General features: G+C 67.3%; 41 protein-coding genes (1 of these 41 running past the window's edge). 17 read left to right on the top strand and 24 right to left on the bottom strand.

Going from position 1 to position 41,215, the window contains the following annotated elements; translation table 11 throughout:
• Positions 1–553, bottom strand: partial view of an enoyl-CoA hydratase-related protein gene (locus A5759_RS09280; RefSeq protein ID WP_068196588.1) — the 5' portion only. 104 nt of this gene lie to the left of the window's left edge; the window shows 553 of its 657 coding nt (coding positions 1–553); its start codon is at positions 551–553; its stop codon lies off the left edge, out of view.
• Positions 554–635: 82 nt separating this feature from the next.
• The gene (locus A5759_RS09285) at positions 636–2,183 is read right to left on the bottom strand and encodes an HNH endonuclease signature motif containing protein (protein ID WP_068196655.1); all 1,548 of its coding nucleotides are present in this window, start codon (positions 2,181–2,183) and stop codon (positions 636–638) included.
• A gap of 70 nt (positions 2,184–2,253) precedes the next feature.
• Between A5759_RS09285 and A5759_RS09290 the strand changes: the two genes are divergently transcribed.
• The 3 genes from A5759_RS09290 to A5759_RS09300 all read left to right on the top strand — a co-directional run bounded on the left by A5759_RS09290 (position 2,254) and on the right by A5759_RS09300 (position 4,218).
• Positions 2,254–2,634: a DUF427 domain-containing protein gene (locus A5759_RS09290; RefSeq protein ID WP_064418168.1), complete on the top strand. Its 381-nt coding sequence runs from the start codon at positions 2,254–2,256 to the stop codon at positions 2,632–2,634.
• Positions 2,635–2,661: 27 nt separating this feature from the next.
• Positions 2,662–3,573, top strand: a complete 912-nt coding sequence (locus A5759_RS09295) for a DNA-3-methyladenine glycosylase (protein ID WP_064395048.1) — start codon at positions 2,662–2,664, stop codon at positions 3,571–3,573.
• A gap of 81 nt (positions 3,574–3,654) precedes the next feature.
• Entirely contained in the window at positions 3,655–4,218 is a 564-nt protein-coding gene (locus A5759_RS09300) for a Dps family protein (protein ID WP_064418170.1), read from the top strand.
• Here the strand turns inward: A5759_RS09300 and A5759_RS09305 are convergent.
• Together A5759_RS09305 and A5759_RS09310 are read right to left on the bottom strand one after the other, a co-directional pair.
• Complete coding sequence (locus A5759_RS09305) at positions 4,211–5,635, bottom strand: chloride channel protein (RefSeq protein WP_066841893.1); 1,425 nt, start codon at positions 5,633–5,635, stop codon at positions 4,211–4,213. The genes A5759_RS09300 and A5759_RS09305 overlap by 8 nt on opposite strands.
• 24 nt (positions 5,636–5,659) lie before the next feature.
• Entirely contained in the window at positions 5,660–6,463 is an 804-nt protein-coding gene (locus A5759_RS09310) for a PaaI family thioesterase (RefSeq protein ID WP_066841892.1), read from the bottom strand.
• Positions 6,464–6,526: 63 nt separating this feature from the next.
• On the opposite strand from A5759_RS09310, the gene A5759_RS09315 reads away from it, so the two are divergent.
• The 4 genes from A5759_RS09315 to A5759_RS09330 all read left to right on the top strand — a co-directional run bounded on the left by A5759_RS09315 (position 6,527) and on the right by A5759_RS09330 (position 15,965).
• Positions 6,527–8,605, top strand: a complete 2,079-nt coding sequence (locus tag A5759_RS09315; protein WP_068196597.1) for a heavy metal translocating P-type ATPase — start codon at positions 6,527–6,529, stop codon at positions 8,603–8,605.
• A gap of 413 nt (positions 8,606–9,018) precedes the next feature.
• Entirely contained in the window at positions 9,019–13,602 is a 4,584-nt protein-coding gene (gene gltB, locus A5759_RS09320; RefSeq protein WP_068196600.1) for a glutamate synthase large subunit, read from the top strand.
• The gene (locus A5759_RS09325; protein ID WP_064395053.1) at positions 13,595–15,061 is read left to right on the top strand and encodes a glutamate synthase subunit beta; all 1,467 of its coding nucleotides are present in this window, start codon (positions 13,595–13,597) and stop codon (positions 15,059–15,061) included. The genes gltB and A5759_RS09325 overlap by 8 nt, the downstream gene beginning before the upstream one ends.
• Positions 15,062–15,134: 73 nt before the next feature.
• Positions 15,135–15,965: a polysaccharide deacetylase family protein gene (locus tag A5759_RS09330; protein ID WP_082693605.1), complete on the top strand. Its 831-nt coding sequence runs from the start codon at positions 15,135–15,137 to the stop codon at positions 15,963–15,965.
• Positions 15,966–16,390: 425 nt separating this feature from the next.
• Here the strand turns inward: A5759_RS09330 and A5759_RS09335 are convergent, their stop codons facing one another.
• Complete coding sequence (locus A5759_RS09335; protein ID WP_064395054.1) at positions 16,391–17,239, bottom strand: LLM class F420-dependent oxidoreductase; 849 nt, start codon at positions 17,237–17,239, stop codon at positions 16,391–16,393.
• A gap of 59 nt (positions 17,240–17,298) precedes the next feature.
• On the bottom strand, positions 17,299–18,795 hold the full coding sequence (locus tag A5759_RS09340; RefSeq protein ID WP_064395055.1) for a potassium/proton antiporter: 1,497 nt from the start codon (positions 18,793–18,795) through the stop codon (positions 17,299–17,301).
• Positions 18,796–18,979: 184 nt separating this feature from the next.
• Here A5759_RS09340 and A5759_RS09345 point away from each other — a divergent pair, with 184 nt between their 5' ends.
• Entirely contained in the window at positions 18,980–19,672 is a 693-nt protein-coding gene (locus A5759_RS09345) for a TrkA family potassium uptake protein (protein WP_064395086.1), read from the top strand.
• On the opposite strand, the gene A5759_RS09350 is transcribed toward A5759_RS09345, so the two are convergent.
• Together A5759_RS09350 and A5759_RS09355 are read right to left on the bottom strand one after the other, a co-directional pair.
• Positions 19,653–21,281: a SulP family inorganic anion transporter gene (locus A5759_RS09350; RefSeq protein ID WP_120275474.1), complete on the bottom strand. Its 1,629-nt coding sequence runs from the start codon at positions 21,279–21,281 to the stop codon at positions 19,653–19,655. The two genes, A5759_RS09345 and A5759_RS09350, sit on opposite strands and share 20 nt — an antisense overlap.
• Positions 21,278–21,655, bottom strand: a complete 378-nt coding sequence (locus tag A5759_RS09355; protein ID WP_064395057.1) for a helix-turn-helix transcriptional regulator — start codon at positions 21,653–21,655, stop codon at positions 21,278–21,280. The genes A5759_RS09350 and A5759_RS09355 overlap by 4 nt, the downstream gene beginning before the upstream one ends.
• Before the next feature lie 87 nt (positions 21,656–21,742).
• Here A5759_RS09355 and A5759_RS09360 point away from each other — a divergent pair, with 87 nt between their 5' ends.
• Together A5759_RS09360 and A5759_RS26100 are read left to right on the top strand one after the other, a co-directional pair.
• Positions 21,743–22,747, top strand: a complete 1,005-nt coding sequence (locus A5759_RS09360) for a PHP domain-containing protein (protein WP_064395087.1) — start codon at positions 21,743–21,745, stop codon at positions 22,745–22,747.
• 44 nt (positions 22,748–22,791) lie between these two features.
• Complete coding sequence (locus A5759_RS26100) at positions 22,792–23,295, top strand: hypothetical protein (RefSeq protein WP_197506006.1); 504 nt, start codon at positions 22,792–22,794, stop codon at positions 23,293–23,295.
• Here the strand turns inward: A5759_RS26100 and dinB are convergent.
• Positions 23,284–24,504, bottom strand: a complete 1,221-nt coding sequence (gene dinB, locus A5759_RS09370) for a DNA polymerase IV (RefSeq protein WP_068196605.1) — start codon at positions 24,502–24,504, stop codon at positions 23,284–23,286. The genes A5759_RS26100 and dinB overlap by 12 nt on opposite strands.
• Before the next feature lie 20 nt (positions 24,505–24,524).
• Positions 24,525–25,172: a TetR/AcrR family transcriptional regulator gene (locus tag A5759_RS09375; RefSeq protein WP_064395060.1), complete on the bottom strand. Its 648-nt coding sequence runs from the start codon at positions 25,170–25,172 to the stop codon at positions 24,525–24,527.
• A 79-nt stretch (positions 25,173–25,251) separates the two neighbouring features.
• Between A5759_RS09375 and A5759_RS09380 the strand changes: the two genes are divergently transcribed.
• Positions 25,252–26,727 (top strand): NAD(P)/FAD-dependent oxidoreductase, encoded by a 1,476-nt coding sequence (locus tag A5759_RS09380; protein ID WP_068196606.1) that lies wholly within the window; start codon positions 25,252–25,254, stop codon positions 26,725–26,727.
• A gap of 69 nt (positions 26,728–26,796) precedes the next feature.
• Here the strand turns inward: A5759_RS09380 and rraA are convergent, their stop codons facing one another.
• The 7 genes from rraA to A5759_RS09415 all read right to left on the bottom strand — a co-directional run bounded on the left by rraA (position 26,797) and on the right by A5759_RS09415 (position 31,361).
• A complete protein-coding gene (gene rraA, locus A5759_RS09385; RefSeq protein ID WP_068196607.1) occupies positions 26,797–27,279 on the bottom strand; it encodes a ribonuclease E activity regulator RraA in 483 nt (160 codons plus the stop codon).
• Complete coding sequence (locus tag A5759_RS09390; RefSeq protein WP_068196608.1) at positions 27,276–28,025, bottom strand: MerR family transcriptional regulator; 750 nt, start codon at positions 28,023–28,025, stop codon at positions 27,276–27,278. The genes rraA and A5759_RS09390 overlap by 4 nt, the downstream gene beginning before the upstream one ends.
• Before the next feature lie 47 nt (positions 28,026–28,072).
• Positions 28,073–28,591: a hypothetical protein gene (locus A5759_RS09395; protein ID WP_068196610.1), complete on the bottom strand. Its 519-nt coding sequence runs from the start codon at positions 28,589–28,591 to the stop codon at positions 28,073–28,075.
• Between the two features lie 90 nt (positions 28,592–28,681).
• Positions 28,682–29,605, bottom strand: a complete 924-nt coding sequence (locus A5759_RS09400) for a CopD family protein (protein ID WP_231984600.1) — start codon at positions 29,603–29,605, stop codon at positions 28,682–28,684.
• Positions 29,602–30,063 carry a copper resistance CopC family protein gene (locus tag A5759_RS09405; RefSeq protein ID WP_231984602.1) on the bottom strand — a complete coding sequence of 154 codons (462 nt, stop codon included), beginning with the start codon at positions 30,061–30,063 and terminating at the stop codon, positions 29,602–29,604. Before A5759_RS09405 ends, A5759_RS09400 begins: the two co-directional genes overlap by 4 nt.
• A 118-nt stretch (positions 30,064–30,181) precedes the next feature.
• Complete coding sequence (locus A5759_RS09410; protein WP_082962060.1) at positions 30,182–30,697, bottom strand: hypothetical protein; 516 nt, start codon at positions 30,695–30,697, stop codon at positions 30,182–30,184.
• Between the two features lie 7 nt (positions 30,698–30,704).
• Positions 30,705–31,361: a DUF6474 family protein gene (locus A5759_RS09415; RefSeq protein ID WP_068196621.1), complete on the bottom strand. Its 657-nt coding sequence runs from the start codon at positions 31,359–31,361 to the stop codon at positions 30,705–30,707.
• A gap of 253 nt (positions 31,362–31,614) precedes the next feature.
• Between A5759_RS09415 and A5759_RS09420 the strand changes: the two genes are divergently transcribed.
• Together A5759_RS09420 and A5759_RS09425 are read left to right on the top strand one after the other, a co-directional pair.
• Positions 31,615–32,106, top strand: coding sequence for an ImmA/IrrE family metallo-endopeptidase (locus A5759_RS09420; protein ID WP_064418186.1), 492 nt, complete (start codon positions 31,615–31,617; stop codon positions 32,104–32,106).
• Positions 32,103–33,272, top strand: coding sequence for a hypothetical protein (locus tag A5759_RS09425; RefSeq protein WP_068196624.1), 1,170 nt, complete (start codon positions 32,103–32,105; stop codon positions 33,270–33,272). The genes A5759_RS09420 and A5759_RS09425 overlap by 4 nt, the downstream gene beginning before the upstream one ends.
• Before the next feature lie 44 nt (positions 33,273–33,316).
• Here A5759_RS09425 and A5759_RS09430 read toward each other — a convergent pair whose 3' ends face one another.
• The 4 genes from A5759_RS09430 to A5759_RS09445 all read right to left on the bottom strand — a co-directional run bounded on the left by A5759_RS09430 (position 33,317) and on the right by A5759_RS09445 (position 35,977).
• Positions 33,317–33,715 carry a helix-turn-helix transcriptional regulator gene (locus A5759_RS09430; protein WP_064418199.1) on the bottom strand — a complete coding sequence of 133 codons (399 nt, stop codon included), beginning with the start codon at positions 33,713–33,715 and terminating at the stop codon, positions 33,317–33,319.
• 377 nt (positions 33,716–34,092) lie between these two features.
• A complete protein-coding gene (locus A5759_RS09435) occupies positions 34,093–34,779 on the bottom strand; it encodes a TMEM165/GDT1 family protein (protein WP_068196628.1) in 687 nt (228 codons plus the stop codon).
• 263 nt (positions 34,780–35,042) lie between these two features.
• On the bottom strand, positions 35,043–35,576 hold the full coding sequence (locus A5759_RS09440; RefSeq protein ID WP_068196631.1) for a peptidase: 534 nt from the start codon (positions 35,574–35,576) through the stop codon (positions 35,043–35,045).
• Positions 35,577–35,698: 122 nt separating this feature from the next.
• Entirely contained in the window at positions 35,699–35,977 is a 279-nt protein-coding gene (locus tag A5759_RS09445; RefSeq protein ID WP_231984603.1) for a S26 family signal peptidase, read from the bottom strand.
• Positions 35,978–36,062: 85 nt separating this feature from the next.
• Between A5759_RS09445 and sodN the strand changes: the two genes are divergently transcribed.
• Entirely contained in the window at positions 36,063–36,485 is a 423-nt protein-coding gene (sodN, locus tag A5759_RS09450; protein WP_064395071.1) for a superoxide dismutase, Ni, read from the top strand.
• Between the two features lie 102 nt (positions 36,486–36,587).
• Here the strand turns inward: sodN and A5759_RS09455 are convergent, their stop codons facing one another.
• The gene (locus A5759_RS09455) at positions 36,588–36,746 is read right to left on the bottom strand and encodes a hypothetical protein (protein WP_156616872.1); all 159 of its coding nucleotides are present in this window, start codon (positions 36,744–36,746) and stop codon (positions 36,588–36,590) included.
• 368 nt (positions 36,747–37,114) lie between these two features.
• Between A5759_RS09455 and A5759_RS09460 the strand changes: the two genes are divergently transcribed.
• The 3 genes from A5759_RS09460 to A5759_RS09470 all read left to right on the top strand — a co-directional run bounded on the left by A5759_RS09460 (position 37,115) and on the right by A5759_RS09470 (position 39,414).
• A complete protein-coding gene (locus tag A5759_RS09460; RefSeq protein ID WP_068196633.1) occupies positions 37,115–37,456 on the top strand; it encodes a rhodanese-like domain-containing protein in 342 nt (113 codons plus the stop codon).
• A 69-nt stretch (positions 37,457–37,525) separates the two neighbouring features.
• Positions 37,526–38,554: a DUF4328 domain-containing protein gene (locus A5759_RS09465; RefSeq protein ID WP_064395074.1), complete on the top strand. Its 1,029-nt coding sequence runs from the start codon at positions 37,526–37,528 to the stop codon at positions 38,552–38,554.
• Between the two features lie 5 nt (positions 38,555–38,559).
• Entirely contained in the window at positions 38,560–39,414 is an 855-nt protein-coding gene (locus A5759_RS09470; RefSeq protein ID WP_064418189.1) for a glycerophosphodiester phosphodiesterase, read from the top strand.
• 23 nt (positions 39,415–39,437) lie between these two features.
• On the opposite strand, the gene A5759_RS09475 is transcribed toward A5759_RS09470, so the two are convergent.
• Together A5759_RS09475 and A5759_RS09480 are read right to left on the bottom strand one after the other, a co-directional pair.
• Positions 39,438–39,983: a ferritin gene (locus tag A5759_RS09475; RefSeq protein WP_064395091.1), complete on the bottom strand. Its 546-nt coding sequence runs from the start codon at positions 39,981–39,983 to the stop codon at positions 39,438–39,440.
• 131 nt (positions 39,984–40,114) lie between these two features.
• Positions 40,115–40,993 (bottom strand): LCP family protein, encoded by an 879-nt coding sequence (locus A5759_RS09480; RefSeq protein ID WP_082693870.1) that lies wholly within the window; start codon positions 40,991–40,993, stop codon positions 40,115–40,117.
• Positions 40,994–41,215 lie beyond the last annotated feature (222 nt).

Below are 41,215 nucleotides of genomic sequence, written 5' to 3' on the forward strand. Positions count from 1 at the left end.
CTGCGTTGAGGACGTCACCCTCCCCAGCGGTGGCCGCGGCGATTCCTGCCGCGAGGGCGTCCTCGCCGCCGTACCGTCGCGCGGTGGTCATCGCCTCGTGTGCGGTCGCGATCGGCAGGCGGGACCGGATGAGGGCGTTCATCCCGGCCGTGAACGGGATGCCGAGGTCGACCTCAGGCAGGCAGAAGAAGCCGCGATCGGCGCGCATCACGATCTGGTCGTGGGCCAGCGCCAGCATCGCGCCCGCGGCGAACGCGTGCCCTTGCACTGCGGCGATGATCGGTGCCGGGAACGCCAGCACGCGTGCCAACAGCGCGTGGACGTCGCCCAGATTGGCCTCAGCCACATCGGGATTGGCGGCCATGTAGTCGAGGTCCAGGCCGTTGGAGTAGAACTTGCCGCTGCCGGTCGTGACGACGGCCCTCGGCCCGTCGGCGGCCTCCACCTCGTCGAGTGCCGAGTTCATCGCGGTCAGCCGGTCGGGGTGGAAGCGGTTCTCGTCCTCGCCGAGGGTCAACACATACACCGCGCCGTGCCGTTCAAGTTCTGCCATCAGCCGATTACACCACCTGCTTAAGTCCGGACGGCGTACGACTTGAGTAAGACCGACCGACCGCACTAGCCGGTTTCCGCTCTCAGAACGGTGCGGGGTCGACATTGCGTGCCCGCTCGGCTCTGATCCGTGCGGCGAATTCGGCCGCGCGACTGCGTCTTCGCTTCGGCATCTTCGCGGCGCGATCGGTCACGGGCGGTGGAGTATCCGGTGGCGGTGGCAGGTTGGCCGTGGTCGTATCCCATTCGAAGAACAGCTTGCTACCGGGGTGGGTGGTATAGGTGAGGCCGCTCGGTGCGGTCCAGATGACAGTCCCATCCGGAAGCTGTATGTCGCGCCAGCCGTCAGGGCCGCCGCAGAATGTCTTCATCAGGTGGTTCTTGCGGCACAGGCATTTGAGGTTCGACGGATGCGTGGGTCCCAGGGGCCACGGGGTCGTGTGATCGATGTCGCAGAGGTCGGCGGGCACGTCGCATCCCGGTGCGCGACAGTACATATCCCGCATGCGCACGAATTCGGCCAGCGCCGCTGACGGCTGATACCGCGACTCGGCTTCCGACCCCGGCATCTTGATCGGGCGCACCTTCGCCCCGCGGCTGATCAGCCAGGGCAGTAGGAACGTGGGCAACGCCCCGTGGCCCAGCAGCACTGCGGTGCCTCGTTTCTGGGGCTTTTTTCCTTCCGCAGGGGGTGAGGCGTCGCCGCCTCTGTCGCCTATGGTGGTGCGGTCCGCGTTGCCTTCGGCAGCGTGAGCGGCGGGCCCGTCGGCAGCAGGAGCGGCATTGTGTTCGGCAGCGGCCGCATTTTCGCGGGCAGCGGCAGCGGCACTGTCGATCGCGGCTTGGTCGGCGATCACGTGTATTTGGACGTTCGACGCCTGCACACCGGCAGCGGTGCATGTCGGCGATCCGCACGCACAAGCCAATTGGGTTTGGCCGGCGCCCAAGGCGCCGATCGCGTCGGAGCGCCGCTCGCCCATACTGCGCGGATCGTTGTCGCACAGGCCCTTCATCATCTCGGCGAGGCGCCGTTTGAGGGCGGCAGCGTCGGTGGCCAACAATCGTCCCCACACCGAGGTCGTGCCGGCCGGGTCGTCTTCGTCACCGAAGTGGAAGTCTCGGCTGCGCGCCGCTGTCTTCGACTTCCGCACCGCGAGCGGGTCGAACCGGTGGACGAGCGCGTCGACTGCGTCGTCGAGTCGCCGCTCCGATAGCGGACTCAACCGAGACGCCCGTTGTGCGAGTGCGGTGTCGATGAGTGCCAACGCCTCAGGATCTTCGATCAGCGTGGTGCGCCAGGTGATCGTCGAGACGATCCGCGCACTGATACCGCCCTGCTCGAACAAGGCGGCCACCTGTGGCAGCCGCTCGCGCAGCGCCTGCGCGATGCGCATCTGCCCCGAAGCGCGCCGATGACCGACCGTCATCGCCGCAGCCACCTCGGCGGCGACGCTGTCCCACGGATCGAACGCGGACCGCTGCCGCTCGTCGTCATCGCACACCTTGCGCCGGACCAACTCTGCAATGGCCGCGAGCCGGCGTGCGGCAGCTTGCGCCTCCGCACGTGCACCCTCGGCGATAGCGGCGACCACAGCGGCGTCGTCCGCTTCTGCGAAGTCCGATCCGAACATGTGTTCGACTATGCCACCACCCACCGACACGTCCGGAATTCCGACCGGCACCTCGTGCGTTGGCCATGACATGAGCGATCGACCCGTACTCGAGCCCACCGCGGAGCACCCGATCACCGTCGAGCCGACCGGCAGACACGTCACAGTCCGGGTGAACGGCGAGATCGTCGCCGACACAGATCGGGCGTTGACGCTGCGGGAGTCGACCTATCCGGCGGTGCAGTACATCCCGCACAACGACGTCATCCAAGACAAACTCAGGCCCAGCGACACCCAGACGTACTGCCCGTTCAAGGGCGACGCCAGCTACTACGACCTGGTGACCGGCAGCGGCGCGGTCGTCGAGGACGCCATCTGGACCTACGAGAAGCCCTACCCCGCCGTCGCCCCCATCGCCGGTCACGTCGCGTTCTACCCGGACAAGGCTGAGGTCACCGTCGTTCACGCATAACGCGTAGGCCCGGCATAACCTTGGCCGGTGCACACCTCGGTCAGGGTCGTCTTCGACGGCCCGGTCAGCCCCGCGTTGACCTTGGCGCCGCTGCGGCGTGGCCGAAAGGACCCCTGCTACTTCGACGCCCCCGACGGCGCGATCTGGCGCACCAGCCTGATGCGTAGCGGCCCGGTCACCGCGCGCCTCACCAAATCGGCACCCGACACCGTCGACTGCGAAGCGTGGGGTGACGGCGCGACCGAATTCGCCGAGACCCTGCCCGCCCAACTCGGCGCGTACGACGACAGCGTCGGCTTCGCGCCCACGGAACCGACCATCGCCGCCGCACATCGACGCGTGCGGCATCTTCGGCTGGGCCGCACCGACCGGGTGCTCGAAGCCCTGATTCCCGCGGTGCTCGAACAGCGGGTCTACGGCAAGGACGCGCGCCGCGCGTGGCGGCTGCTGGTCACCAAGTACGGCGCCCCCGCACCCGGACCGGCGCCCGCGCACATGCGGGTGCCACCGCCCGGTGACGTCTGGCGCCGCATCCCGTCGTGGGAGTTCCACCGCGCCAACGTCGATCCGCGCCGCGCGCGCACCGTCGTCGTGTGCGCTCAGCGCGCCGACTCGCTGGAACGACTGGGCGCCCGGTCACCGGCCAGGGCGCGTGCCGCCATGGCGTCGCTTCCGGGGGTCGGTGAGTGGACCGCCGCCGAGACGAGTCAGCGCGCGTTCGGTGACGCGGATGCGCTCTCGGTCGGCGACTACCACCTGGCGAAGATGGTCGGGTGGAGCCTGCTGGGCCATCCGATCGACGATCCCGCGATGGTCGAGTTGCTCGAACCGCTTCGCCCGCACCGTCACCGCGCTGTGCGCTTGTTGGAAGTGAGCGGTCTCGCGGTACTTCCGCGGTTCGGCCCGCGCATGGCGATTCCGAATCTGATCGAGATGTGACGCCTGTGACGTGGTGATTACCTCGCCGACGCAGCGGGTAGTCGAAGCCTCGACACCGTATGCGTGCAAAGGAGCTTTCCCATGCCTAAGTCTCAGTACACCGTTCCGGGTATGACCGACAAAGACGCGGCCAAGATGGCCGAGCTGCTGCAGAAGCAGCTGAGCCGGTACAACGATCTGCACCTGACCCTCAAGCACATTCACTGGAATGTGGTGGGCCCGAACTTCATCGGAGTCCACGAGATGATCGACCCGCAGGTCGAGTTGGTGCGTGGCTACGCCGACGAGGTCGCCGAGCGCATCGCGACTCTGGGGTACTCGCCGAAGGGCACGCCGGGCGCGATCATCGGCGACCGCTCCTGGGATGACTACTCGCTGGACCGCGACACCGTGCAGGCACACTTGGCCGCACTCGATCTCGTCTACGACGGAGTCATCGAGGACACCCGAAAGAACATCGAGGACGCCGAGGATTCCGATCCGGTCACCGAGGACATGCTGATCGGCCATGCCGCGGAGCTGGAGAAGTTCCAGTGGTTCGTGCGTGCGCACCTGGAGAATTCCGGTGGCCAGTTGGCCAACAAGGGCGCGTCGACGGAGAAGGACGCCGCCAGCCAGGCCAAGAAGAAGGCGCCGGTCAAGTAGTCGTTTCGGGCGGAGGTGGCCGGCGTCCGTCGGCGCCACGCGCGGCGTCGGCGGCGTCCCGGTCGAGGCGCTGCGCGCGGTAGATCGAGACGTCGGTGCGCGACATCAACATGTAGGCGATACCGACGGCGACCATCGCGCACGGGATCACCGAGAACGAGCCGGTCATCTCCGCCACCATGATCATCACGGCCAGCGGCGCGTGCGCGACACTGCCGAAGCACGCCATCATGCCGACGACGACGAAGGTGGCGGGGCTGTCGGGGATTCCAGGGGCGTCGACCAGATCGCCCAGTCGCCACAGCGCGGCGCCGACGAAGGCGCCTACCACGACACCCGGCCCGAAGATGCCGCCCGAACCGCCGGTGCCGATCGACAACGACGTCGCCACGATCTTGGCGAGCGGCAGGAGCAGCACGATCCACAGCGGTATCGCCATCAGTGTGTCGGTGGCCGTGGCCTTCTGCGCCCATCCGTATCCGCTGGCCAGAACCTGCGGGATCGCCAGGCCCAGCAGTCCCACCGCCAGCCCGCCGACCGCGGGTTTGAGCACCTTGTGGCCGGGCAGCCGACCGGTCAGTGCGACGGTTCCGTAGAAGATGCGCGCGTAGAGGTAGCCGACGCCGGCCGCGACGACTCCGAGCACGACGAACCAGCCCAGATCGAGCGGGCTGTCGAAGCGGTAGTCGGCGGCGACGAATCCGAACAGCGGGTCGAAGCCGAGGATCGAACCCAGTACCGAGTAGGCGGTCGCCGAGGTGATGAATCCCGGTATCAACGCCCGGTAGTCGAAATCTCGGCGGTACACGATCGAGGCCGCAAGCACCGCGCCGCCGAGCGGGGCGCCGAAGATCGCCCCGATACCCGACCCGATGCCGAGCGACACCGCGATCCGCCCGTCCTCGTCGGACAGGTTCAGCCAGCGGGTCAGCATGGATCCGAAGCCCGCGGAGATCTGCGCGGCGGGGCCTTCGCGGCCGCCGGAGCCGCCCGACCCGATGGTCAGGGCGCTGGCGATGGTCTTGATGACGATGGCTCGTCCCCGGATGGCGCGGGGGTCGGTGTGCACGGCTTCGATCGCGCTGTCGGTGCCGTGCCCTTCGGCCTCGGGTGCGAACTTCGCGACCAGCCACGCCGATACGAGAGCGCCGCCGCAGACCACCAGTGGGATGGCCCACGGCCGGTCGAAGCCCGCCGAGCCGGGATCGCCGCCGTCGCCGACCGGTTTGGGGATCCGGTAGCCGGCCAGGTCACCGAGCAGGAAGTCGCCCGCATAGTCGAGCGCCAGATAGAACACCACCGCGCCGAGGCCGGCGATGACGCCGATCGCGATCCCGAGAATCAGCCACTTACGGATGTAGCCGGAGCGTCGAACGAATCCCCCGAGGCCGCCGCCGGTTTCACGGGTCTCGGCCATGGTCTCCAGATGCTAGTGCGCAGATCAGCGGTATGCGGTCAGTCTGGCGAGGATCGCCACACCTCCACCGGGGCCGACGGCTTGCCCCTCGGCGACGCCCGTCCGGCGCCCGATGCGCAAAGCGGTTCCCACATAACGAGATTCGGGCCCACTGTGGAAGGGCCGCATGAAGTTGACCCGCAACGACGCGGTCCGCAGCGGCCGGTCTGAACCATCGGTGTCGAGTGCCGCCGACGCCACCAGTTCCAGCGCCATGGCGGTCACCCCGCCGTGCACGATGCCGATCGCGTTGTTCAAGACGGGGTCCTCGTCCTGCAGCAGAACCCGCCCCGCGCCGCCGCTCTCGGCGACGCGAACCGCCATCCGGTCGGCGAGCGTGCCCGGCGGCAGCGGGCCGGACGGACCGTCGGGAAACGGTGCGATGTCGGCGGGTGAGTGGATGTAGAACGAACGCACGGTGGCCGTGGCGAGCACAGTGTCGCGGTGAGTCAGCTCGCACAACGCCAACGCGACGTCGCTCTTGGCGCCGAACGGTCGGGCGGTCGCGACCACCGGTACATCCGGGGTGCCCGCGATGATTTCGGCGGCGTCGGGATCGGCTTCCAGAGACAGCTCGCTGGACACCGTCCACTCATCGTCGGCGCGGCGCCGGTGGTTGACCAGGCCGCACGCGTGGTCGACGAGCATCGCCATGGGCGCGATCGTCGGGGCGCCCGTCAGCGGGTTCACCATGCCGCCCACCGGGATCGAGGCCACGCACTCACCGGGCGCGTCCGTGGACGTCACGATGCCGAACCGGCCCAGCGGAGTGTTCAGTGGATGCGACATCGAGGTACAGCGTGACCGAACAAGCCCTGGCCATATACCCCTAGGGGGTATAGCATGGCCGCTATGACGCACGCCGGCCATGGCGCCCAGCACCCAGACACGGCCGCGGTCGGTCATTCGGGGCACGACCATCCGCAGGGCCAAGACCACTCGGGCGGCCACGATCATTCTGGCCACGTCGCCGAGTTCCGGCGCCTGTTCTGGACCATGCTCGTGCTCGCCGTGCCCACGGTCACGCTGTCGGGGATGTTCTCGATGATCCTCGGCTACTCGCTGCCCGACATCCCCGGGGTCCGATGGGTGCCGCCGGTGCTCGGCACCGTGATGTACGTCTGGGGCGGGCGGCCCTTCCTGTCCGGGGCCGTCAATGAAATCCGTTCCCGCGCACCGGGAATGATGCTGCTGATCGGGCTGGCTATCACGGTCGCGTTCCTGTCGTCCTGGGGTGCGAGCCTCGGTGTCTTGCACCACGAGCTGGACTTCTGGTGGGAACTGGCACTGCTGATCGTGATCATGCTGCTCGGGCACTGGATCGAGATGCGCTCGCTCGCGCAGACCACATCGGCGCTCGACTCCCTGGCGGCGCTGCTGCCCGACGAGGCCGAGCGGGTCGTCGACGGCGGCACGGAAATCGTCGCACCGGCCGAGTTGCGTGTGGGCGACGTCGTGCTGGTACGCCCCGGAGGCAACATCCCGGCCGACGGCGAGATCATCGCCGGTACGGCGGACGTCGACGAGTCGATGGTCACCGGCGAATCGCGGCCGGTTCGCCGCGAGGCGGGCGACCACGTCGTGGCCGGCACGGTGGCCACCGACTCAGGGCTGCGGGTGCAGGTCAGCGCGGTCGGCGACGACACGACGCTGGCCGGTATCCAGCGGTTGGTGACCGAAGCGCAGAACTCGTCGTCGCGGGCGCAGCGCCTGGCCGACAAGGCGGCGGGTTGGCTGTTCTGGTTCGCGCTGTCGGCGGCGATCGTTACGACCGTGGTGTGGTCGTTCGTGGGTTTGCCCGCCGCGGCCGTCATCAGGACCATTACCGTCCTGGTGATCGCCTGCCCGCACGCTCTGGGGCTGGCGATACCGCTGGTGGTCTCGATCGCCACCGAACGCGCCGCACGCGGAGGCGTTCTGATCAAGGACCGGCTGGCGCTGGAGAGCATGCGGACCGTCGAAGCCGTGCTGTTCGACAAGACGGGCACGCTGACCAAGGGCGAGCCGACGGTCACCGCGGTCGCGACCGCACCCGGCCGTTCCGCCGAGGATGTCCTGACGTGGGCGGCGGCGGCCGAGGCGTACTCCGAGCATCCGCTGGCCGAGGCGATCGTCGCGGCCGCGCGCGACCGCTCGCTGAACCTGCCGCCGACCACCGACTTCAGCTCGTCCCCGGCGGTGGGCGTCAAGGCCATGGTCGAGGGCAGCACCGTTCAGGTCGGCGGGCCGCGGATGCTGGCCGAAGCGGGGCTCGCCGACCTGCCCGAAACGGGGCAGTGGCGGGACGAAGGGGCGATCATCCTGCACGTCGTGGTCGACGGTGAGGCCGCCGGTGCGATCAAGCTGGCTGACGAGGTGCGACCGGAGTCCCGCCAGGTGGTCGAGGCGCTGACCAAGCTGGGCATCGAAGTGGTGATGATCACCGGCGACGCGGAGGCCGTCGCGCAGTCGGTGGCCGCCGACTTGGGGATCGAGCGGGTGTTCGCCGGGGTACGACCGGAGGACAAGGCGGCAAAGGTGGCCCAGTTGCAGCGCGACGGGCGCAAGGTGGCGATGGTGGGGGACGGCGTCAACGACGCCCCCGCGCTTGCCCAGGCCGATGTCGGCATCGCGATCGGCGCGGGAACCGACGTGGCGATCGGCTCGGCCGGGGTGATCCTGGCCGGCTCGGATCCGCGCTCGGTGCTGTCGGTGCTGCAGCTCTCTCGGGCCGCATACCGCAAGATGCAGCAAAACCTTTGGTGGGCAGCGGGATACAACCTGGTGTCGGTGCCGCTGGCCGCGGGGGTGCTGGCGCCGGTCGGCTTCATCCTGCCGATGTCCGTCGGCGCGATCTTGATGTCGGCGTCGACGGTCGTGGTGGCGCTCAACGCTCAACTGCTGCGACGGCTGAACCTCACCCCCGAAGCCAGCCTGAAAGCGCTTTCTTAAGAATCTGGCTAGGCTTTTCGCAAACCCGTACGCAGCGGTCTAAGCTGGAAAAAGCGCCGAAAAAGCGCCCTTCAGCAAACGCCAGGCGGCGTCGGGAGGCAAGTGTGACGTGTACCGCACCACGCTGGAGAATCGCTGATCGCCTTGAAAATCCCAGGGCCGCAACGATGTTGGGTGCAAAACCGAGTGGTGGCAAGCGAGACGGCCGCACCGTCCCGCCGATGTAGTTAGGGTCTACTAAGTTGGCATGTCACCCGGTGTTTGTCATATCGTTTTCTCCACTCGGGGCAAGTGGATACAGGCCGGCGTTCGATGCTGCACGAAGGCACTCCATGGCCGGACCGGCTAACCGCCGCTGTCTACGGCTGTCAGGCAGAAGCTTCATAAGACGTGCAGGAAAAGGGTAGGTGCGAATGGCGCCCAGGATGCAAGGGCTGTACAACCCCGCGTTCGAGCACGATGCGTGCGGCGTCGCGATGGTGGCCGATATGCACGGCCGCCGCAGTCGCGACATCGTCGACAAGGCGATCACCGCCCTGGTGAACCTGGAGCACCGCGGCGCGCAGGGTGCCGAGCCGAACACCGGCGATGGTGCGGGCATCATGTTGCAGGTTCCCGACGCGTTCCTGCGCGAGGTGGTCGACTTCGAGCTGCCGGAGCCGGGTAGCTACGCCACCGGAATCGCGTTCCTGCCACAGTCGTCGAAGGATGCGGCGACCGCGTGTGAGGCCGTCGAGAAGATCGCCGAGGCCGAAGGGCTCGAGGTCCTGGGCTGGCGCGAGGTGCCGATCGACGACTCGCCGCTGGGCGCGCTGGCCCGCGACGCGATGCCGACATTCCGGCAGGTGTTCATGGGCGGTGCGTCGGGCATGGATTTAGAGCGTCGCGCGTACGTGGTGCGCAAGCGCGCCGAGCACGAGCTGGGCACCAAGGGCCCGGGCCAGGACGGGCCCGGGCGTGAAACCGTCTACTTCCCAAGCCTTTCCGGGCAGACCTTCGTCTACAAGGGCATGCTGACCACCCCGCAGCTCAAGGCCTTCTACCTCGACCTGCAGGACGACCGCCTCACCAGTGCGCTGGGCATCGTGCACTCACGCTTCTCGACCAACACGTTCCCGTCGTGGCCGTTGGCCCACCCGTTCCGGCGCATCGCCCACAACGGCGAGATCAACACCGTCACCGGCAACGAGAACTGGATGCGCGCACGAGAGGCGCTCATCAAGACCGACGTGTTCGGCCCGAATCAGGATCTCGACAAGATCACCCCGGTGTGCACCCCCGGGGCGTCGGACACCGCCCGGTTCGACGAGGTGCTCGAACTCCTGCACCTGGGCGGGCGAAGCCTGCCGCACGCGATGCTGATGATGATCCCGGAGGCGTGGGAGCGACACGAGTCGATGGACCCGGCGCGCCGGGCGTTCTACGAGTTCCACGACTCGCTGATGGAGCCGTGGGACGGCCCGGCATCGGTCTGCTTCACCGACGGCACGGTGATCGGCGCCGTGCTCGACCGCAACGGCCTGCGTCCGTCGCGGATCTGGGTCACCGCCGACGGCCTGGTGGTGATGGCGTCGGAGGCAGGCGTGCTCGAACTCGACCCGTCGACCGTCGTCAAGCGGATGCGTCTGCAGCCCGGCCGCATGTTCCTGGTCGACACCTCCAAGGGCCGCATCGTCTCCGATGAGGAGATCAAGGCCGAACTCGCCGCCGAGCACCCTTACCAGGAGTGGCTCGACGCCGGCCTGTTCGACCTCGATGAGCTGCCGCCGGGCGACTATGTGCGGATGCCGCACCACCGGGTCGTGCTGCGCCAGCAGATCTTCGGCTTCACCTACGAGGAGCTCAACCTGTTGGTCGCGCCGATGGCGCGCACCGGCGCCGAGGCGCTGGGCTCGATGGGCACCGACACTCCGGTCGCGGTGCTCTCGCAACGCCCGCGGATGCTCTACGACTACTTCCAGCAGCTGTTCGCCCAGGTGACCAACCCACCGCTGGACGCCATCCGGGAAGAAGTCGTCACCAGCCTGCAGGGCGCAGTCGGACCGGAGGGTGACTTGCTCAACCCGGGTCCGGAATCCTGCAGACAGATCGTGCTCTCGCAGCCGATCCTGCGCAACGCCGACCTGTCCAAGTTGATCTGCGTCGACCCCGACCACGAGATCCGCGGGCGTAAGCACGGCATGCGCGCGGCCGTCATCCGCTGCCTGTATCCGGTCAACCGAGGCGGGCAGGGTCTCAAGGAGGCGCTGGACAACGTGCGCGCCAAGGTGTCGACCGCGATTCGCGAGGGAGCCCGCATCATCGTGCTCTCGGATCGCGAATCCAACGAGCAGATGGCGCCGATCCCGTCGCTGCTGTCGGTCTCGGCCGTGCACCACCACCTCGTCCGGGAACGCACCCGCACAAAGGTCGGGCTGGTCGTGGAGGCCGGCGACGCCCGCGAGGTGCACCACATGGCTATGCTGTGCGGCTTCGGCGCGGCTGCGATCAACCCATACATGGCCTTCGAGTCGATCGAGGACATGGTCGACCGCGGCGTGATCACCGGCATCTCCAGCGACCAGGCCAAGGCCAACTACGTCAAGGCCGCGGGCAAGGGCGTGCTGAAGGTGATGTCGAAGATGGGCATCTCGACGCTGGCCTCCTACACCGGCGCCCAGCTGTTCCAGGCCATCGGCATCAACCAGCAGGTGCTCGACGAGTACTTCACCGGATTGACCTGTCCGGTCGGCGGAATCGACCTCAACGACATCGCCGACGATGTCGCCGCCCGGCACGCGTTGGCTTATCTCGACCGGCCCGACGAGTGGGCGCACCGCGAACTCGAGGTCGGCGGCGAGTACCAGTGGCGCCGGGAGGGTGAGTACCACCTGTTCAACCCGGACACGGTGTTCAAGCTGCAACATTCCACTCGCACCGGCCAGTACGAGATCTTCAAGGAATACACCAAGCTCGTCGACGATCAGAGCGAGCGGATGGCCTCGCTGCGCGGCCTGCTCAAGTTCCGCGACGGGTTGCGCCCGCCGGTGCCGCTCGAGGAGGTGGAGCCGGCCAGCGAGATCGTCAAGCGGTTCTCGACCGGCGCGATGAGTTACGGCTCGATCTCCGCCGAGGCGCACGAGACGTTGGCCATCGCGATGAACCGCCTTGGCGGACGATCGAATTCGGGCGAAGGCGGCGAGGCGGTGTCGCGTTTCGACCGCGACGAGAACGGCGACTGGCGCCGCAGCGCGATCAAGCAGGTGGCCTCGGGGCGGTTCGGCGTGACGAGCCACTACCTGAGCAATTGCACCGACATCCAGATCAAGATGGCTCAGGGCGCGAAACCCGGTGAGGGCGGCCAGCTTCCGGGTGGCAAGGTCTACCCGTGGGTCGCCGAGGTGCGGCACTCGACGCCCGGCGTCGGCCTGATCTCTCCGCCGCCGCACCACGACATCTATTCGATCGAGGATCTCGCGCAGCTGATCCACGACCTGAAGAACGCCAACCCGCAGGCGCGCGTGCACGTCAAGCTGGTATCCGAGAACGGCGTCGGAACGGTTGCCGCCGGCGTGTCCAAGGCGCATGCCGACGTCGTGCTGATCTCCGGCCACGACGGCGGCACCGGCGCGACCCCGCTGACGTCGATGAAGCACGCCGGCGCCCCGTGGGAACTCGGCCTGGCCGAAACCCAGCAGACGTTGCTGCTCAACGGTCTTCGCGACCGCATCGTCGTCCAGGTCGACGGTCAGCTCAAGACGGGCCGCGACGTCGTGGTCGCCGCACTGCTCGGCGCCGAGGAGTTCGGCTTCGCCACCGCGCCGCTGGTGGTCTCGGGTTGCATCATGATGCGGGTCTGCCACCTCGACACCTGTCCGGTGGGCGTGGCCACCCAGAATCCGGTGCTGCGCGAGCGGTTCACCGGAAAGCCCGAATTCGTCGAGAACTTCTTCATGTTCATCGCCGAAGAGGTGCGGGAGATGATGGCCCAGTTGGGCTTCCGCACCGTCAACGAGATGGTGGGGCAAGTCGGCGCGCTGGACACCACGAAGGCCGCCGAGCACTGGAAGGCCTACAAGCTCGACCTGACGCCGGTTCTACACGAGCCCGAGTCGGCGTTCATGAACCAGGACCTTTATTGCAGTTCGCGTCAGGACCACGGCCTTGACAAGGCGCTCGACCAGCAACTGATCGTGATGTGCCGCGAAGCGCTGGATTCACAGACGCCGGTGCGCTTCTCGACGACGATCGCCAACGTCAACCGGACAGTCGGCACGATGCTCGGTCACGAGGTGACCAAAGCCTATGGCGGGCAGGGCCTTCCGGACGGCACCATCGACATCACCTTCGACGGTTCGGCGGGCAACAGCTTCGGGGCGTTCGTGCCGAAGGGCATCACGCTCCGGGTCTACGGCGACGCCAACGACTATGTCGGCAAGGGCCTCTCGGGTGGACGGATCGTGGTGCGGCCATCGGACAGCGCACCCGAGGACTACGTCGCCGAGGACAACATCATCGCGGGCAACGTGATCCTGTTCGGTGCGACGAGCGGCCAGGTGTTCATCCGCGGCCAGGTCGGCGAGCGGTTCGCGGTGCGCAACTCCGGTGCGCACGCGGTGGTCGAAGGTGTGGGCGACCACGGTTGTGAGTACATGACCGGCGGCAAGATCGCAATCCTCGGTCCGACGGGGCGCAACTTCGCCGCGGGCATGTCCGGTGGCATCGCCTACGTCTACGACCCCGACAGCGCGTTACCGGATAACCTCAACGCCGAGATGGTGGAACTGGAGAGCCTCGACGAGGAGGACCTCGAATGGCTTGCGGGCATGATCCAGGCCCACGTCGATGCCACCGATTCCGCTGTCGGAGCACGGATACTCAACGACTGGGACAACAACGTGAAGCACTTCACCAAGGTGATGCCCCGCGATTTCAAACGGGTGCTCGAGGCGATCGCCGAGGCAGAACGCACCGGCGCCGACGTCAACGAGGCGATCATGGCGGCCGCCAGTGGCTGATCCCCGCGGTTTCCTGAAATACACCCAGCGCGAGACGCCGCAGCGGCGGCCCGTGCCGATTCGCCTGCGCGATTGGAAAGAGGTCTACGAGGACTTCTCCCACGACACCCTGCGTGAGCAGGCAACCCGCTGTATGGACTGCGGGATTCCGTTCTGCCACAATGGTTGTCCGCTGGGAAACCTGATCCCCGAGTGGAATGACCTGGTGCGCAACGACCGCTGGCGCGACGCCATCGAACGGCTGCATGCGACGAACAACTTCCCGGAGTTCACCGGCCGGCTGTGCCCCGCGCCGTGCGAGGGTTCCTGCGTTCTGGGCATCAACCAGGATCCGGTCACGATCAAACAGGTCGAGGTCGAGATCATCGACAAGGCCTTCGACGAGGGTTGGGTGACGCCACTGCCGCCGGAGGTCAAGACCGGCAAGAAGGTCGCCGTCGTCGGCTCGGGCCCGGCCGGGCTGGCCGCCGCCCAGCAGCTGACCCGCGCCGGGCACAGCGTCACGCTGTTCGAGCGCGACGACCGCATCGGCGGGCTGCTGCGTTACGGCATCCCCGAGTTCAAGATGGAAAAGCGCCACATCGACCGTCGTCTGGAGCAGATGGCGGCCGAGGGCACCGAGTTCTGCACCGGGGTCAACGTCGGCATTGATATAACAGCGCAGCAGCTTCGCAAGGAGTTCGACGCGGTGGTGCTCGCCGGCGGCGCGACGGAGCGGCGTGACCTGCCGATCCCGGGTCGCGAGCTCGACGGCATCCATCAGGCGATGGAGTACCTGCCGTGGGCCAACCGCGTGCAGTTCGGCGACCCCGTCACCGACGAGAACGGCCTGCCGCCGATCCACGCGAAGGACAAGAAGGTCATCATCATCGGCGGTGGTGACACCGGCGCCGACTGTCTGGGCACCGCGCACCGCCAGGGCGCGGCCAGCGTGCACCAGTTCGAGATCATGCCGCGGCCGCCGGAGACACGCGCCGACTCGACGCCGTGGCCGGTCTACCCGTTGATGTTTCGGGTGTCCTCGGCGCACGAGGAAGGCGGCGAGCGCGTCTACTCGGTCAACACCGAGGAGTTCATCGGCCGCGACGGGCATGTCACCGGACTGCGCGGCCACGAGGTCAAGATGAACGCGGGCAAGTTCGAGAAGGTCGAGGGCACCGAGTTCGAGATGGAAGCCGATCTCGTGCTGCTCGCGATGGGCTTCACCGGTCCCGAGCGCAAAGGCCTGCTGACCGACCTCGGCGTCGAGATCAATGAGCGGGGCAATGTCAGCCGAGACGCCGACTTCGCCTCCTCGGTGCCCGGCGTCTTCGTCGCGGGCGACATGGGGCGCGGGCAGTCGCTGATCGTGTGGGCCATCGCGGAGGGCCGCGCGGCCGCGGCGGGTGTGGACCGCTACCTGATGGGCCGGTCGGCGCTTCCGGCGCCGATCAAGCCGACCGCCGTACCGCAGCGGTAGGTCCCGGTAGGTTCCGACGCGACACGCCGCGCAATGTGCGGCTTTTGCGCCTGAGCGCGCGACAGTAAGGGCGGTGATCGGCCGCTCCCCAACCGCCGGCGCCGGGCTGAGACTCAACCGGCGCAACTTCGTCGCGGCCCTGTCCGTCGCCACCCTCGGCGCAGTGGGCCTGAGCCGCTGCGCGACCGCGGCACAACCGCGAGTCGCTGGTGTGGCCGCGCAGGTCCCGCCCGCACCCTCGGTCGGCCTGTTGCCGCCGCCACCGGCGTCGGCGCGGATCGCGCTACCCGGCGGTGGCGTGCTGAGCAGCCTGCCCGGCGACGGGGACCTGTTGGCGCTGACCGTCGACGACGGTGTCAGCAGTGAGGTTGTGCGGGCTTACACGCAATTCGCCAAGGACACCGGGATACGCCTGACCTACTTCGTCAACGGGATCTACCGGTCGTGGACCGATCACGCCGACCTGCTGCGTCCGCTGGTCGACGACGGTCAGATCCAGCTGGCCAACCACACGTGGTCGCACCCCGACCTCACCAAGCTGTCACTGGTCGATGTGGCCGAGCAGTTCCGCCGTAACCACGACTTCCTGTGGAAGACGTACGGCGTGGACGCACGTCCGTACTTCCGGCCGCCCTACGGCGCGACCGGCCCCCACGTCGACAAGGTGTCGGCCGATCTCGGCTACACCATCGACACGTTGTGGTCGGGCACGCTGGAGGACCACGTGTGGATCCCGGCCGCGGAGGTCGTCGCAATGGCCGACAAACACTTCACCGCGCAGACGATTGTGATCGGCCATCTCAACCATTCGCCCGTCACCGAGGTCTTCGGGGAGTTGGTCGACATCATTCGGGCGCGCGGGCTGCGGACCGTGACGCTGGACGACGTGTTCCTGCGACCGTGACGGCACGAGGCGGGAGACCGAGCGATTCGGAAACCGAGTCACATGCGTCACTTCAGCAACTCTAAAAACATCAGATGATTTACCGGCGCGCCTACCACAGTTTGCCGGCTGTCGGGTTCTAATGACTTCATGGGGGCACTGCGGTAAGGTTGGGCCCCGGTCAGCTATCGGTTTCGACACAGGAGTCAGTTCCGTGTATGTCAACCCGCTATCCCGGTCTCGGGTCAGCCGAATCGCCTGGTCACTCCTCCGTCATCCGCTGAAGAGCCGCGAATTCCCGGCCAAGGCCGAACGCCTCATCACTGCCGACGAGCTTCGTCTCTACGGCGTCTAGCGAACTGGAAAGCGCGAACTCCCTCGCGCTGAAGCGCTGCCACCGCGCGTTTGCCAAATCGTTATATTTTCGTGACCGTCAGAAACGGCGGCTAACGCCGTAGGCCCGACGCGGCGATCGCGTCGGCCAGCGGTTCGAGCACAGCCGGATCGTGCGGCGGCGGCAGATAGATGATCGCCAGATCCAGACCCTCCCGTCCCAGTGCCGCGGCCTCGGACAGCGCCTTGTCGTAGTTGAGGTCGGGGTCCAGCCGCACGTGGGCCGACAGCACGATCTCGGCCGGATCCCGTCCGATGTCGGCGCAGTGGCCGGCCAGCACGTCGCGCTTGCGGGCGAATACCTCCGGCGTTCCGCCGACGAAGTTCCAGTGCTGGGCGTATCGGGCGGTGATGCGCAGCGTGCGCTTCTCGCCGTTGCCGCCGATGCAGATCGGGGGATGCGGCCGCTGCGGGCCTTTCGGCTCGTTACGAGCGTCCTTCAGTTGAAAGAACTTCCCGTCGAACGACGTGGTCTTCTGGCTGAGCAGGTTGGTGAGCACCTCGCACGCCTCCTCGAAGCGGTCGAACCGCTCACGGATGGAACCCAACTCGATCCCGTACGCCTCGGACTCCTCCTCGTTCCAGCCCGCGCCAATACCGAGCTCGAGTCGGCCGTCGGACACGATGTCCAACGCGGAGGTCATGTTGGCCAGCACCGCGGGGTGGCGGTAGTGGATGCCGGTGACGAGCACACCGAGGCGCAACCGCTCGGTCGCCTGCGCGAGCGCGGTGAGCGTCACCCAGCCCTCCAGGCACGGGCCGGTGGAGTCGGAGAAGATGGGGTAGAAGTGGTCGAACGTCCAGCCGGATTCGAACACGTCGATCTGGTCGGCGGCCTTCCACACCGCGAGCATGTCGGCCCACGTGGTGTTTTGCGGCGATGTCTTGAAAGCGAACCTCACTGAACCGAGGTTAGTCCCGAGTGCCTGGCAGCGAGCTGTGCGCCGAGTCCTCCGCGCGGCTAATCGGTTTCGCCGAATTCGTCGAACCAGTACGCGAGCTTGCCGCGGCGGCTCACCGCACGCAGGCGGCGTTCGGCCACGGCACGCGTCTTGGTGGTGGTGACGATCAGCAGCTCGTCACCGATCGCGATGCGGGTGTCGGGCTGCGGCACGAAGGTGCGGCCGTCGCGGATGATCAACGTGATCACGCTCGGATCGGGTAGCCGTAATTCCAGCACCGTGACGTTGTGCAACCGTGACGGCGCCTGCACCGTCATCGTCAGAAGTTCCGCGTCCAGCACGTCGAGGGGCGCCGACTCCACCTGGATCTCCCGCGTCGCCTCCTTCGAGATCAGCCCCAGCCGATGCGCGACGAAACGCAGACTGGGGCCCTGCACCAGTGTGAACACCACCACCAGGATGAACACGATGTTGAGAAGGCGGACGCTGTCGGGCACACCGCCCACGATGGGGAAGGTGGCCAGCACGATCGGGACGGCGCCGCGCAGACCCGCCCAGGAGACGAAAATCTGTTCGCGCCAAGGGATCCGGAACCACACCAGGGAGACGAACACCGACAGCGGCCTGGCGACGAGCAGCAACACCAGACCCGTCACGATGCCCGGCACCACCTCCGCGGCCAGGTCACTGGGGTCGACGAGCAAGCCGAGCAGGACGAACAGTCCGATCTGAGCGAGCCAGCCGAGACCCTCGGCGAATGACCGCGTCGCCGACCGGTGAGGCAGCCCGGTATTGGCGAGCACGACCGCGGCCACATACGCGGCGAGGAACCCGCTGGCGTGTGCGGTGCCGCCCGCCGCGAACGCGACCATGCCGAGCCCGAACGTTGCCAACGGATACAGTCCCGACGCCGGAAGCGCGATGCGGCGCAACGCCATCGAGCCCAGATAGCCGACGCCGATCCCGATCGCCGCACCGACCACCAGCTCGTAGACCAGTTCGGTGAGCGCGTGCACGGGCGACAGCTCGAGCGGGGCCACGCTGAACATCAGAACGAGGATGACGGCGGGGGCGTCGTTGAAGCCGGACTCGGCTTCCAGCAAGCCCGCCACCCGGCGGGGCAGGGGCACCACGCGCAGCACCGAGAACACCGCCGCGGCATCGGTGACGGAGACGACCGCGCCGAGCAGCAGCGACAGCTGCCAGTTGATACCCAGCAGCAGGTGCGCCCCGGCGGCCGTGATGAGCATGCTGACCGCGACGCCGACTGTCGCGAGCAAACCGGCAGGCGCGAGGACGCGCCGGATGTCGGAGAACCGGGTCGTCAGGCCGCCTTCGACGAGGATGACGGCCAGCGCCACCGTGCCCAAGTGGTCGGCGAGCAGATAGTTGTCGAAGTCCAGCCCCAGCCCGTCTTCGCCGACGATGACGCCGACGAAGAGGAAGAGCAGCAGGCTGGGCAGCCCGACCCGGCTGGCGGCCCTGGTGGCGACGATGCTCGCCAGCAGCACCACCCCAGCGATCAGCAGCACAAGATAGAGCTGCTCGAGGGTCATTTCATCCCCGTTCATGACCGGGTGGGCGGTGTGAGAGGCAGTAAAACACCTACCACGGGCGGTGACCGGGCAGTCTGACCCGTTAGCTGCGCCCAAATCCGCCGCGATGGTTAAGTATGAGTGCGTGATACGGCTCCGCTGGCGGCAACTCGACGCATCGCAGCGCGTCGAGGAGCGGACGATGATGCGGGTCGGCATCGCCGGTGCCGGGGCAGTCGGCCGATCGGTGGCGCAGGAACTGATCGACTACGGCCACAAGGTGTTGTTGATCGAACACGACGTGCGGCACTACGAACCGCGGACGGTCCCCGACGCCGAATGGCTGCTCGCCGACGCGTGCGAGTTGTCCTCGCTCGAAGAGTCCGGGCTGCAGATGTGTGACGTGGTGATCGCGGCGACCGGCGACGACAAAGTGAACCTGGCAGCCGCGTTGTTGGCCAAGACGGAGTTCGGGGTCACCCGCGTGGTGGCTCGGGTCAACGACCTGCGCAACGAGTGGTTGTTCACCGAGGCGTGGGGCGTCGACGTCGCGGTCTCCGCACCGAGCGCGCTGGTGGCGGCGATCGAGGGCGCCATCGACATCGGCCACGTGGTGCGGCTGATGCAGCTACGGCACGGGCAGGTCAGCCTGGCCAAACTGACGCTGCCCGAGGGTGATCCGCTGGTCGGTCAGCGGATGCGCGACCTGCCGTTGCTGGAGAACACCGCGCTGGCGGTCATCATCCGCGCCAGCGGGATCGTCTTGCCCCGGCCCGACGACGTGTTGGAAGCCGGTGACGAGATGCTCTTCCTGGCCGGCGGCTCCACCCACGGCGAAGTCGCCGCGCTCGTGCACGGCGCGATCCACCAAGCGGCGGTCAAAGCACCCGAGCGCTGACGTGCGTTCGCGCGTGATCGATCGCCTCGTCGAGCGAGTCCATCAAGTGGTTCTCGTGCCGGAGTGAGTCGAAAACGCCGACGTTGGCGAGCAGGCTCATGTGTTCGGGCCGGACACCTTTGATGATCACCGTGATGCCGCGTGACTCCAACTCGGTTGCGATATGAGCCAGAGTGTTCGCGCCGGTGGCGTCGAGCATGCCCAGCTGGCTGAGCCGAATGATCACCACCGAGGTGCGCGCCTCGCCCGTATCGGTGATCTCGTTCGAGATGCGCTCGGCCACTCCGAAGAACATCGCTCCATCGAGGCGCAGAAGCGCGATTTGCTCGTCGCCGGGGCGGCTGGGGCCCGGAAGCTCCTCCCGGGTGACGCTGCTCCGGCGCGCGACGCCGCGCAGCGCGAAGAACGCCGCGACGACGACGCCGATCTGCACGGCCTCGATGAGGTCGAAGCACACCGTGATCGCGGCGGTGAGCGCGAACGTCACCGCGTCCGAGCGGGTGGACCGCAGAATCTTGCGAATGGTGGACAACGAGATCATCCGGAACGAGGTCACCATCAGTACGCCGGCCAAGGCCGACAAGGGTATTGCGGAAACCGGTCCGGTGGCCAGGTAGACGACTGCGAGCAAAACCAGCGAATGCACGATGGCCGCGACCCGGGTACGCGCGCCGGAACGAACGTTGACCGCGGTCCGGGCGATGGCGCCGGTCGCAGGCATCCCACCGAAGGCGCCCGATGCGACCGAAGCCAGGCCCTGGCCCACCAGTTCGCGGTCCGGATCGTACGGACCCGTCGCGGCCATCGTGGCGGCCACGCGCGCCGACAGCAGGGACTCGATCGCGGCCAGCGCGGCGATCGCCAAAGCGGCACCGACGAGGGTCCGCATTGCGGCGGGGTCCACCTGCGGTAGGACGGGTGCGGGAAGATGCGATGGGAGCCCGCCGATGCTCGCAGCCGGAATGTCAAGGGCTACAACGGTTATTGTCACGACGATCACGGCCGTCAGTGACTCCGGGATGCTGCGGTGCAGACGCGGCAGCGTCACCATGAGGGCCGCGACAACGGCCACCACCGCCAACGTCGGCGCGGCTGAGGACCAATCCGCTTGTTGGACAACGTTCCACGCGACGGACAGTGTGCGGCCGCCGGCGGGGCTCGCTTGGCCGAACGCGGCGGGTACCTGCTGAAGGAAGATGATGGCGGCGATGCCCAGGGTGAACCCCTCGATAACGGGCCAGGGGATGAACGTGACTGCCCGGCCCAGACCCGTGATTCCGGCGGCGAGCACGAGCAGCCCGGCCAGCACGGTCACGAGGGCGATGCTGCCCAGGCCATACTGGGCCACGATCGGCGCAAGCACGACGGCCATCGCGCCGGTGGGTCCGGACACCTGCACGTGCGACCCGCCGAAGACGGCCGCGACCAACCCGGCAACGACGGCAGTGATCAGGCCGGCCGCCGCGCCGACGCCGGAGCTGATGCCGAATGCCAAGGCCAGTGGTAAGGCAACCACGCCGACTGTGATTCCGGCGAGGATGTCGCGCCGCCACGACCGAGGCAGCTCGGCATAGTCGCGGCGGCTCGGGAGCAGTCGGGTGAGGTTCACTTGCCGTGACCCAGCGGCGGCAGGGCCTCGAATGCCGCCAAGTGATCCCGGTGGGCACCGAGGACGTCAGCGAGAAAAGCCCTAGCGATGACCAGCAGTTCGGAGATCTTGGGGTGAGCGAGATCGTAGATGACCGAATTGCCGATGCGTTGCGCCGAGACCACGTGATGACGCTTGAGCACGGCCAAATGCTGAGACAGCAGCGTGGGTTCGAGGTCGGTTTCGGCGAGTATCTCGCTGACCGACGTCGGCCTGTCGTTCGCCGACAGAATCTCGAGGACACGGATACGCGCAGGGTGGGCCAACGCCTTGAAGAGGTTGGCCTTGATCTCGTAGAGCGGTAGCTCGGGGCTACCGGGGAAGCGGTGTGGCATGGATCCCAGTACTTGATGGATTGAACATATTCGCAATCCACTATATCGAGCTTCGGTTCGAAGGAGCAAAACGGGCACACTGGAGTGGTGGACCCCGTCATCGCCCTGCGGCAGATCGCCTATTACAAGGACCGTGCGCGCGAGGACCCTCGCCGGGTGATGGCCTACCGTAACGCCGCCGACGTCGTCGAAGCCCTCTCCGACGCCGAGCGTGACCGCCACGGCACCGCCAACAGCTGGCAGTCGCTGCCCGGCATCGGCCCCAAGACCGCGAAGGTCATCGCGCAGGCATGGGCCGGGCGCGAACCCGAAGTGCTGACCGAATTGCGGTCCAATGCAAAGGATCTCGGAGGCGGTGACGTCCGCGCCGCGCTGCGTGGCGATCTGCACGTGCATTCGAACTGGTCGGACGGCTCGGCCCCCATCGAGGAAATGATGTCGGCGGCAAGGGATCTGGGACACGAGTACTGTGCGCTGACCGACCATTCGCCGCGCCTTCGGATCGCCAACGGCCTGTCGCCCGAGCGGCTGCGCCAACAACTCGACGTGATCGACGAGTTGCGCGAGAAGGTCTCTCCGCTGCGGATTCTGACCGGCATCGAGGTCGACATCCTCGAGGACGGCTCTCTCGACCAGGAGGAGGAACTGCTCGAGCGGCTGGACATCGTGGTGGCCAGCGTGCATTCGAAGCTGGCGATGGACGCCCCGTCGATGACGCGCCGGATGCTCAAGGCGGTCACCAACCCACACACCGATGTGCTGGGCCACTGCACCGGCCGCCTGGTCACCGGAGGACGTGGGATGCGGCCGGAATCGAAATTCGACGCCGAGAAGGTGTTCACGGCATGTCGGGACCATGGAACGGCCGTTGAGATCAACTCTCGACCCGAGCGGCGTGACCCGCCGACCCGACTGCTCAAGCTGGCGCTGGAGGTCGGGTGCCTGTTCTCGATCGACACCGATTCGCATGCACCCGGGCAGCTGGAGTTTCTCGGTTACGGCGCGCAACGTGCGCTCGATGCCGAGGTGCCGGTCGACCGCATCGTCAACACCTGGCCCGCCGAGGAATTGCTGACGTGGGCCGGATCATGAGAATCGCCCGCGGTTAACTGCCCCGAACGGGGTACAGGGTCACTGTGAGAAAAATTATCGGTGAGACGGCCGCGGCGCTCGGCGCGCGTGCCGCAGAGCTCGCGACCGCTGCGGGCGAGACGGCCGGGCGCCTTGTGCGACGCGTCAGCGGCGAGCCCGAGGACCAGGCCGAGCAGATCCAACCGCCGTCGGCGCCACCGTCATCGGCTGCACCCAAGAAGGCACCGGCGAAGAAGGCACCGGCGAAGAAGGCACCGGCCAAGAAGGCACCGGCGAAGAAGGTGCCTGCCAAGAAGGTGACCAAGGTGCCCGCCAAGAAGGCGGCGACCAAGGCGCCGGTGAAGAAGGCTCCGGCAAAGAAGACGGCCGCGAAGAAGGCCGCCACCAAGACTCCCGCCAAGAAGACGCCGGCGAAAAAGGCTGTCCCGCCGATGAAGTCGGCGAAAACGGAATCCGCCAACCCCCCGCCGAAGCCCGGCAGGGCGGCGAAGAAGACGACGGCCAAGAAGGCCCAGCCGCGCAAGGGCAGGCCCGGGTCAGTCGGGTAGCTGGGGCACTTCGAGACCGGTGTCGCGGCCCAGCAGTACACCGCGGGTCACCGCCGAATTGCCGTACCGCTGACGCACTTGGTCGACCGCTTCGTCGACCGCGGTCGTGTCGGGGCTCTCCTCGAACGGCAGCTCGAGCTGTTGTGCGCCGTCGCGATCGATGTTGGACACGGCGAACCCGACGAGGGTCAGACCGCGCTCGGCGATCAGCGGCGCCGCCGCGGCGATGAGGCCTCGGGCGGCGTGCAGGATCACCTCGGTCGACGCGGTCGCCCGTGGCATCGTGTGCGACCGGGTGGCGCGGCCGAAGTCGTCGAAGCGCAGTCGCAGGACCACGGTGCGACCGGTCCGGCCGGCTTTGCGCATCCGCCGGGTGATGCGGTCGATCAGGTTCACGACGACCGCGTCGATCTCCTGCGCCGACATCGTGTTGCCACGCCGGCCCAACGCGCGCTGCGCGCCGACCGAGCGCCGGCGCACGCCGGTGACCACCCGACGGCGATCGATGTTGCGCGACAGCGCGAACAACCGGCTGCCCATCGCCGCCCCGGCCAGGGATCCGAGAGTGGGCTCGCTGAGCTCGGCGACGTCGGCGACGGTCTCGATGCCGTAGGTGTGCAACTTCTCGGCGGTCTTGGCGCCGACACCCCACAATCGCCGAACCGGCAACGGGTGCAGGAATGCCAGTTCACGATCGGGCGGGACGAGCAGCAGCCCGTCGGGTTTGGCCTCCTGGCTGGCGACCTTGGCCAGGAACTTGGTCCGCGCGATCCCGACCGTGATGGGCAGCCCGACGTCTTTGCGGACCCGGTCCCGCAGCCGCGCGGCGATCTCGACCGGGCTGCCCGACACCCGACGCAGCCCCGACACATCGAGGAACGCCTCGTCGACCGACAGCGGTTCGACCACGGGTGTGGTGTCGTGGAACACCTCGAAGACGTCGTGGCTGGCCTGTGAATACGCCGACATGCGCGGAGGCACGACGATCGCGTGCGGACAGAGGCGGCGGGCTTCTCGTCCGCCCATCGCGGTTCGCACGCCGTATGCCTTGGCCTCGTAGCTGGCGGCGAGCACCACACCTGCCCCGACGATGACCGGCCGGCCGCGCAGCGATGGCTCGTCACGCTGCTCGACCGAGGCGTAGAACGAATCGAGGTCAGCGTGCAGGATGCTCGCCGCCGCTGCCCCGAAACCAGTCGACACGAACATATGTTCGCATCGATGTCCGACTAGTGGCCAGTGGTGCCGTAGATGCTGGTGACCCAGATGTGGGCGAGGGTGTCGACGAGCTGGTCGGGGCTGACCGCGGGCTGCTCGGACGCGAAGGCCGCGAGCATCGTGCGCTCGTTCATGAGGTTCAGCGATGTCGCGAGGTCCTGCGCCGGGATGGTCTCGGGCGCCTCACCCCGCGCGCGTTCACTCTCGATCGACGCGGTGGTGTGGTCGATCCACTTCTGCATGAAGCGCGACCAGAGCGCGCGCACGTCGGGATTGGTGGGCCGGGCGGCGGCGCCCGCAAGGGTCACGGCGCGGTGCGCACCGAACGTCCTGAACAACGCGTTGATGGCCTTCCAGACTCCGGCCGGATCCACCGCGGGACCCATGCCGCCCATCGCGTCGTCGGCGTTGCCGTCGGCCTCGGCGATGACCTGCTCGACGAGCGCACGAAGCACCGCGTCCTTCGAGGGGAAATAGAAGTAGAACGTGGGGCGGGAGATGCCTGCGCCTTTGGCCAGGTCGTCCACCGAGATGTCAGCCAGCGAGCGGTCCTCGAGCAGCGTCTCGAGTGTCGAGAGAATCGCGTGTTCGCGGTCGTCGCCGGAGGGGCGGCCGGAGCGACGTCCCCGCGGTCCGCGGGACTGGCTGACGGTGGTCACGTCGATTGACTTTACACGGTGTCGAGATTATCGACACCCCGTTGACTAACTCGACATACCGTTGATACGCTCCGGTACCATGAGCGAACACCTCGACGTCGTCATCGTGGGCGCCGGTATCTCCGGCATCAGCGCCGCCTGGCATCTGCAGGACCGCTGCCCGGGCAAGACCTACGCCATCCTGGAGCGCCGGGAGAATCTCGGCGGTACCTGGGACCTCTTCAAGTATCCGGGTATCCGCTCCGACTCGGACATGTTCACACTCGGCTTCCGGTTCAAGCCGTGGACCTCGGAGAAGGCGATCGCCGACGGGCCGTCGATCATGGCCTACCTCAAGGAGACAGTGGCCGAGTACGGCATCGACAAGCACATCCGCTATCAGCATCGCGTGCTGTCGGCGAACTGGTCGGATGAGAAGAACCACTGGACCGTGCGCGTCGAGCGCGACGGAGAGGAAGCCGAGATCACCGCGTCGTTCCTGTTCGCCGCGAGCGGCTACTACAACTACGACGAGGGTTACACCCCGGAGTTCGTCGGCCGTGACGACTTCGAGGGCACCGTCATCCATCCGCAGCACTGGCCCGAGGACCTCGACTATGAGGGCAAGAAGATCGTCGTGATCGGCAGCGGCGCGACCGCGGTCACCCTGATCCCGGCGTTGGCCAATTCGGGTGCCGGGCACGTCACGATGCTGCAGCGCTCACCGACCTATGTCGGGTCGCTGCCCGACGTGGATCCGTTCGCGGTTCGGACGAAAAAGACGCTTCCGGAAAAGCCCGCCTATGTGCTCAACCGCTGGAAGAGCATCCTGTTCCAGTCCGCGCAGTACCAGATCAGTCGCCGGTTCCCGAACTTCATGCGCAAGCAGCTGATGACCATGGCGCAGCGCCGGCTGCCCGAGGGCTACGACGTGCAGAAGCACTTCGGACCCCGCTACAACCCGTGGGACGAGCGGCTGTGCCTGGCGCCCAACGGCGATCTGTTCCGGACGATCCGCCACGGCAAGGCCGATGTCGTCACCGACACCATCGAGCGGTTCACCAAGACGGGCATCAAGCTCGCCTCCGGCGAGGAGCTCGAGGCCGACATCATCATCACCGCAACGGGTTTGAACCTGCAGCTGTTCGGCGGCGCGGCGATCATGCGCAACGGCGAGCCGATCGAGCTGAACGAGACCATGGCCTACAAGGGCATGATGCTGACCCACATGCCGAACATGGCATTCACCATCGGTTACACGAACGCATCATGGACGCTCAAGGCAGACCTGGTCTCCGAGTTCTTCTGCCGGGTGCTCAACTACATGGACGCCGAGGGATTCGATCGCTTCGAACCGATGCATCCCGGCAACAGCGTCGACGAACGCCCGCTGATGGACTTCACTCCCGGTTACGTCCTGCGCGCGCTCGACTACCTGCCGAAGGCCGGACATGTCCCGCCGTGGCGGCTCAAGCAGAACTACCTGCTCGACCTGCAGCTGATTCGTCGCGGCAAGGTCGACGACGAGGCCCTGGAGTTCACCAAACACCGTGCCTCGGTGAAGGCTTCGGCTTAAATTCGCTCGCGAGATGTACACCAGGGCTGTGATTCCACAATATTGACGACCCTGGTGTACGGTTCGCGATCAGTCTTGAGCGACCACGACGATGCCGTCGTCGTCGCTGTAAGCGACATGGCCCGGCTGGAACACGACACCGCCGAACTCGACCGCGACATCGCGTTCTCCGGCACCGGTTTTAGTGCTCTTGCGCGGATTGGTCCCCAGCGCTTTGATGCCGATGTCGAGGGTGCGCAACATCGCGGAGTCACGGACCGCGCCGTTGATGATCAGTCCGGCCCAGCCGTTTTCGACGCCGAGTCCGGCGATGACGTCGCCGACCAACGCGGAGTGCAGCGACCCGTCGCCGTCGATCACGAGCACTGCGCCGTCACCCGGCTCGGACAGCACCGACTTCAGCAACGCGTTGTCCTGGAAGCACTTCACCGTGACGATCGGCCCGGCGAACTCCGAACGCCCACCGAACTGGCGTAGTTGCAGATCACAGCTGCGCACGTCGGGGCCGATGTCGTCGACCAGGTCGGCGGTGGGGCGGGGTTCGATGCTCACCGGTCGATGTTAGCCACGATGATGTCGTGCACGAATTGCGCCAGCCCCGGCTCGACGTCGTCGTAGTAGCGCGTGAACCGCTCGTCGGCCAGATACATCTCGGCCAGGCGCACGTGCATGTCGTGATCGCAGTCGTAAAAGCGCTCGATGTTTTCGCGATGCCAGGCGGCCAGCTCGTTCGCACGCGATGTGCCGGGTACCACGTCGTCGCGGTGAGCCTCGGCCAGCGACGTCAACAGCGCATCGTTGTCGGCCTTGAACTCGATCCAGTCCTGCTTGGTCATCCGCGCCGTGCGCTGCTGCGACTGCTTCCACGCGTCGGTGCGACCCCACCGCTCCTCGGATTCGGCGGCGTACTCATCGAACACCGCGCTGCCGAAGATCTCGACCTGCTCGTCGGCGGTCAGTTGTATGCCACTGCGGTGTGAGCTCATCAGTTCCTCCACTGCCTTGATCGTGTGCTGCAGCCGGTCCGCCCGGTCCAGCAACAGCCGGTGCTGGCGCTCGAGGCGGTCGAGCACATCCCCGTCCCCATCCAGCAGGGCGCGGATCTCCTCGAGGGGCATGTCGAGCGACCGGTACACCAGCACCACGTGCAGCCGTTCGATGTCGGCGTCGGTGTAGCCGCGGTAGCCGGCTTCGGTGCGCACACTCGGCACCACTAGACCGATGTGGTCGTAATGGTGCAAGGTGCGTACCGAGACACCCGTCAGGGTGGCCACCGTGCCGACGGTCATGGCGTCCATAGCGCCACTATCGACCCTGACGCAGCGTGAGGGTCAAGCGTTTTTCGTCAGTCCTCGTCGTTTCCCCGGCGGATCAGCAGCACGACGATGATCGCCAGCACACCCGCAGCGATCGCCGCCGCAACCGGCAGCCGCGACGGTTCGGGCCCGATCAACGGCGTCGGCGGCGGCCCGGCCACCGGATTGCTGGCGGCGGCGACCGTCGACTTTGCCTGCGCAGCAGTCACTTTCGCCGCAGAATCAACATCATTGCCGGTAGCGGCGGCTTCAGTCGCGGGCGCTTTCTTCGCCGGCGCCTGTTGCACCGGACCCTTCTTGGCGGGTGCTTTCTTGGCGGGCGCCTTCTTCGCCGGTGCGGCCTTCTTCACCGTCTTCTTCGCGGGAGTCTTCTTGGCGGCCTTCTTGGCGGGAGTTTTCTTGGCGGGCGTCTTCTTCGCCGGCGGGGGAGGGATCAGCGGGTCGGGGGAGACGCTCGCCGACTCCGCGGCGGCGGGCTGCGGGGTCGACTGATCCGCCGGTGGTGTGCTGTGCGGCTGTTCGTCGGGTCGGCCCTGCTGGTCTGCCATCGGGCTGCTCCTTTGCAGTGTCTGGTCGCCAGGCCGGCCGAGCGTGCGGCCGGAAGTCGATCGGTCCATCATGCCAGGTCGGCTATGGCGCTACCCCGTGACGGCCAGACCAGCGGCCAGGACCAGCGCGACGAGCATCACCGCGGTTTCGACATGCGCCCGGGTTCGGGAAGCCACCGCCGTGGCGCGATGCGACCGTGCGGCGGGCAGCCACATCGTGCGGTTTCGCCAGCCGAGGACGACGAGCGCGACCGTCACCGCGATCTTGGCCGACACCAGCCGCCCGTAGCCCGTCGCGTACAACTCGGCCGGTGCGCCCAACCGGAGTGCGGCGCCTGCGACGCCGCCGACCAGCAGCACCACCACACAGATCAGCGACAGTGCGGAGAAGCGCGGCAGCATCCGAGCCCACTGTCCGCGGTGGTCGACGGTCAGCACCAGCGCCGCCAGCGCCCCGACCCACAACGCGGCCGCAAGGGTGTGCACGGTGACCGCCACACCACCCAACGGGCTGTTCGCGAAGTGCCCGGTCAGCTGGCGCGCGACGACTCCGACCGCCGCGCCGCCGATCACCGCGACATTCCACGACGCCGTCCGCGGTGCGACGAGCGCCGCCACGGCTATGGCGGTCGCGGCGGCGACCGCGAGCATGCCCGCCCGGCCCGCCGCGGTGGTCGTGGCGAAGTCGGCGGTGGTCTGCACGCCGAGGCGGAACACCGGTAGTGAGGCGGCTTGTGCGGCCGCGACGATCAGCCGGGTCAATTCGGCGAGCAGCCACAACACCGAGGCGACTGCCAGCGGTCGCGTCGAGCGGGCCAACAACTCGCCGCGGTGCCGCTCACCGTCGAGTACCGGCACCACCGCCAAGCCCAGCGTGACGACACCGGCGCAGTCGGCGACCACCCGCACCGCGGTCGCACCCAGCGACCCCTGCGGGTAGGCCAGCCCCCAGGTCAGGCCTGTCGCGGCGGTCGCGAGCACCACCCCGACGACCACAGTGCGTCGACGGGTCACGCGCGGCGCCGCACCGCCCACACCGCGCCCGCGGCGATGATGACGACCGCTCCCGCGAAGAACGGCCACACAGGGATGCCGTCATCGGCCGGGGCCTGGGCCGGTGCGGCCGCCGACGGGCCCGGTGTCCCGGTTCCCGGCACGCTCAGCTCGAACGACCAGGACCCGTTGACCACGTGTCCGTCCGCCGACGTGGCCCGGTAGTTCACGGTGTAACGCCCGGACGGTCCGAGTGGGCGCACACCGACGCTGAGGACGGCGCCCTGGACCTGCGGTTCGCCGGCCGACCACAGGTTGCCGTCGGGGCCGACGACGGTCATGGCCGCGAACTGCGGCTGCAGTGCCTCGCTGAACGTGGCGGACACCGTTTCAGGTGCCTCCGTCAGCCGGCTGTTCTCCGCAGGGTCCGACGCGATGCGGGTCGCATGCGCGGACGCGGTGCCCGCGGAGGCCAGCATTCCGATCGTCAGCCAGAGGAGCAGGGCCGCACCGGCGGCGACGGTGGTGAGGGCACGACGGGGCACCCTGGTGATGGTTCTCATCGAATGTGTCTTTCTCAAGCCGTTGGTATGTCGATCAGCGCGCGGGGCTGACCGGCGGTCCGCGATGAGAAATCGAAGCGGCGAGAAGCAGCGCAGAACGAAGCGGTTGTTCGGCCTGCCGGACGATGGGACGACCCGGCGGTGCGACCGGCGGACACACCACGCGCACCGCGACGCGCACCGCGCGCGTCACGACGCGGCACAACCGGTCGCCGGCCGCGATCAGCACCGCCCCCACGCCGACCGCCACCGCATGGGCGCCGACCATCGTCGCGGTCTGCGGCGCATGGATATGCCCGGAGACACCCAGCACGATGTGGCCGGCGATCTGTCCCCACGCCAGAATCGCAAGCAGGACAGGCGTTTTCGAACCGGCGGAGAGGGTGGTGGTCAACGTGCCGACGGTCGCGGCGACGATGACCAGCGCCACGATCGCGGCACCGTCCAGCGGCTCGGCACCGCCGTAACCGTGTGCGGCCACGGCGAGCGTCGCCGTCAGCAGACCCGCAGCCGCGCCACGAAGGCGGGCTGCGGAGCCGGACGGCGACACTGTCAGCTCAGCTCACGCCGAGCCGAGCCATCAGGTCGGCGTCGATTCCGTCGAGTTGCCGTTCGATGGCGGCGTGCGCAGACCGGCGCCGCGACGGCGGCATGTGCTCGGCGGCGGCGATCGCGGCGGACAGGTCCCCGAGACGCTCGGTGATCACCCCGACGAACTGCTTGGTCTCGGCGTCCTTCGGCTTCTTGTCGGAGACGAGCCGCAACGACTGTTCGGCACCGGAGATGCGCGCCGACAGCTGGGCGCCGTGGCCGTTGAACTGGCCGACCTGGCTGAGCGGAACACCGAGCCGGTCCGCCCGGCGCTGATCGGCATAGCCGCGCGCGGCGATGGCCGCGCGGTAGCCGACGGGCACGACGATCGGAGCGAGTAAGCGGATGACGGTGAGCACGCGACGGATCCGGCCGGGGGCGAACAGCTTGCCTTCGCGGGCCGCCTTCAGCTGCGTCTCGGCCACCTTAAGGGCTGCGCGGTCACTGTCGCGCTGGGCCTTGAGCTGCGCTTTGAGCGCGTGGGCCTCGGCCCGGTGGGCGGACTTGATGCGACGGGCTTCGTTCTTGGCGGCCAGCTTGGCCTCCAATTTCGCCTTCGCCTTGATCGCGCGGGCCTCGGCCCTGCGGGTGGCGCGGGTTTTGCGTCGCTTGAACGGGCTCATCCCGGCTGCCTCCCGGCGGTCTTCTCGATTGCTGACGTCATGGCTGTGCGCGTTGTTGGTGCAGCACAACCCTATCGTTCACAGCGTTCGGCCTGCGGGCGGCTCGGCGCCGACGAGAGGGCGCCGAGTCCGTCTTGGCTGCATGGCGTATTGAGGGCATGCTTATACAGACCGCAAAGTTCGCGAACTGACTGAAGAAGCCGCCCATCAAGACGGCGGACAGCGCATAGTGAACTAGTCGGAAGGGGGATCCATGCCAGCTAACCGCCGTGTCACCCGCGCGGTCGGGGCCGTGCTCGAACTGGCGCCGCGACAGGGAGAGGTGTCGCTGACCCGGCTCGTCGAGGCCGTCAGCGAAGACCGCAAACGACCCATCGAGCTCAAGATGGCCGAGCTGCCGCCCGGTGTCTGCGGGCAGTGGCGCCAATACAACGACCACGACGTGTTCCTGATACAGAAGGGTCTGCCCGCGTGGGACCGCACCCTGGCCCACGAGCTGGGACACCTGGTGCTGGGCCACGACGGTATCCCCGTCGCGCAGGCCGCCGAAGAGAGCACCGAGTTCGCCAGCTCCGATCTGATCAGCTACATGCTCAACCAGCGGACCGGTTGTATGGGTCCGGCCGGTGAGGAGGCCGAGCAGGAGGCGGAGGATTTCGCGGCCCTGCTGCTGTACCGGTTGGGCAGGCTTCCTTCGGACCGTTCGTCAATCGTCCAGGTGCGGCTCGGAGAGGCGTTTGGTTGATCGTCTGGGTGATCGCCGGTCTGCTCGGACTGGCCACCGGACTACGCATCGGATGGGCGCTGGTCAATAAGCAGAGCCTGGTGAGCACCGCGATGATCGTCGCGCTGGCAAGCCTGGCGTTGATCGCCGCGTTGAACTGGCAGCCCCTGACACTGCTCATCGACCGGTTGCTGCGCTGGCCCAACATCTCGCTTGGCCTGTCCCAGGTGGCGCTCGTCGCGTGCGCCGCGGGCAGCTGCGTGATGATCACGACCGTGTCATCGGTGCGCAAACCGGCGACCATCCGCAAGATCGCGTTCGCGCAGTACGGCGTCGCGGCGGTGATCGCGGTGGTGACCGCGGTGGCCTTCTTCTCCGCGGGCCGTCAGCCCGAAATGTCGCCCCAGGAATACCTGCAGCGCAACCTCAGTGGCGGTGGGAACACGCTGCCGTGGCTGCTGCCGCTGCTCTACGTGCTGCTGGCATTGTCGCTGGTCTCGTGGGCGGGGCTGCGTTATTCAAACCGCAGCCGCCGGGGGCGCGCGCTGTTCGTGTTCACGATCGGCATCGTGCTGATCGTGGTGGCCTCGGCCTTCTTCTTCCTACGCGCCCTCGACAGTGACGGACCGGTCGGCGTCGGCGCCGCAGCGACGCTGCTGGGCTGCGCGATGCTGGTTGTCGCCGCGGGATCGCTGCTGCCCAGCATCGAGGACTGGTTCGGCGCCAGGCGCGAACTGCGGGCGATCCAGCCGATCCTGACCGAGCTGGGCCGCAGACACCCCGACATCGGTATCGGTGTCCGGCCGCGCGGCCCGCTCGTCTTCCGGGTCGCAGAACGGATGTCGTTGATCTCCGACGCGCTCTACCTGGAAGCCACGGCCGCCGAACACCGGCGCAAACTCCGGGTCGACCCGCGCGGCGCGGTGTCCGGTGATGACGCCGAGCCGGACGAGACAGCCCTCGAATCCCCGCCGGTTCCGCCGCAGGAACAGGCCCGGGCGATCGCCGAGTGGATCTACTCCGGGACCGAGAGCGCTTCGGAGGACAGGCGCGTCGATTTTCCCGGACTGGGGTGGCTGAACCAGCCCAGCGAGTATTCAGACCGTGAATGGATCCTGGAGATCGCCGAGCAGTACAGAGCACTGACCGTCGCGACGGCGCGACGGGTCAAGCAGCGTAGCTGGTAGCGCGACCCCACTTCGCCAGCTATGGGGCGGAGGGCCGCACCGGGCTAATCGTCGAGATGCTCGCGGCGGCGCAGCTCATCGACCTTTAGGGCGATGTCCTGCTGGGCCTCCGGCGACAAGCCGACGGTGCGCGCGGCAATACGGCGGACGCCCTCGTCGCGCATGCTTGCGAGCCAGGTCAGCTCCTTGTCGAGCTTCTCGTAGTACTCGTCGTCGGTGAAGTAGGCCGGCTTGATCCGGAAGAAGTTGGCAAGAGCGGCCATGGTGGTGGCAGAGGGGTTGGTGCGGTTGCCCGAGCGCAGCTGCGAGAGGTACGGAGCGGACATGGTGACGCCCTCGGCCTTCAGTGCCGCGATCACCTCTGCCGAGGTGTGCGGGCCGCGTCCCGGCGGGTAGACCGTGTCAAACAGCCGGTTCAGGCGAGCGGCGAACGTCGTGCTCATCGATATGACCTCCACATGCATTGGACGAGCGGTGTACAAGCGGCGTATTTGCTGATCATCGTAGCGAGTGTTGTGGCCACAACCAAGTGCAAACCCGGGAAAAGTTGATCCGCCCCCGCGCTTGACGCCCGCTACTGTGCCGGCTGCGACGCATTCCGCGTGCGCCGACGCCTCTACCATACGGTGCGACGAAGCAAACAACGGCGGCTTTGTCGAGCTAGTTTTGCTCAGAAATCGGACAGGCGTCCACAGGGGACCCGACGACCGCCGCCGGCAACATCAGTTGCATGCATTCTGGCGCCACGCCGGGTTTGCCACATACCGCACGGATGGTCGCGGAGCGCCCAGTGTCGGACCGTCGAAGGCGCAGGTCGAGGTCAGGACCCCTGGGTGGAGGGCTGGGATGTCTCGGCAGGCACGGGTGCCCTGCGGCGGCGGATGAGCCAGACCATCAGCACCGAGACGGTGACGGAAGCGGTGACCGCCACGGCCACCCACCGCAAACCCAGCGCACTGTCGAACAGCAGCCACAGGCCGAAAAGAAGGAACAGGACGCTGGCCAGGCCGTGCAGGAACCGTTCCGGAAGCCTGCGGTGCATCAGCCTGCCCGCAGCGATCGCGGCGCCGTCGGCCAGAACCATGCCCGCGGTCGCACCGATCCACACCCCCGCCCAATTGTGTTCGCTGGCCAGGGCGACGGTGGCCAGCATCGTCTTGTCGCCGAGTTCGGCCAGCACGAACGACGACACGATCGCGGGGACGACGAATCGCGGCTCGGCGATCCGAATCTCGTCGTCGTGCCCGCTTTCGCGCCACGTCCACACCGCGAACAACAGGAATGCGATGGCGGCAACGAACGCGATCGGGCGTTCGGGCAGCGTCACCCCGAGAAAGTGTCCGACCGCGACGGACAGGCCGTGAACCAGCATCGCGGCGATCCCGACCCCGGAGAGCACGACCCACCATCGGTGCCGCAGCGAGTAGGTCATGGTGATCAGCTGCGACTTGTCGCCGAGTTCGGCGACGAAAACCACGGCCAGACTGACCACGATGGCGGCGAGCATTCAGACGACCCTTTCGACGCGTCGCCGACATAGCGATGTTCATGCCCCGTCGGCTTCGGTCGAAGGTCTCGCCCACCACACCTTCGGATGTGTGGTTCGCCGGCCGGGCTTGCGCCAGTATGTCGACACGACGATTGGGGGCTACTCCCCTTCGCTTACTGAACCGACCATAGCTTCGGTAGCGCGGATGTGCCAGTGCCACGTAGGGTTTCGGGCACCCGAATCCACCGTTCAGGCACCCGAATCAAATGCTTCGAAAGCCCTTATGCCGCAAGCAGCATCGCGAGAATCGCAGTGTCCGGGTGGCTGATCGGGTCCAGGCCGACGCGGCTCACCATGGAGGTCACTGTTCCGTCGGATTCGGCTTCCACCCATGCTGCGCGGTGCTCGAGACCGAGATGGGGCAGGCCGGGCAGCAACACGCAACCGGAGGCCGCGCCGCTGCACTCCGGCAGTGACGGTGTGGTTTCCGACGGGGGATGCAGCATCAACAGGGCCGGCGGCTGGTGCTCGGCGAAATAACCTGGCGGTACCGCTGATTCACCGACCACGGTGCCTTCGGCAAGGACGAGGCCGACCGTATTGGGCTCAGGCTCGTCGGGCAGCTCTTCACGGGCACCGAAAATCGTTGTCGTGGACAACAACCCCGGAAGCGATGCCACGCGCACGGCGACCATCAGCAACTGAGCCCACTCCTTGGTCGAATCCGGCCAGCGACCCGAGATGACGAATCCCTTGAGTGAACCGCGTGAATGAAAGGGGGCGATCTCGATCGCCTTGCCCGACTCCCTCTCCATATCGCCTCCGCGCCATCGGTGTTCGGACGCCGGCCTCTGGCCGACTGATGGCCCGACACGCCAGTGGGTCGATTTGCTCAGCATGCGGCAGAACTCGGCTGGCACGCAAGTGGACACGACTGCTAATCACCGGAATTGGCTCGGGCAGTCCACAGCACGCGATACGAACCGGCCGCCGGGATCCAACCGAATTCGTGGGAGTCGACGGCACCGGGGGCGCCCGGATTGTCCGAGCGCGCTTCAAAGATCACGTCGCGACCGTCGGCGTAGACATCGCCGACCCGCTTGACGAGCCACCGTGTCGAACGCCGCGGATCCTGGAACACCCGTAGCTGCCCGCGCCGAATGCTCCCGCCCCGCAGGGCCAATAGGCCATCCCCTGGGCCGACCGTCGGGCGCATCGAGTCGTCGACCACTCGGAACAACCGCAGAGGCCAGCGTCGCGGTGTCTGGTTGCGGCGCACCTCCAAAGGGTAGGTTAGGTACATGCTGCATCGATTGTTGAACCACGCGACCCCCGCCCATGCCCACTGCGATCTCTACTGCGGCGTCTATGACCCCGCGCAGGCCAAAATCGAGGCGCTCTCGTGCCTCAAGACGATCCAGAAGTACCACGACTCAGACGATGAGCACTTCCGCGCGCGCTGCATCATCATCAAGGAGCGGCAGGCCGAGGAGGTCAAACATCACCTGATGGTGCTGTGGGCCGACTTCTTCGCCAAGGATCACTTCGAGCAGTTCCCCAACCTGCATCAGCTGTTCTGGGACGGCGTGCACGGCGCGGGCGACGTCAAGAAGTCGCTCGATGTCGCCGTCGCCGAGAAGCTGCTCAAGACGATCGACGAGATCGCCGACATCTTCTGGCAGACCGACAAGGGCAAGCAGATGGGTGTCTATCCGCCCGCCTGAAAACCTTCTCGACACCAAGAAGCCGCCGAGTCATAGACCCGGCGGCTTTGTCGTGTTGTCACGAAGAAGTCGTATCCTCGCGAAGGAGTCGGCGGCTCGTCGTCAGAACAGGACGATCAGGGCCAGCACGACCAGGAGCACCAGCGCGATCACGCCGGCGCGCAGTAACGCCATCAGCTGGCTGCGGTTGTAGGCGGCGGGCGTCGAGGACTGCCACTTCGTGGGGGGCATCGCCGAACCCGATCCCATCGAAGATGTCATGAACCCCTCCTGACCTGCATGTTTCACGTTCCCCCGGGTGAGATCTATCACAACTGCTGGTTGTGACGCCGATCATAGCCCCTTGCGTCGAACCGGAAAAATCGGCTCGCGCGCACCACGGAATGTGGGTGCGGCCGGCTCAAGTCGCGGTTAGCGGGACTAGGGATTTCGCTCGCCGCCCGACCGCCTGTTGATGGGAGCGCCCAAACGTCGACCGCTTATCCACAGCGATCCTCAGGAAAAACACAGATTCAGCGGCTCAAGGCGGGTTCTCCGATGTCGCGGCTTGTGGATGAACCTGTGGAAATTGTGGATAGGTGGTCATTGCTGTCGCCGCGAGCCGGCCGGCGGCATGTCAGCATTGACGCATGAACGAGGCTGAAATCGCGCAGGTCGACGTTGCCGACGTGCCGACGACCTTCGACGCCGGCTTGATCCTGCTCGACGTACGCGAAGACGATGAGTGGGCACGCGGGCATGCCCCGGATGCGCGGCACATCCCGATGGGACAGGTCCCAGCGCGTCTGGCGGAGATCGACGTCGACGCGCAGGTGTTCGTGATCTGCGCAGCCGGTGGGCGGTCGCAGAGCGTGGCGCAGTACCTGGCCAGGAACGGCTATTCACCGGTCAACGTCAGCGGCGGCATGTACGCCTGGGCCGGTGCCGGCCGACCGATCGTGACCGACGACGGCGGGCCGGGTGTGGTCTGACGCATCGTCGCTACGCTGGTCGAATGGTCGGGCGAGGAGTGAAGTGATTCCGCGCGCGCGAGGAGCGAAATGATTCAGGTGTGTTCGGCGTGCGGAACCCGGTGGAACGTGCGCGACCGGCGCCGGACGTGGTGTCCGCGGTGCAACGGATCGCTGATGCCGCCATCGGCGTCTGCGCCGGACACCGCGAACGCCCAGTGGAGCGCACGGTCCGCGGCCGCAGCGCCCGGCCCGCGGCCGCAGCTGCCACCGGGATACCGCTGGATCGCCGTGCGGCCGGGCGCACCGCCGCATCCGCGGCGCCCGAAGCGCGCGCTCGGCCCGACACCTCGCTACGCGACCATCCCGCGATGGGGACTTGTCGACCAGCCCGCGCCGGTCGACCAACAGCAGGAGGCGCCGCGCCGCGGCCCGTCGCCGGGCATGGTGACGGGCACGCTGCTCCTAACGATGGCGGTGCTGGGCGCCGCGGCGCTGATCCACCTCGCGCGCTACGTGCTGCTGATCATCAACCGGTCGGTGTTGCTGCCCCCGTGGATCGCCGCGATCGCGACCTGGTTCGGTGTCGTACTCAGCGTCGTTGCCGCGTTCATGGTGGTGGCCAGCCTCATCGTGCTGACGAACTGGCTCATCGCCAGGCGGGCCGCCGCCTACACCTACCGGGGAACGACGGACCCTCGATCCTCCTGGCGACTCCAGGCCGGCTGCCTGCTCCCGTTCGTCAATCTGTTCTGGGCGCCGGTGTTCGTCCTCGAACTGGCGGGCGTCGAGGAGCGGCTCAGCTATCTGCGCAGGCCGATCGCGGTGTGGTGGCTTGCGTGGGTAGCCAGCTACGCGGTGTCGATCTGGTCGATCGCGACCAGCTTCACCCGCGATGCGCAGGGAATCGCCGACAACACGATGACCACGATGATCGCCTATCTGCTGGCGCTGACCACCCTGCTGCTCGCCATGAAGGTCGTTTCCGGTTTCGAACGGCAGCCGGTCGAGCGCCCGAGCAAGCGCTGGGTGATCGTCCCCGACGACAGCAGGCCGGCGGAGGATCGACCCGAGCCCGAGGCTCCGGTTGAGTCGCACGGGCAGGACCCGGCAGCATAGGCCCTATGACAGGCGACTCCGAAGCCGCCGAGAACGCGACTTCCGGACCGACGCCCGGGGGCCATCCCTTCGTCGTGGCGCACCGCGGCGCGTCGGCCGACCGTCCCGAGCACACGCTCGCGGCGTACGAGCTTGCGCTGCAGCAGGGCGCCGACGGCGTGGAATGCGATGTGCGGCTCACCCGCGACGGCCACCTGGTGTGTGTGCACGACCGACGGGTCGACCGCACGTCGAACGGAACGGGGCTCGTCAGCGACATGACGCTCGCCCAACTGCGCGAGCTCGACTACGGCGGTTGGCATCCAAGCCGCAATGCCGTTGAGGTGCAAGGTGATACGGGCTTGCTCACCCTCGAAGGGCTGATCTCTCTTGTGCTCGATTGGAACCGGCCGGTCAAGGTGTTCATCGAAACCAAGCACCCTGTCCGGTTCGGTGGGCTGGTGGAGAGCAAGGTGCTGGCGCTGCTGCACCGGTTCGGGATCGCCTCCCCGGCATCGGCGGACCTGTCGCGCGCCGTGGTGATGTCGTTCTCGGCGGCCGCGGTGTGGCGAATCCGACGCGCGGCCCCGATGTTGCCGACCGTGTTGCTCGGCGAGACGTCGCGCTACCTCGGCGGCAGCGCCGCCACGACCGTCGGCGCCACCGCGGTCGGGCCGTCGATCGCCACACTGAGGGAGCATCCGGAGTTGGTCGACCGGGCGGCCGCGCAAGGCCGCGCGCTGTACTGCTGGACCGTCGATCATTTCGAGGACGTGCAGTACTGCCGCGACCTCGGTGTGGCATGGGCCGCGACCAACCACCCCGGCCGCACCAAGGATTGGCTGCAGAACGGTCTGGCCGGCGCCGCCGGTCGCGATTAGCCGCGCTCAGATCCGCGCGACGCTCAGAGGCTGCCTCCCGCGACCTTCGGTGCGCCGACGTCCTTCGACGTCGAACCGAGCTCGCGCGCTACGAAGTCCTCCAGGCGGAAAAGGTCGTCGCCGGCCCGGTCGGCGATGCGCACCAACGTCGTCATCTGCGCGACTTCCTCGATCTGCTCACCGAGGAACCATTGCATGAACTGCTCGCCGAGGTAGTCGCCCTCGTCGCGGGCCACGCCGGCCAGCCGGCCGATCTGCTCGGTGACGGTGCGCTCCAGATCGAGGGCCAGCACGAGCGCATCGCGCGGAGCATCGAAGGCGTTGCGCACCGCGTCGACCCCGGGGATCTCGAATTCGACGTCGCGGTCGAGGAGGTACTGGACCAGCATCATGGCGTGATTGCGCTCTTCGACCGACTGCCGGTAGAAATGCTTGGCCAGCTGCGGAAGGTCGGCTCCGTCGAAGTAAACGGCGATGGCGAGGTATTGCTGCGCGGCGCCGAACTCGTTGCGCATCTGCTCTTGCAGCAGGGCGTGGAATTTGGTGTCGGATGCTTCAGCAGTGGTCATGGACGCCACGATATCCCAGCTCAGAGGCCATAGTCAGCGAAGGTCGACCTAACAGAGGTCAGGTTTACCTTAATGAGTCGACCCTTTGTGACGGCGGTTACGCGCCCGGATGAATGTTTGCTGAAGGTGCGTCAGGGCTGCGCGTCGAGAACGTCCTGCGGTACCGGGGAGTCGGTCCGCAGCGCCTCGAACAACTGGCTTGCCAGGGCGTCGTCCCAGACCACGACCGAGCCGGCGTCACCGCTGGAGTACTCCCCGATGGGGACGGTGGTGGTGAGGACGTCTCCGTGCATCGCCCAGGCGAGCCGGGCCAGGTTCCACACGTGATCGTCCTCGTTGACGGTGAAGGTGCGGCCGGCGGCTTCGGCCATCGGATACCAGCGCAGCGGGTTGAGCAGCACCGACGGGCTGGTGGCGCGGTGCAGCAGCGCGGACATGAACTCCTGCTGGTGAACCATGCGGTCGAGGTCCGCGCGCGGGGTGGCCCTGGTGCGGACGAACCCCAGCGCGCTGCGGCCGTCGAGCTTCTGGCATCCGGCCGGCAGGTCGATGCCGGCAAGGGGATCGCTGATGGGCTCGGCGGGACACATCGTCACACCACCGACCGCGTCGACCATGGTCGCGAACCCGTCGAAGCCGATCTCGGCGTAGCGGTCGATCCGCAGGCCCGTCGCCTCTTCGACCGTCTGGGCGAGCAATTGCGGGCCGCCCACCGAGTACGCGGCGTTGATCTTGTCGCTGCCGTAGCCCGGGATCGACACGTAGGAGTCACGAGGTATCGACACCATCGTCGTGTCGGTGCTCGAGGCGATGCCGGGGATGTGCACAAGCAGGATCGTGTCGGTGCGGCCGTTGCCCATGTCCCCGCCGGTGGTCAGCTGCGCCTGTTGTTCAGGGGTCAGGTTCTGACGGCTGTCCGATCCGACGAGCAGCCACGTGGTGCCCGCGCCCGCGGCGGGCCGGCCGGCGTAATCGGCCAGCGCGGGGATGCGCTGCAGTGACGAGTCCATCCAGATGCCACCGGCCACGACCGCCGTCACGGCCAGTAACAGCACCACCAACAGCAGTCGGCCCCAATGCCGTTGGCGCCGAGCGCGTTTCGGCTTCGTCGGGGCTGCAGGCGGCGGTGGCGGTTGGGGTCGTGGTGCCGGTCCGCGGGCGGCCGTGGGGCGAGCGCCTGCCCGAGGTGGCGGCGGAGGCGGTGTGCGTCGGGGTGTCTCTTATACACATCT

This window comes from Mycobacterium sp. 852014-52144_SCH5372336, from assembly GCF_001665615.1.
In the GTDB taxonomy this organism is placed as follows: Bacteria; Actinomycetota; Actinomycetes; order Mycobacteriales; family Mycobacteriaceae; genus Mycobacterium; species Mycobacterium neumannii_A.

What these genes read in the sequence shown, in the direction of transcription:
- A5759_RS09430 (WP_064418199.1), bottom strand. Translation starts at nt 33,715, where the DNA reads ATGAGCACGACGTTCGCCGCTCGCCTGAACCGGCTGTTTGACACGGTC.
- A5759_RS09390 (WP_068196608.1), bottom strand. Translation starts at nt 28,025, where the DNA reads ATGGACGCCATGACCGTCGGCACGGTGGCCACCCTGACGGGTGTCTCG.
- A5759_RS09465 (WP_064395074.1), top strand. Translation starts at nt 37,526, where the DNA reads ATGATTCAGGTGTGTTCGGCGTGCGGAACCCGGTGGAACGTGCGCGAC.
- A5759_RS09405 (WP_231984602.1), bottom strand. Translation starts at nt 30,063, where the DNA reads ATGCTGGCCTCCGCGGGCACCGCGTCCGCGCATGCGACCCGCATCGCG.
- A5759_RS09345 (WP_064395086.1), top strand. Translation starts at nt 18,980, where the DNA reads ATGCGGGTCGGCATCGCCGGTGCCGGGGCAGTCGGCCGATCGGTGGCG.
- A5759_RS09315 (WP_068196597.1), top strand. Translation starts at nt 6,527, where the DNA reads ATGACGCACGCCGGCCATGGCGCCCAGCACCCAGACACGGCCGCGGTC.
- A5759_RS09380 (WP_068196606.1), top strand. Translation starts at nt 25,252, where the DNA reads ATGAGCGAACACCTCGACGTCGTCATCGTGGGCGCCGGTATCTCCGGC.
- A5759_RS09305 (WP_066841893.1), bottom strand. Translation starts at nt 5,635, where the DNA reads ATGGCCGAGACCCGTGAAACCGGCGGCGGCCTCGGGGGATTCGTTCGA.
- A5759_RS09440 (WP_068196631.1), bottom strand. Translation starts at nt 35,576, where the DNA reads ATGGAGAGGGAGTCGGGCAAGGCGATCGAGATCGCCCCCTTTCATTCA.
- A5759_RS09445 (WP_231984603.1), bottom strand. Translation starts at nt 35,977, where the DNA reads ATGCGCCCGACGGTCGGCCCAGGGGATGGCCTATTGGCCCTGCGGGGC.
- A5759_RS09340 (WP_064395055.1), bottom strand. Translation starts at nt 18,795, where the DNA reads ATGACCCTCGAGCAGCTCTATCTTGTGCTGCTGATCGCTGGGGTGGTG.
- A5759_RS09415 (WP_068196621.1), bottom strand. Translation starts at nt 31,361, where the DNA reads ATGAGCCCGTTCAAGCGACGCAAAACCCGCGCCACCCGCAGGGCCGAG.
- A5759_RS09285 (WP_068196655.1), bottom strand. Translation starts at nt 2,183, where the DNA reads ATGTTCGGATCGGACTTCGCAGAAGCGGACGACGCCGCTGTGGTCGCC.
- A5759_RS09355 (WP_064395057.1), bottom strand. Translation starts at nt 21,655, where the DNA reads ATGCCACACCGCTTCCCCGGTAGCCCCGAGCTACCGCTCTACGAGATC.
- gltB (WP_068196600.1), top strand. Translation starts at nt 9,019, where the DNA reads ATGGCGCCCAGGATGCAAGGGCTGTACAACCCCGCGTTCGAGCACGAT.
- A5759_RS09420 (WP_064418186.1), top strand. Translation starts at nt 31,615, where the DNA reads ATGCCAGCTAACCGCCGTGTCACCCGCGCGGTCGGGGCCGTGCTCGAA.
- A5759_RS09300 (WP_064418170.1), top strand. Translation starts at nt 3,655, where the DNA reads ATGCCTAAGTCTCAGTACACCGTTCCGGGTATGACCGACAAAGACGCG.
- sodN (WP_064395071.1), top strand. Translation starts at nt 36,063, where the DNA reads ATGCTGCATCGATTGTTGAACCACGCGACCCCCGCCCATGCCCACTGC.
- A5759_RS09290 (WP_064418168.1), top strand. Translation starts at nt 2,254, where the DNA reads ATGAGCGATCGACCCGTACTCGAGCCCACCGCGGAGCACCCGATCACC.
- A5759_RS09460 (WP_068196633.1), top strand. Translation starts at nt 37,115, where the DNA reads ATGAACGAGGCTGAAATCGCGCAGGTCGACGTTGCCGACGTGCCGACG.
- A5759_RS09310 (WP_066841892.1), bottom strand. Translation starts at nt 6,463, where the DNA reads ATGTCGCATCCACTGAACACTCCGCTGGGCCGGTTCGGCATCGTGACG.
- A5759_RS09470 (WP_064418189.1), top strand. Translation starts at nt 38,560, where the DNA reads ATGACAGGCGACTCCGAAGCCGCCGAGAACGCGACTTCCGGACCGACG.
- A5759_RS09480 (WP_082693870.1), bottom strand. Translation starts at nt 40,993, where the DNA reads ATGGACTCGTCACTGCAGCGCATCCCCGCGCTGGCCGATTACGCCGGC.
- A5759_RS09435 (WP_068196628.1), bottom strand. Translation starts at nt 34,779, where the DNA reads ATGCTCGCCGCCATCGTGGTCAGTCTGGCCGTGGTTTTCGTCGCCGAA.
- A5759_RS09395 (WP_068196610.1), bottom strand. Translation starts at nt 28,591, where the DNA reads ATGGCAGACCAGCAGGGCCGACCCGACGAACAGCCGCACAGCACACCA.
- dinB (WP_068196605.1), bottom strand. Translation starts at nt 24,504, where the DNA reads ATGTTCGTGTCGACTGGTTTCGGGGCAGCGGCGGCGAGCATCCTGCAC.
- A5759_RS09455 (WP_156616872.1), bottom strand. Translation starts at nt 36,746, where the DNA reads ATGACATCTTCGATGGGATCGGGTTCGGCGATGCCCCCCACGAAGTGG.
- A5759_RS09475 (WP_064395091.1), bottom strand. Translation starts at nt 39,983, where the DNA reads ATGACCACTGCTGAAGCATCCGACACCAAATTCCACGCCCTGCTGCAA.